55 protein-coding genes, 1 rRNA gene and 1 pseudogene (1 of these 57 cut by a window edge) are annotated in these 56,035 nt (G+C 60.5%); 44 read left to right on the top strand and 13 right to left on the bottom strand.

Features of this window, described 5'->3' with window-relative positions:
* From MON38_RS18105 to ccsA (MON38_RS18065), 9 genes are all read left to right on the top strand, one after another.
* Positions 1-3,010, top strand: the 3' portion of a protein-coding gene (locus tag MON38_RS18105) for a hypothetical protein (RefSeq protein WP_241937570.1). Its footprint begins 281 nt before the window's first position; the window shows 3,010 of its 3,291 coding nt (coding positions 282-3,291); its start codon lies beyond the left edge, outside the window; its stop codon occupies positions 3,008-3,010.
* Positions 3,011-3,134: 124 nt separating this feature from the next.
* Complete coding sequence (locus MON38_RS18100; protein ID WP_241937569.1) at positions 3,135-3,812, top strand: heme exporter protein CcmB; 678 nt, start codon at positions 3,135-3,137, stop codon at positions 3,810-3,812.
* Between the two features lie 108 nt (positions 3,813-3,920).
* On the top strand, positions 3,921-4,676 hold the full coding sequence (ccsA, locus tag MON38_RS18095) for a cytochrome c biogenesis protein CcsA (protein WP_241937568.1): 756 nt from the start codon (positions 3,921-3,923) through the stop codon (positions 4,674-4,676).
* A complete protein-coding gene (locus MON38_RS18090; RefSeq protein ID WP_241937567.1) occupies positions 4,666-4,914 on the top strand; it encodes a CcmD family protein in 249 nt (82 codons plus the stop codon). Before ccsA (MON38_RS18095) ends, MON38_RS18090 begins: the two co-directional genes overlap by 11 nt.
* 105 nt (positions 4,915-5,019) lie before the next feature.
* Complete coding sequence (locus MON38_RS18085) at positions 5,020-5,448, top strand: cytochrome c maturation protein CcmE domain-containing protein (protein ID WP_241937566.1); 429 nt, start codon at positions 5,020-5,022, stop codon at positions 5,446-5,448.
* A 93-nt stretch (positions 5,449-5,541) separates the two neighbouring features.
* Positions 5,542-6,618, top strand: coding sequence for a hypothetical protein (locus MON38_RS18080; protein ID WP_241937565.1), 1,077 nt, complete (start codon positions 5,542-5,544; stop codon positions 6,616-6,618).
* A gap of 13 nt (positions 6,619-6,631) precedes the next feature.
* Positions 6,632-7,057, top strand: a complete 426-nt coding sequence (locus MON38_RS18075; RefSeq protein WP_241937564.1) for a nucleotidyltransferase substrate binding protein — start codon at positions 6,632-6,634, stop codon at positions 7,055-7,057.
* A 2-nt stretch (positions 7,058-7,059) separates the two neighbouring features.
* Positions 7,060-7,392 carry a nucleotidyltransferase family protein gene (locus MON38_RS18070; protein WP_241937563.1) on the top strand — a complete coding sequence of 111 codons (333 nt, stop codon included), beginning with the start codon at positions 7,060-7,062 and terminating at the stop codon, positions 7,390-7,392.
* Between the two features lie 15 nt (positions 7,393-7,407).
* The gene (gene ccsA / locus MON38_RS18065) at positions 7,408-10,017 is read left to right on the top strand and encodes a cytochrome c biogenesis protein CcsA (RefSeq protein ID WP_241937562.1); all 2,610 of its coding nucleotides are present in this window, start codon (positions 7,408-7,410) and stop codon (positions 10,015-10,017) included.
* Positions 10,018-10,281: 264 nt separating this feature from the next.
* Here the strand turns inward: ccsA (MON38_RS18065) and MON38_RS18060 are convergent, their stop codons facing one another.
* Positions 10,282-13,095 carry a T9SS type A sorting domain-containing protein gene (locus MON38_RS18060; protein WP_241937561.1) on the bottom strand — a complete coding sequence of 938 codons (2,814 nt, stop codon included), beginning with the start codon at positions 13,093-13,095 and terminating at the stop codon, positions 10,282-10,284.
* Between the two features lie 190 nt (positions 13,096-13,285).
* Here MON38_RS18060 and MON38_RS18055 point away from each other — a divergent pair, with 190 nt between their 5' ends.
* From MON38_RS18055 to pruA, 9 genes are all read left to right on the top strand, one after another.
* On the top strand, positions 13,286-14,086 hold the full coding sequence (locus tag MON38_RS18055) for a Rossmann-like and DUF2520 domain-containing protein (RefSeq protein WP_241937560.1): 801 nt from the start codon (positions 13,286-13,288) through the stop codon (positions 14,084-14,086).
* Positions 14,087-14,156: 70 nt separating this feature from the next.
* A complete protein-coding gene (locus MON38_RS18050; protein WP_241937559.1) occupies positions 14,157-14,492 on the top strand; it encodes a 2Fe-2S iron-sulfur cluster-binding protein in 336 nt (111 codons plus the stop codon).
* 112 nt (positions 14,493-14,604) lie between these two features.
* Positions 14,605-14,841, top strand: coding sequence for a Fe-S cluster assembly protein IscX (iscX, locus tag MON38_RS18045; RefSeq protein WP_241937558.1), 237 nt, complete (start codon positions 14,605-14,607; stop codon positions 14,839-14,841).
* Positions 14,842-14,980: 139 nt separating this feature from the next.
* Positions 14,981-15,175: a cold-shock protein gene (locus MON38_RS18040; RefSeq protein WP_241937557.1), complete on the top strand. Its 195-nt coding sequence runs from the start codon at positions 14,981-14,983 to the stop codon at positions 15,173-15,175.
* Between the two features lie 158 nt (positions 15,176-15,333).
* A complete protein-coding gene (locus MON38_RS18035) occupies positions 15,334-16,266 on the top strand; it encodes a geranylgeranylglycerol-phosphate geranylgeranyltransferase (protein WP_241937556.1) in 933 nt (310 codons plus the stop codon).
* A 95-nt stretch (positions 16,267-16,361) separates the two neighbouring features.
* Positions 16,362-17,054, top strand: coding sequence for a YjjG family noncanonical pyrimidine nucleotidase (locus MON38_RS18030; protein ID WP_241937555.1), 693 nt, complete (start codon positions 16,362-16,364; stop codon positions 17,052-17,054).
* Between the two features lie 142 nt (positions 17,055-17,196).
* Entirely contained in the window at positions 17,197-17,745 is a 549-nt protein-coding gene (locus MON38_RS18025; RefSeq protein WP_241937554.1) for a nucleoside/nucleotide kinase family protein, read from the top strand.
* An 83-nt stretch (positions 17,746-17,828) separates the two neighbouring features.
* On the top strand, positions 17,829-18,188 hold the full coding sequence (locus MON38_RS18020; protein WP_241937553.1) for a hypothetical protein: 360 nt from the start codon (positions 17,829-17,831) through the stop codon (positions 18,186-18,188).
* A 133-nt stretch (positions 18,189-18,321) separates the two neighbouring features.
* Positions 18,322-19,986, top strand: a complete 1,665-nt coding sequence (gene pruA / locus MON38_RS18015; RefSeq protein WP_241937552.1) for an L-glutamate gamma-semialdehyde dehydrogenase — start codon at positions 18,322-18,324, stop codon at positions 19,984-19,986.
* A gap of 135 nt (positions 19,987-20,121) precedes the next feature.
* Here pruA and MON38_RS18010 read toward each other — a convergent pair whose 3' ends face one another.
* Together MON38_RS18010 and MON38_RS18005 are read right to left on the bottom strand one after the other, a co-directional pair.
* Positions 20,122-20,538: a response regulator gene (locus tag MON38_RS18010; protein ID WP_241937551.1), complete on the bottom strand. Its 417-nt coding sequence runs from the start codon at positions 20,536-20,538 to the stop codon at positions 20,122-20,124.
* The gene (locus MON38_RS18005) at positions 20,519-22,078 is read right to left on the bottom strand and encodes a sensor histidine kinase (RefSeq protein ID WP_241937550.1); all 1,560 of its coding nucleotides are present in this window, start codon (positions 22,076-22,078) and stop codon (positions 20,519-20,521) included. Before MON38_RS18005 ends, MON38_RS18010 begins: the two co-directional genes overlap by 20 nt.
* 233 nt (positions 22,079-22,311) lie before the next feature.
* Between MON38_RS18005 and MON38_RS18000 the strand changes: the two are divergent.
* From MON38_RS18000 to MON38_RS17950, 11 genes and pseudogenes are all read left to right on the top strand, one after another.
* A pseudogene (locus MON38_RS18000) lies at positions 22,312-22,692 on the top strand (NADH-quinone oxidoreductase subunit A); the annotation flags it as partial.
* 101 nt (positions 22,693-22,793) lie between these two features.
* Positions 22,794-23,351, top strand: a complete 558-nt coding sequence (locus tag MON38_RS17995) for an NADH-quinone oxidoreductase subunit B (protein WP_241937549.1) — start codon at positions 22,794-22,796, stop codon at positions 23,349-23,351.
* 72 nt (positions 23,352-23,423) lie between these two features.
* Complete coding sequence (locus tag MON38_RS17990) at positions 23,424-23,984, top strand: NADH-quinone oxidoreductase subunit C (protein WP_241937548.1); 561 nt, start codon at positions 23,424-23,426, stop codon at positions 23,982-23,984.
* A gap of 93 nt (positions 23,985-24,077) precedes the next feature.
* Positions 24,078-25,265 (top strand): NADH-quinone oxidoreductase subunit D, encoded by a 1,188-nt coding sequence (locus MON38_RS17985; protein WP_236668927.1) that lies wholly within the window; start codon positions 24,078-24,080, stop codon positions 25,263-25,265.
* Positions 25,266-25,286: 21 nt separating this feature from the next.
* A complete protein-coding gene (locus tag MON38_RS17980; RefSeq protein ID WP_241937547.1) occupies positions 25,287-25,859 on the top strand; it encodes an NADH-quinone oxidoreductase subunit NuoE family protein in 573 nt (190 codons plus the stop codon).
* A 30-nt stretch (positions 25,860-25,889) separates the two neighbouring features.
* Positions 25,890-27,230, top strand: a complete 1,341-nt coding sequence (gene nuoF, locus MON38_RS17975; protein ID WP_241937546.1) for an NADH-quinone oxidoreductase subunit NuoF — start codon at positions 25,890-25,892, stop codon at positions 27,228-27,230.
* 121 nt (positions 27,231-27,351) lie between these two features.
* Positions 27,352-28,368, top strand: coding sequence for an NADH-quinone oxidoreductase subunit G (locus tag MON38_RS17970; protein WP_241937545.1), 1,017 nt, complete (start codon positions 27,352-27,354; stop codon positions 28,366-28,368).
* Positions 28,369-28,487: 119 nt separating this feature from the next.
* Positions 28,488-29,585 carry an NADH-quinone oxidoreductase subunit NuoH gene (gene nuoH / locus MON38_RS17965; protein WP_241937544.1) on the top strand — a complete coding sequence of 366 codons (1,098 nt, stop codon included), beginning with the start codon at positions 28,488-28,490 and terminating at the stop codon, positions 29,583-29,585.
* Positions 29,586-29,705: 120 nt separating this feature from the next.
* Positions 29,706-30,284, top strand: a complete 579-nt coding sequence (locus MON38_RS17960; protein ID WP_241937543.1) for a NuoI/complex I 23 kDa subunit family protein — start codon at positions 29,706-29,708, stop codon at positions 30,282-30,284.
* Positions 30,285-30,402: 118 nt separating this feature from the next.
* On the top strand, positions 30,403-30,912 hold the full coding sequence (locus tag MON38_RS17955) for an NADH-quinone oxidoreductase subunit J family protein (RefSeq protein WP_241937542.1): 510 nt from the start codon (positions 30,403-30,405) through the stop codon (positions 30,910-30,912).
* 126 nt (positions 30,913-31,038) lie between these two features.
* A complete protein-coding gene (locus MON38_RS17950) occupies positions 31,039-32,073 on the top strand; it encodes a phytanoyl-CoA dioxygenase family protein (RefSeq protein ID WP_241937541.1) in 1,035 nt (344 codons plus the stop codon).
* Positions 32,074-32,186: 113 nt separating this feature from the next.
* Here the strand turns inward: MON38_RS17950 and MON38_RS17945 are convergent, their stop codons facing one another.
* On the bottom strand, positions 32,187-32,375 hold the full coding sequence (locus MON38_RS17945; protein ID WP_241937540.1) for a hypothetical protein: 189 nt from the start codon (positions 32,373-32,375) through the stop codon (positions 32,187-32,189).
* Positions 32,376-32,607: 232 nt separating this feature from the next.
* On the opposite strand from MON38_RS17945, the gene MON38_RS17940 reads away from it, so the two are divergent.
* A complete protein-coding gene (locus MON38_RS17940; RefSeq protein ID WP_241937539.1) occupies positions 32,608-33,441 on the top strand; it encodes a hypothetical protein in 834 nt (277 codons plus the stop codon).
* Between the two features lie 52 nt (positions 33,442-33,493).
* On the opposite strand, the gene aspS is transcribed toward MON38_RS17940, so the two are convergent.
* Complete coding sequence (gene aspS, locus MON38_RS17935; protein WP_241937538.1) at positions 33,494-35,257, bottom strand: aspartate--tRNA ligase; 1,764 nt, start codon at positions 35,255-35,257, stop codon at positions 33,494-33,496.
* A gap of 125 nt (positions 35,258-35,382) precedes the next feature.
* Here aspS and MON38_RS17930 point away from each other — a divergent pair, with 125 nt between their 5' ends.
* The 7 genes from MON38_RS17930 to MON38_RS17900 all read left to right on the top strand — a co-directional run bounded on the left by MON38_RS17930 (position 35,383) and on the right by MON38_RS17900 (position 41,392).
* Entirely contained in the window at positions 35,383-35,823 is a 441-nt protein-coding gene (locus MON38_RS17930; RefSeq protein WP_241937537.1) for a hypothetical protein, read from the top strand.
* A 205-nt stretch (positions 35,824-36,028) separates the two neighbouring features.
* The gene (locus MON38_RS17925) at positions 36,029-36,583 is read left to right on the top strand and encodes a hypothetical protein (RefSeq protein ID WP_241937536.1); all 555 of its coding nucleotides are present in this window, start codon (positions 36,029-36,031) and stop codon (positions 36,581-36,583) included.
* A gap of 138 nt (positions 36,584-36,721) precedes the next feature.
* The gene (locus MON38_RS17920) at positions 36,722-37,156 is read left to right on the top strand and encodes a nucleoside deaminase (protein WP_241937535.1); all 435 of its coding nucleotides are present in this window, start codon (positions 36,722-36,724) and stop codon (positions 37,154-37,156) included.
* A 106-nt stretch (positions 37,157-37,262) separates the two neighbouring features.
* A complete protein-coding gene (locus tag MON38_RS17915; protein ID WP_241937534.1) occupies positions 37,263-37,877 on the top strand; it encodes a superoxide dismutase in 615 nt (204 codons plus the stop codon).
* A gap of 256 nt (positions 37,878-38,133) precedes the next feature.
* On the top strand, positions 38,134-38,523 hold the full coding sequence (locus tag MON38_RS17910; protein WP_241937533.1) for a hypothetical protein: 390 nt from the start codon (positions 38,134-38,136) through the stop codon (positions 38,521-38,523).
* Between the two features lie 319 nt (positions 38,524-38,842).
* A complete protein-coding gene (locus MON38_RS17905) occupies positions 38,843-39,958 on the top strand; it encodes an alkene reductase (protein ID WP_241937532.1) in 1,116 nt (371 codons plus the stop codon).
* A 147-nt stretch (positions 39,959-40,105) separates the two neighbouring features.
* Complete coding sequence (locus MON38_RS17900) at positions 40,106-41,392, top strand: nucleoside permease (protein ID WP_241937531.1); 1,287 nt, start codon at positions 40,106-40,108, stop codon at positions 41,390-41,392.
* Positions 41,393-41,502: 110 nt separating this feature from the next.
* Here the strand turns inward: MON38_RS17900 and MON38_RS17895 are convergent, their stop codons facing one another.
* Positions 41,503-41,913 carry a nucleoside-diphosphate kinase gene (locus MON38_RS17895; protein ID WP_241937530.1) on the bottom strand — a complete coding sequence of 137 codons (411 nt, stop codon included), beginning with the start codon at positions 41,911-41,913 and terminating at the stop codon, positions 41,503-41,505.
* A gap of 225 nt (positions 41,914-42,138) precedes the next feature.
* Here MON38_RS17895 and MON38_RS17890 point away from each other — a divergent pair, with 225 nt between their 5' ends.
* From MON38_RS17890 to MON38_RS17870, 5 genes are all read left to right on the top strand, one after another.
* A complete protein-coding gene (locus MON38_RS17890) occupies positions 42,139-43,185 on the top strand; it encodes a DHH family phosphoesterase (RefSeq protein WP_241937529.1) in 1,047 nt (348 codons plus the stop codon).
* A 38-nt stretch (positions 43,186-43,223) separates the two neighbouring features.
* Positions 43,224-44,267 (top strand): FKBP-type peptidyl-prolyl cis-trans isomerase, encoded by a 1,044-nt coding sequence (locus tag MON38_RS17885; protein ID WP_241937528.1) that lies wholly within the window; start codon positions 43,224-43,226, stop codon positions 44,265-44,267.
* A 91-nt stretch (positions 44,268-44,358) separates the two neighbouring features.
* A complete protein-coding gene (locus tag MON38_RS17880; protein WP_241937527.1) occupies positions 44,359-44,955 on the top strand; it encodes an FKBP-type peptidyl-prolyl cis-trans isomerase in 597 nt (198 codons plus the stop codon).
* 10 nt (positions 44,956-44,965) lie between these two features.
* Complete coding sequence (locus MON38_RS17875) at positions 44,966-45,469, top strand: FKBP-type peptidyl-prolyl cis-trans isomerase (protein WP_241937526.1); 504 nt, start codon at positions 44,966-44,968, stop codon at positions 45,467-45,469.
* 27 nt (positions 45,470-45,496) lie between these two features.
* The gene (locus MON38_RS17870; RefSeq protein ID WP_241937525.1) at positions 45,497-46,444 is read left to right on the top strand and encodes an FKBP-type peptidyl-prolyl cis-trans isomerase; all 948 of its coding nucleotides are present in this window, start codon (positions 45,497-45,499) and stop codon (positions 46,442-46,444) included.
* A gap of 73 nt (positions 46,445-46,517) precedes the next feature.
* On the opposite strand, the gene recO is transcribed toward MON38_RS17870, so the two are convergent.
* From recO to MON38_RS17850, 4 genes are all read right to left on the bottom strand, one after another.
* Positions 46,518-47,237: a DNA repair protein RecO gene (gene recO / locus MON38_RS17865; RefSeq protein WP_241937524.1), complete on the bottom strand. Its 720-nt coding sequence runs from the start codon at positions 47,235-47,237 to the stop codon at positions 46,518-46,520.
* Between the two features lie 127 nt (positions 47,238-47,364).
* A complete protein-coding gene (porZ, locus tag MON38_RS17860; RefSeq protein WP_241937523.1) occupies positions 47,365-49,731 on the bottom strand; it encodes a type IX secretion system anionic LPS delivery protein PorZ in 2,367 nt (788 codons plus the stop codon).
* A gap of 75 nt (positions 49,732-49,806) precedes the next feature.
* Entirely contained in the window at positions 49,807-50,433 is a 627-nt protein-coding gene (locus MON38_RS17855; RefSeq protein ID WP_241937522.1) for a thymidine kinase, read from the bottom strand.
* A 155-nt stretch (positions 50,434-50,588) separates the two neighbouring features.
* A complete protein-coding gene (locus tag MON38_RS17850; RefSeq protein WP_241937521.1) occupies positions 50,589-50,909 on the bottom strand; it encodes a 2Fe-2S iron-sulfur cluster-binding protein in 321 nt (106 codons plus the stop codon).
* 36 nt (positions 50,910-50,945) lie between these two features.
* Between MON38_RS17850 and MON38_RS17845 the strand changes: the two genes are divergently transcribed.
* Together MON38_RS17845 and MON38_RS17840 are read left to right on the top strand one after the other, a co-directional pair.
* Complete coding sequence (locus MON38_RS17845; protein ID WP_241937520.1) at positions 50,946-52,136, top strand: hypothetical protein; 1,191 nt, start codon at positions 50,946-50,948, stop codon at positions 52,134-52,136.
* The gene (locus MON38_RS17840; protein ID WP_241937519.1) at positions 52,129-53,187 is read left to right on the top strand and encodes a hypothetical protein; all 1,059 of its coding nucleotides are present in this window, start codon (positions 52,129-52,131) and stop codon (positions 53,185-53,187) included. Before MON38_RS17845 ends, MON38_RS17840 begins: the two co-directional genes overlap by 8 nt.
* Here the strand turns inward: MON38_RS17840 and MON38_RS17835 are convergent.
* The 3 genes from MON38_RS17835 to rrf all read right to left on the bottom strand — a co-directional run.
* Positions 53,156-54,295: a hypothetical protein gene (locus tag MON38_RS17835; RefSeq protein WP_241937518.1), complete on the bottom strand. Its 1,140-nt coding sequence runs from the start codon at positions 54,293-54,295 to the stop codon at positions 53,156-53,158. The two genes, MON38_RS17840 and MON38_RS17835, sit on opposite strands and share 32 nt — an antisense overlap.
* Positions 54,296-54,492: 197 nt before the next feature.
* Positions 54,493-55,788 carry a rod shape-determining protein RodA gene (gene rodA / locus MON38_RS17830; protein ID WP_241937517.1) on the bottom strand — a complete coding sequence of 432 codons (1,296 nt, stop codon included), beginning with the start codon at positions 55,786-55,788 and terminating at the stop codon, positions 54,493-54,495.
* A gap of 162 nt (positions 55,789-55,950) precedes the next feature.
* Positions 55,951-56,035 (bottom strand): 5S ribosomal RNA (gene rrf / locus MON38_RS23005); the annotation flags it as partial.

The raw sequence follows: 56,035 nt of genomic DNA, 5'->3' as shown, positions 1-56,035 counted from the left end.
GCTGCTGTTCTACAACTCGGTGGGCGACCTGCGCCAGAGCAACATCGGCCTCACCGCCACCCAGCAGCAGATTAACGGCGGCGAAACCCCGCTGGCCCGCATGAGCAAGGTGCAGATTGCTTTCGGCGGCCAGGAAACCGAGTTCAAGCGCGAGCTCAGCACCCAGATTACCCAGGTGCTGCTCAACGACATGATGTACGGCGGCTCGCTGAAGGAAGTGCTGCAAAGTAGCTACCTGCTGCAGCTACCCGACTGGTTTATCGGCGGGGCTTCGGCCTACGCCGCCGAGGGCTGGAGCGTGGACATGGACGGCTACATGCGCGACATGACCAAGCGCTACCCTACCGGCAACCGCACGGCCCCGTTTTTTTTGCGCAGTTCCACGCTGGCCGGCCAGAGCATCTGGAACTACGTGGCCGAGCGCTACGGCTACACCACCATCCAGAACATTCTGAACCTGACGCGCATCACGCGCGACATTGAGGTCGGCATCAGTTCGTCGCTGAACGTGCCGTACAAGGTGTTTCTCAAGGATTGGCTGACGTACTACCGCGACCTGAACGGCCAGCCCGTGGCCACCTTGGTCGAGCCCGAGGCCAAGTTCCGCCAGAGTGGCCGCAACCGCCACGCCGACGTATTCTCGCAGCCCGTCATCAGCCCCAACGGCCAGCTGGTGGCCTACGCCCAGAACGAGGGCGGCCGCTACCGCGTGATGGTGGTGGACCGCGACGGCAAGCACCGCCGCATTTTGCGCCGCGGCGGCTACAAAACCCCCGACCAGCAGGTCGAAACCCGCCTGCCGCTGGTGGCCTGGCGCGGCAACGGCCAGGTGGCCGTGGCCGAGATGCGCCACGGTGAAATGAACCTGCACCTCTACGATGCCGACGGACGCGGCCTGATAACCCGGGTACGCGAGGCCATCCGGTTTTCGCGGCCCGCGTCGGTGTTCGCCGGGTTCGACCAGGTGCTGAGCATGAGCTATTCGCCCGATGGCAAAGCCCTGGTGTTTAGCGCCGTGCGCGATGGCCAGAACGACCTGTACATCCTGCGCGCCGGCAGCCGCAAGGTCGAGCAGCTCACCAACGACTTGTTCGACGATGTGCAGCCGGTGTTCCTGCCCGGCGGGCAGAGCTTGGTGTTCAGTTCGAACCGCTACCTCGACTCGCTGGGCCGCCCCCGGCCGGCCTCGTTCCAGAACGTGGTGAACAACTACGACTTGTTCACTTACCACCTCGACGGCCGCACGCTGCCCGTGGAAACGCTGGTGAGCACCATCTCGAACGAAACCCGGCCCCGGGCGCTGTCCGACGACGAGATTATGTACCTCGGCGAAGAAAGCGGCGTGCGGGCCCTCTACCGCTATTCGCTGAAAACCAAGCAGCGCACCCCGGCCAGCAACTGGCTACCCAACACCCAGGATTTCGACTACAATGCCCAGAGTACGGCGCTGGTGTTCGTGGCACCGGCCCAGGCCCGCGACATCCTGTACGTGTACCCGCAATACGCGCTGCCCACGCTGCCGCTCACCAAAACCGCGCGCCAGCAAACACTGGAAGACCGGTCGGTAGCGGCCGTAGCGCCCAAGCCTGCCCCGGCTCCCGCCACCACGAAAACCATTGCGCTCAGCTCGGCCGCTGCGCCAGCCAGCGATTCTTTGGCCGGAGCAGCCCCGGCGGCCCGGCGCAAGAAAACCGATGCCACGGTGAATACCGCCGATTATCAGTTTGAGGAAGATGAGCCGGTGTCGCCGGGCAATGGCAATACCCCTTCGGCAGCGGCACGGCGGCGGCGCCTCACGCCAACTGCGGCATCCAACGCGGCCGCGGCGGCCGCCGCCGCGCAAGCAGCCAACCCCGTGGCCGGCCCATACCGCTACGACACGCGCTTTATGATTGATAATGTGTCGACTGCGCTGTACGTGGACCCGCTATTAGGCATGGGCCTGCAATTCAAAGCAGTGCTGACGGATGTGCTCGAAAACCAGCGCCTCGATGCCAGCTTATTTGGCTTGTTCGACCTGCGCACCAGCAACATCCGCCTGGCTTACACCAATCTCACGCATCGCTACGACTGGAGCTTGGCGTACCAAAAGCAGGCCTACTTCTTTGATGCAGGCGTTGCGGGCGTGCGTTTCGGCCGGCACGAGTTTGCCCCTACCATCGGCTACCCGCTCACGCACAACCTGAGCCTGCGTGGCGGCCCCCGATTCATGAACATCTCGCGCACGATTCTGGGCGATATTTCGACCGATAATGACCAGTCGTTTAACTATGCCGGGGTAAATGCCGAGTTGGTTTTCGATAACACGCTGATTACCGGGGTGAACATGATGCACGGCACCCGCATGAAAGCCAGTGTGCTAAACCTCAAAAACCTGAACGATGGCGGCCTGAGCTACGGCAAGTTCGTTATCGACCTGCGTCACTACCAGAAAATCAGCCGCTCGCTTGTATGGGCCAACCGGGCCAGCTACGGACAGTTTTTTGGTCCCCGCGCCCAGGTTTTCCGCCTCGGCGGCATGGACGACTGGCTGAATGCCGGTTATGCTGACTCGCGTTTCCTGAACAACTACAGCGGGGTCGACCAGGTATTCGGGCAGGAGTTTGTGACCAACCTGCGGGGCTTCGACTATGGGGCCCGCAATGGTCCGCGATACGTGCTGTTCAACAGCGAATTGCGCTTTCCCATTGTGCAGTATTTCGCCCGGCGCCCCATCTACTCCGGCTTCTTCCGCAACCTGCAGCTTACCGGCTTTGCCGATGCCGGCACGGCTTACTCAGGTACCAACCCTTTCAGCACCGACAACTCGGCCAATACCCGCCAGCGCGAGTACAGCCAGTACTTTTCGGCCACGGTCATCAATTTCCGCAATCCTTTCCTTGTCGGCTACGGAGCGGGCATTCGCACCACCCTGCTGGGCTTTTACGGGAAGGCCGATGTGGCTTGGGGCCAGGAAAACTACGTGACAAGCAGCCCGCACTACTACTTCACGCTGGGCTACGATTTCTAAGCCAGCTACGCAACGCTTCTCAAATTATCCAACGCGCCGGGTGGGGTTAGCCCCTTCCGGCGCGTTGTTTTTTATCCCCTCGCTGGGCGGTTCGGGCGTATCTTTGCGGCCCGAAACCTAACCTATGCCCGTGTTGCTCCGCGAAATATCCACCCTGCTGGCCAAAGACTTCCGCCTCGAATGGCGGCAGCGCGCGGCGCTCGGTGGGCTGCTGCTCTACGTGGGCAGCACGGTGTTTGTGTGTTTCCTGAGCTTCAGCCTGCGCGGCGGTACGCCCCCACCCCCGGCCTGGAACGCGCTGCTGTGGGTCATCCTGCTGTTCGCGGCCCTCAACGCAGTGGCCAAGGGTTTTATGCAGGAAAGCGCGGGCCAGCGCCTCTACTACTACACGCTGGTGCGGCCCCAGGCGGTTATTCTGGCCAAGATGCTGTACAACACGCTACTACTAACGGCGGTGGCGCTGCTGGGCCTGTTTCTTTACACGGTATTTCTGGGCAACCCGATTCAGGATGCGCCGCTGTTTGTGGCCAATCTGCTGTTGGGGGCCGTGGGCTTTGCCACCACGCTCACGCTGGTGTCGGGCATCGCGGCCAAGGCCGGCGGCAACGGGGCCACGCTCATGGCCATCCTCGGCTTCCCGCTGATGGTGCCCATGCTGCTGCTGCTCATCAAGGTGAGCAAGAATGCCCTCGACGGGCTCGACCGCGGTCTGAGCCAGCAGTCGCTGCTGACATTGCTAGCCCTGAACATGATAGTAGGCGCTACTTCCTACCTGCTGTTTCCTTTTCTGTGGCGCGGCTAATTTTATAATCAGTTAAAAGTTATGAGTTAAAAGCTGGGGGCATTTGATTCTCAACCTGTTCCTTGACACTCATTTCCTTTAACTCTTCACTTTTAATTTTTAACTCCTTTGACAACAGCGGCAATTATCGGCAGTGTGTCGGGCATCGTGATGACGGTGGGCGGTGTGTGGGGCGGGCAGCGCCTGGTGGAGCAGCGCGGCGGCGGTGTGCTCTGGAAAGGCTTGGCCGTGCTGCTGATTGTGGGCGCCACGGTGGCCGGCTTCCTGAGCCCGGTGCCGGCCCTGCCCATCGTGAACGAGAGCATCCGGAACCTGTTTTTCCACGTGCCCATGTGGTTTGCCATGATTATGGTGCTGCTAGTGTCGGTGTGGTATTCGATTCGCTACCTGCGCGAGCCCTCGGCCCAGTTGGATGTGCTGGCCCACGAGTCGGCCAAAACCGGCATTGTGCTGGGCCTGCTGGGCCTGGCCACCGGCAGCCTGTGGGCGCGCTACACCTGGGGCGCGTGGTGGACGCCCGACCCGCGCCTGAACGGGGCGGCCGTGGCCATGCTCATCTACGGCGCTTACCTGGTGTTGCGCGGCTCGTTTCAGGACGAGCAGCAGCGAGCGCGGGTGTCGGCCATCTATAACATTTTCGCCTTTGCGGCGGCTATTCCGCTGCTGTTTGTGCTGCCCCGGCTAAGCGGCCCCTCGCTGCACCCGGGCCAGACCGGCAACCCCGGTTTCAACCAGTACGACCTTGACAACACCATGCGCAAGGTGTTTTACCCGGCCGTTATCGGCTGGATTCTGTTTGCCTTCTGGGTGGCGCAGGTGAGCAGCCGCTACGTTTTCCTGAAACTGAAACACGATGACAAATAAGCTTTTCGCGCGCCCGCTGGGCCGCTTCTTTCTGGCCTTGCTGCCGCTGTTGCTGCTGGCCCCGCTGGCTTTTGCCCAAACGCCCGAAACTGCTCCGGCCATGGCCGACGACCTGCGCGCCAGCGGCAAAATTTACGTGGTGGTAGCTGTGGTGGCCGTTATCGTGGCCGGCCTGCTGGCCTACCTCATCTCGCTCGACCGCAAGGTGAGCCGCCTCGAAAAGGAAATGAAAGCCTAGCCAAGCGGCACCCAAATGCCGCCTCGGTTGTTGCCAATTCCGAAGCCAGCGCGGAACCACAAAAACTCCGTTAAACCTGTTGAAATCCGTTAAATCTGTGGTTTTATGAAGAAGACGCACCTGTTTATCGTGGCCATTATCGCGGTGGCCGCCGCCATCATCCTTAGCACCACCGCCGATGCCAGCGTGTACGTGGGTTTCGGCGAGGCCCGCGCCCGCGCCGCCGAGGGCAACACCACCAAAGTGCACGTAGTGGGCAAGCTGCCCCGCGATGCCGCCAAGCGTCCCCTGGGCTTGGAGTATGACCCCATGACGGACCCTAACTACTTTGCGTTCACCCTGGTAGACACTACGCAACTGGCCCAGCGCGTGGTGTACAACAACCCCAAGCCGCAGGATTTCGACGCGTCCGAACAGGTCGTCATCACCGGCTGCATGAAAGGCGACGTATTCATGGCCGACAACATTCTGCTGAAGTGCCCCAGCAAATACGTGAAGAAGGATTTGCAGGGCGCGACGGCTTCGGCCAATTAATTGTTGGCGAGCACCCAACTTCCACAGCACCCGGTTTCTGCAACGCTTCGTCGCGTCGGAAACCGGGTGCTGTTTTTATTGACGCTGGCCGGATTGTGTGCTTCAACCGCCCGGGCCCAGGTCGCCAACGACAACATTGAAAACCGCCGCGTGCTGCGACTGGAGGAAACCATTACCTCCAGCACCACCGGCTGCACCGTGCAGCGCAGTTGCGTGGATGAGCGCCTGACCGGCAAATGCATTGAGTACCACAACGACCAGTGGTTTGAGTTCACGCCGAAGGCTTCGGGACGCTACTTCGTGAACATCGGCGGGCAGAAATGCCGCGACGTGCGCGGCGTGCAGCTGGTCGTCCTCACCGGGCAGCCGTGCCAGCCGGCCACCTACCGCATTCTGAGTTGTACCTCGCTCGGCACGCAGGACGACGTGTTTGTGACGCTGGACTCGCTGCGTGCCGGCCAGCCCTATTTGCTGGATGTGGATGGGTATTTGAAAGACTTTTGCCAGTTCACGCTGCAGGTGAGTCGGACGGCAGCAGGCATGCCCGTCAGCTACTTTCCGCCCAGCCCTACTCGCCTGCTGCCCACCGCCAGCCGCGTGGTGGAATTGAGCTGGACGTTGCCCGACTCGCTGGCCAACGCGCCCGACTGCCGGGTGATGCGCCGCGAAATTCATCAGTACCGCAGCACCGAAGTGCGCCGCGTGCCCGTGCGCCGCGACACCTACGGCCGGCCCGAAACCAGCTATTCCGTCATCGATACCCTACCCGGGCCCGGCATCTACGATTACCAAGTAGTGACTTCGCGCGCCGACAACGGCCCAGCCGCAGCCCGGTTGCGCCAGTGGTGGTACGCCTACGGCACGGCTGCCGCCATGCCCCTCCCCGGCACGGTGCCCAACCGCAATGCGGTGACGCTGCCGCTGCGCAAGTACCCGGCCAAGGCGCGGCTCTCAGTGGTCATCACCGACCCGGCCAGCGGGCGGGTGCTGCTGGCCCGGCAACTCATCAACCAGCCCGCCGACCCACGCCAGGGCGAGCTGCCCGTGCGCAAATGGCAGGAGGCGGGCCTGGAAAAAATTGCCGTCGAAATCACCTGCCATCCGCCGCGCGGCGACTTTTTCGTCGACCGGCTGTTATTGAACCTCCCGGCTCCGGCGGCGCGGCCGTAAATTTGCCTTTTCAATGCGAACTCTCGACTCTTCTATGCTGCTGCGTTGCGCACAGGCGCTCGACCAGGCGCTGTTGCTATTGCAGCAGAGCGTGCCCGGGTCGGTGCTCTACGAGTTGTACCGTTCGGCTTGCGTAAAAGAGTTTGAAGTCATTATTGAGCTGGCGGGCAAGCTGCTGAAAAAAGCCCTGCGGCCCTACTACGCCTCGCACCGCCAAGCCGAAGCATTGGTTTACAAAGACATATTTCGCGCCGCGGCGCAGTTCGGCTTGCTTTCGACGCTGGAAGCCGAGCGGTGGCTGACTTACCGCGACAGCCGCAACAGCACAGCCCACGAGTACGGAGCCGGCTTTGCGGAGGCTGCAGTCACCTTCCTCCCGCGCTTCGCAACGGATGCTACTGCGTTGGCGCAACTGCTACACGGCAAACCTATCGACTAACCATGCTCGACCTCAACCCGCGTTATGTAGCCATGCTGAACGAGCTCATTGCCTGGCACCTGCCTGCCGAGGTAGCGGTGTGGGCCTACGGCAGCCGCGTGAACGGCAACGCGCACGAAGGCAGCGACCTCGACCTGGTGCTACGCGCCCCCGGCCTGATGCCCCTGCCCGACCGCCTGCTCGCTCGCTTCCGCGAGGCGCTGACGGACAGCAACCTCCCGATTTTTGTGGATGCGCACGACTGGGCCACACTGCCTGCATCGTTCCATCCGAGAATACTTGACCGCTACGAAGTGGTGCGCCCCGGTGCGCCCGCGCCGACGGTACCCGCCTGATTTTACTTGTTGCTTATGAACTTATTAGTAGGACAAATTGGCCACTTCAGCGTTATTCTGGCCTTTGCGGCGGCGCTGGTGGCGGCTTACAGCTATTTCCAGGCCTCGCGGGGCCGGGCGCTGGGCCAGGAAGACCCCAGCTGGCTGCGGCTGGCGCGGGGCGCATTTTTTGTGCACGGCGCGGCCATCATTTCGGTGATTGTGTGCCTGTTCAACATCATCCACGCGCACCGTTACGAGTACTACTACGCCTGGAGCCACAGCTCGAACCACCTGCCGGTGCAGTACATGATTTCTTGTTTCTGGGAAGGCCAGGAGGGCTCGTTTCTGCTCTGGATTTTCTGGCACGTGGTCATCGGCTTCTGCATCATGCGCTTTAATAAGCAGTGGGAAGCGCCGGTGATGGCCGTGTTCAGCGGTGTGCAGCTGTTTCTGGTGAGCATGATTATCGGCGTGGTCGTGGGCGGCGTGCGGGTGGGCTCGTCCCCGTTCATCCTGCTGCGCGAGTTCCTGACAGACCTGCCGGTGTGGAAGATGAACCCCAACTTCGTGCCCAAGGACGGTACCGGCCTCAACGCCTTGCTCCAGAACTACTGGATGGTGATTCACCCGCCCACGCTGTTCCTGGGCTTCGCGCTCACGCTGGTGCCGTTTGCCTTCGCCATCGCGGCCCTCTGGAAGCGCGAGCTCACCGCCTGGGTGAAACCGGCCCTGCCCTGGACGCTCATCGGCGGCGGCGTGCTGGGCGTGGGCGTGGTCATGGGTGCTTATTGGGCCTACGAAACCCTGAACTTCGGCGGCTATTGGAACTGGGACCCGGTCGAAAACGCGGTGTACATTCCGTGGCTGGTGCTGGTGGCCTCGCTGCACGGCCTGGTGCTGTGGCAGAAGCGCCGCACCGGCCTGCGCACCGCGTTTGCGCTGGTGGTAGCCACGTTTGTGCTCATTCTCTACGCTACGTTCCTCACCCGCAGCGGTGTGCTGGGCAATGCCTCGGTGCACTCGTTCACGGACTTGGGCCTGTCGGGCCAGCTGTTCATCTACATGGCCTTCTTCACGGTGCTGGCCGTGGCCCTGCTCGTTTCGCGCTGGAAGGAGATTCCGATTTCAGCCAAGGAGTTGAACGCCTACAATCCCGAGCTGTGGGTGTTTGTAGGCGCCACGGTGCTGTGCCTGGGCGCGTTCCAGGTGCTGTTCACCACCAGCATTCCGGTCTACAACTCGTTTATGGGCCTGATTGGCATTAAAACTAACGTGGCCCTGCCCGCCGACCAGATTGCCCACTACTCCAAAATGCAGCTGTGGATGGGCGTGTTGGTCGCCCTGCTTTCGGGCATTGCGCAGGTAATGTGGTGGCAGCGCAACACCAAGGAAACGCTCATCAACTCGCTCACCGGGCCCACGCTGCTGGCCCTGCTGGGCACGGCCCTGACGGTGCTGCTGGTGCGCTACAACGGCCTCACCATCACGGCGCCCTACATTGTACTCACGCTGGCGGGCCTGTTTGGCGTGCTGGCCAACTTTGGAATGATTTTCACGCTGCTGCGGCGCGGGGTGCGCCTCTCGGGCGGCGCGGTGGCTCACCTGGGCATTGCGCTGATGCTGCTGGGCATTTTGGCCTCGGCCGGCTACTCCAACATCATCTCGCGCAACGTGTCGGGCCTGCTGTACTCGCGCGAGTTCAGCGAGGACCTGAACCGCGACAACGTGCTGCTGTGGCGCAACGAAAGCGCGCCCATGCACGGCTACCAGCTTACCTACACCGGCCAGTATTTTGAGGTACCCGGCGTACCCGGCTACGTCGATAAGCAATTCCTGTTCCGCACCGACGACGATTACAAGGCCATTGCCCGCGCGCCCATTGCCGTGGAAGGCAAGACCTATTACCAGACTGGCGACACGCTGGAGATTCTGCCCGAAAACACGTATTACCGCATCAATTATAAGGACCAGAAGTCGGGCGAGCAGTTTGTGCTCTACCCCCGCGCCCAGATAAACGACGAGATGAGCGGCGGCGGCCTGCTGGCCTCGCCGGCCATCAAGAAATTCTGGGGCCACGACATCTACACGCACATCAGCTCGGTGCTCGACCCGCGCAAGGAAAAGCCCTGGAGCGAGGCCAAAGAGTCGGTGCTGAGCGTGGGCGACACCATTTTCCTCAACGACTACTTCGCCGTATTCCGCGCCGTGGAAGCCGCGCACGAAACCGCCGGCCTCAACCTGCAAAAGGGCGACCTGGCCCTGCAGGCCGACATGATTGTGTACGGCGAAAAGCGGCAGTACCACGTGCACCCCGTGTTTGTGGTGCGCAACCGCATGGTGGGCAGCCTGCCCGATGAGGCCGAAGACCTCGGCGTGCGCATCAGCTTCAAGGGCGTGGACCCGGCCAAAGGCAAGTTCACTTTCGACGTGAGCACCACCCAGAAGGATTACGTCATCCTCAAGGCCATGGAAAAACCCTTCATCAACCTGCTCTGGAGCGGCACCCTGCTCATGGCCATCGGCTTTGGCCTGAGCGTGCGCCAGCGCGGCGGCAAAGGCGTGCTCAGCAACGAGGCCGCCGCCGAAACGGAGGTAGTGGCCGGGCCCACGGGCCGCGCCGTGCGCCCCCAGCCCGCCGGCTAAGCCGCCAAAAAGCTAGTATTGCCCATAAAAAGGCCGCTCTATTACTGGGGCGGCCTTTTGTGTTTTTCGGCCTGCTACTCGCTGGTTCCGCTGCCACAGCCGCCTCATTCCGGGCCCAGCCAATGCCCTGCCGCCTCTTAGGCATTTGCCGGCAATGTTTGAAGGCTTGCCGCGCCTCCGAACAACTAGTTGCCCACAGCCGCCCACAAAAAAGGGCCGCCCAACCGGGCGGCCCTTTTGCCGAAAGCGAAACCAGGCCGCAGCCTATTTCACAATCGAAATCTGCTGCATGGTGAACTCCTCGCCGTTGCGCACTTTCAGGCTGTAGATGCCCGAAGTGAGGTTCGACAGGTCGACCACGGTGCGGAGGTTGTCCTTGGCCGTGCCCGTGTACACGCGCTGGCCGAGCAGGTTGGTAACTTCCACGGCCAGCGTGGCAGTGTTGGCGCCGTGGATTTCCAGGTTGAACTGGCCCGAGTTCGAAGGGTTCGGGAACACGCTCACGGCACGTTTCAGCGCCTCGGAAGTAGCCAGTGGGCTAGCCGTGATGGTCAGGTCGTCGATGGCCAGGAAGCCCTGGTTGGCCAGGCTGGTGGCGTGGAAGCCCACGTAGAACGTGCCGTTGGCCGGGGTGATATCGGCCACGGCGGGCGTGCTCGCGTTGTTGGCCAGCTGGTAAGTCGTGGCCGTGATGTTGTTATTGGTGTAGAGCGTGGTGGTCTGGCCGGCTGGGGTAGCAGCAGCACCGTACTTCACTTCGAGGCGCTCGCTCAGGCCCTGGCCGGCGGTGCGGTAGTAGAACGATACGCGGTAGCGCTGGCTGTTGCTCAGCGTCAGGCCCGGGGTGAAGAACCAGTCGTCGGCCCCCACGGTCGGGGTTGGGCCCACGTTGTTGTAGGAATACACCATGGCGTTGGGGTTCGAGCGCGAGATGTTGCCCGTAGCCAGGCTGGCATCCACGGTTGCACGGGCGCGCCAGGTGAAGCCGTCGTTGTTGCTATCCGTCACCGTGATGCCGCAGGGCAGCGACTGGCCGGTGTTCACCGCGTCGAAGTTCTGCGCGTAGGGGAAAGTGCTGATGGTGGGCGCTACGCACGGCGTGCAGAAGTTGATGGGGCCGGCCACCGTGCTCTGGCCCGTAGTGCCGCACACGGTGCGCACGTAGAAATCGTAGCAGGTCGAAGCCGTAAGGCCGGTTACGGCGCCGGGGCCGCTGGTGAAGGTAGCCGTGGTGGTACCCGCCGAAGCCGGGTTGAAGCCCGTGGGGCCGTACACAATCTGGTAGCCCGTGCCGCCGGTAGCGCCTGTGAAAGCCACCGAAGCCGTCGTCGTCGTGCCCGTTACCGAAATGCTCGTGGGAGCCGGGCAACCCGTCGTGGCCACCAGTTCGGCATCAAACACCAGTTTCAGCGTGTTGTCAGGAGCAGTGTCCAACAGTGCAACAGGCACAATGGGCGAGCTAATCGTACCTGCAAAGAAGGCATTAGGCCGGCTGGGGTCTTCATTTTGCGTGTAGTAGGGGAAGTAAGGGTCGGCTCCCGTCGAGGCCAGGCCCACCATGCCCACGATAAAATCGCCGGCGGGCAAGGCCACCGGGCTGGTCAGCACAAAGGTGTGCGGCGCGTTAATGTCGGCGGCCGTAACCACGTAGTTAGCCGAGCGCCCCAGAATAGCTCCCGTCGTAGCATTCACTACTACCGCATACAGGGATTCGCCCTCAGTCGATTTTGAGCTGCCGGCGGTAGTGCCAGCGCTGGAAATAATCGTTCGAACCGACGTGACACTGGCAGGAGCATTCAGCGTGTACTTCACCCCCCGATAAATATCATCAGCCTGTGCAAGCACGAAACCCGAGCTGCCAGCTCCGGGGGTAGTAATCGACAGCAGGGTGGGGTTGGTCACCATCACCATCGAGGTCGAGTTGTTGGAGGTGCTCAAATCGCCGGCCACATCCACGGTCAGTGTCACGGTATTGTTGCCCGTAGCGGGCACCGGCACGCCGGTGAATGTCACCACCGCCGTTGTGCCAACGGCCAGCGTGGCCACTGTCGTAGCCGGCGAGGTGTACGTGTTGGCTCCCGAAACGCTCAGCGTCACCGACACGTTGGTCAGGTCGGCAGTGCCGGCGTTGCGCACCAGGCCTCGCAGTGTAACGGGCTGCCCAGCGGGCACAGCCAGCTGGCTGTAGCCGTAGATAAGCTGAGCTGCAGCGTCCGTTGGCGTCGGAATGATAAAGCTATAGGTGCGGCCTGCATCGGGCAGCGTTACGCCGCCGGCCACAATAGGCGTGTTGCGTACGTTGTGCGCGTTGGCACCCGACGCGTATACCCCCTGCTGGAAGGTGGTGGAGCTCCAAGCATTGTTCGACGGCTTCACGGCCGTAATCACCCGGGCTGTAGCCGTGCTGCTGCCTTTCAGGCCCACCACGACAAACGAAGCGTTGGTGGGATTGACGGACGGCACCGCTGCGTCGTACACGAAATCGACGCCGCTATTCGATTCGTACAGCTTCACCTGGAAGCTGAAATTGGCCAGCTGCTTGTCGATGGTGCCACCCGCCGCCGCCGCTGCCCGGGTCTTGTCGCTCACATTCTTCCACTGAATCGTCACCACGCGGTTGGGCGCCGTGCCCGTCGTGGCCATGCGGTATTCGGGCGTGCTGGCTCCTCCTTCGAGGTCGGTGTTGAAGGGAAGAATCAGGTTGGTTTGCGAAGTCGTGTTCAGCGGGCCGCCTGTGTAGGCCTGCTGGGCATAGGTAGAGAAGAACGGGGCGACCGGGGCCACATTGCCCAGCTTGATAAAGCCGTTGGTATTCAGCACAAACTCGGTGAAAGCCGTGCCGCCAAACGTGAACGTGAATGGCAGGGTCTGCACGGCCGAGTTGGCATCGTCGAAGTTGGGCGTCGAGATGACCGTGCCCGTCGTGCCCAGGTCGGTGTAAGTCCCGGCTTTGTTCACCACGTTTGTCGCGGTAAAAAATTGCGCCTGGGCGGTGGTGGCGCCCCCAACCAGCAGGGCCGCCAACGCCACGCGCCGCAGGGCCGATACCAACCCGGAGCGGGTATACTCTTGTTTCATAAAATTAAACAGTAAAAGTGGGTGAATAATATGTGAGGGGAAAAAGTGAATGACGCCAACCACCAGTCTGGACAATCCAATCGAGCTTGGGTGACGGCTCGTGCGGTAGTTTTGCCCCTACAAGTTGCTAAAGATTCGGGATTAATTAAGTACACTGTCCAGCATACCTTCACCAAGTTAATTTCTTTCTTTGCATAGTTCTACTAAACCAATTAATAGCTTGCGCATCGGCCTGTTTGGCACCGGCCGGGTGGCCAGCCAGCTGGGGCCGGCGCTGGTGGCCGCTGGCCATCGGGTAGCATTTGTGTGGGGCCGCACACCGGCCGCGGCCACGGCCCTGGCCGCCCAGTTGCCCGGCACTCGGGTGCTGCCCACCCTGGCCGCGCCCCTCCCACCGGCTGACGTGTACCTGCTGGCCGTGCCCGATGCCGCCGTGGCTCCGCTGCTGGCCGGCACCATTTGGCCCGCCGGGGCGCTGGTGGCCCACCTGGCCGGGGCGCTGCCGCTAGCCGTTTTTGAGGCGCAGCCGGCCGTGCGTGGCGGCGTGTTCTACCCGCTGCAAACGTTCAGCGCGGGCCGGGCCATCGACTGGCCGGCCGTGCCGCTGTGCATCGAGGCGGCCGATGCGGCTGGCGAGGCCACGCTGCTGGCCTTGGCCGGCAGCCTTAGCCGCGATGTGCGCCGCCTCAGCTCGGCCCAGCGGCTGAAACTGCACGTGGCGGCCGTGTTTGCCAACAATTTCACCAACCACCTGTTGGGCATTGCCAATGCCCTGCTGGCCGAAGCCGAACTGCCCGCCGAGCTGCTGGCCCCGCTGGTGCGCGAAACCGTGGCCAAGGCCCTGGCCAACCCGCCCTTCGCGGTGCAAACCGGGCCGGCTGTGCGGCACGATGCCCCTACGCTGGCCGCGCACGAGGCCGCGCTGGCGGCGCACCCGGCTTGGCAGGCGCTGTATGCGCAGCTCACGGCCAGCATCCAGGCCCAGCTTTGATGCCGGGGCCGGGAGGAGTACCTTTGCGGCGGCAAACGCCGTGTATTATTCGTCTTTATTGATTCCTGTTTTGTCTGTTTCCGCTACCACCATCACCTTCCAGTTCAGCGACGGCCAGCCGGCCCAAACCCACGTTGCGGCCGCCGGCGAGTCGGTGCTCGATGTGGCCCTGAACAACGGCATCCAGCTGCAGCACAACTGCGGCGGCGTGTGCGGCTGCAGCACCTGCCACGTCTACATCAACGCGGGCGGCGACGACCTGCCCGAAATTTCCGATAAGGAAGAAGACTTCATCGACCGCGCCGAGAACCCGCGCATCAACTCGCGCCTGGCCTGCCAGTGCGTGGTCGATAAGGATATGCAGCTCGTGGTCACCATTCCGCCCCAGCACTTCCTGGGCCACTAATTTTTTAGGGTATGAGGATGTGGGGGTAAGTGGGCAGAAGTTGTTTGCCTTTGTCATACTACCGACAACAACCCCCTACCCTCCTACCCCCACCCCCTCATACCCAAACCAAATGCCCCACTTTGAGCCGCCCATGCACTGGGCCGACCACGAGGATATTGCCATGGCCCTCTACGAAAAGTTCGGCAACGACTTCACCGAGGCCAAAATCTACCGCATCCGCTTCACCGATTTGATTGAGTGGGTGCTGAGCCTCGACAACTTCGACGGCACCCGCGAGCAGGCCACCGAAGGCCACCTGGAGCAGATTCAGGCCAAGTGGGTGTACGAGTGGCGCGATAACCAATAGCCGGCGAGCCGGAACCGCGGCCAGCCCAACCCCGCGTTAGTTTCCCGCGTAAGCGGACTTGAAATGGCAATTTGAAGCCGTTTCAGGCCTTTCCGCAGCCTTTACCCGGGCGGTTTTTCTTTTCCTTTTTGTTTTTTGCATGAAAACCGGCATCATCAAATTTTTCAACGAAGACAAGGGCTATGGCTTCGTAACCGACGACCAAACGAAAGAAGATTTTTTCGTTCACGTAACCGGCCTCAACGGTGTCACGGTAAAGCAAAACGACCGGGTGGAGTTTGAAACCCAGGAAGGCCGCAAAGGCATCAACGCCGTAAACGTCCGCAAAATCTGAGCTTGAAAACACGCTGATGGTTGCTCCCTGCGCCATCGCCAAAGCCTCTCCCGCAACGGAGAGGCTTTTTTGTGGCCCGCCGCCGCCCGCCCCGCGCCCGCAGCCCGCCACTTCTGCCGACCTTTGCCCCTCGCCGGCCCCTCGCCGCGCCTCTGCCGATGAACCCACCGCCCTCCAAGCCCGCCGCCCTGGCCCCGCCCTCCCCGGCCGAGCCCCTGCGCACGGCGCTGCCCACGCTGGTGCGCTGGCCCAACCTGCTGATAATGCTGCTGTGCCTGGCCCTGGTGCGGGCCGGCTTGCTGCTGCCCCGGCTGCCGCTGCGCGAGTCGCTGCTCGACCGGCGGTTTGGCCTGCTGGTGTGGGCGGCGCTGCTGGTGGCCGCCGCGGGCTACATCATCAACGACTACTACGACGTGAAAATTGACGCCATCAACCGGCCCGACCGGCTGGTGATTGGGCGCGTGGTGAACCGCCGCATGGCCATGCTGGCCCACCTGGTGCTGAGCGGGGTGGGCGTGCTGGTGGCTGGCTGGCTGCATCCGGTGCTGGGGCTCGTCACGCTGGGCACGGCGCTGCTGCTGTGGGGCTATTCGGCGCGGTTCAAGCGGGTGGCGCTGGTGGGCAACGTCAGCATTGCCACCCTCACGGCGGCGCTGGTGCTGCTGCCCGAGCTGCAGCTGCAGCTGGCGCGCAACGACAGCCACAGCGTGGTGTGGCCCTACGCGCTGGCCGCTTTTCTGCTCACGGTGGTGCGCGAGATTGTGAAGGATGTGGAAGACATGCGCGGCGACGCCCAGCACGGCTGCCGCACGCTGCCGCTGGTGTGGGGCGTGGCGCGCACCAAGTGGGTAGCCGGGTTTTTCCTGGCCTGCCTGGCGCTGCTCACGCTGGGCGCTACGGGTCGGCTGCTGCTGGGCGGGCACTGGCCGCTGGGCCTGTGGCTGCTGCTGCTGGTGCTGCTGCCCATGGCCCAGCTGGCCCGCCTGCTCATCCGGGCCGACCGGCGGCGGCATTTTCGGCACCTCAGCACGTTCTGCAAGGGCATTATGCTGGCCGGCGTGCTGAGCATGGCCCTGGCCGGCTCGCTTTGATTTTAGTTGTTAGTTGCTCGTTGTCAGTTGTTGGTTGTTAAAGCTTTCTAATTGACCGGACAACTGACAACGAGCAACTAACAACTAAACTCACAATGAAATACCGCCACCTCTTTTTCGACCTCGACCACACGCTGTGGGACTTCGAGAAAAACGCCAACGAAACCCTGCATACGCTGTACGAGCGCCACAACCTAGCCCGCTACGGCACCTTTTCGGTGGATGAGTTTGTGAATGTGTACAGCGACATCAACCACGCGCTGTGGCGCTTGTACCAAAGCAACAAAATCACCCAAAGCCAGCTGCGCGAAGTGCGTTTCACCCGCACCCTCACGCGGCTGGGCGTGCCGGAAACGGAGATTCCGGCCACCATCTCGGCAGAGTTTACCGATATTCTGCCGCAGAAATCGGCGGTATTCCCCTACACCCACGAGGTGCTCGACTACCTGAAACCCAAGTATCGCCTGCACCTCATCACCAACGGCTTCAACGACATTCAGGGCATTAAGCTGGCGTCCTCGAACCTCACGCGCTACTTCGAGGAAATCATTACCTCCGAGCAAAGCGGCTGCCTCAAGCCCGACCCGCGCATGTTTCGCCACGCCCTGGAGCGCACCGGCGCCACTGCCGCCGAAAGCCTGATGATTGGCGACAACCTCGAATGCGACGTGCTGGGCGCCTACAACGCCGGCATCGACCAGGTGTATTTCAACCCTGCTAAGCGCCGCCACTTCAACCAAATCACCCACGAAATCAGCTGCCTGAGCGAACTGAAGGGCATTTTGTAATAAAATTGCCTGTCATCCTGAGCGCAACGAAGGACCTTATCACCGAAGAACGGTTTGCAGTACTCCAACCGGCGCTAACGTGATAAGGTCCTTCGCTGCGCTCAGGATGACAGTCCCGCTCCTTCCAAACTTCCCCCACCACATGGTACACCTCATTGGCCTATCGGGCCGCCGGGGCAGCGGCAAAGACACCGTGGCCCGCATCCTGCAGCAGCTCCAGCCCGAGCGTCGCTGGCAGATTCGCTCCTTCGGCGATTCCATCAAGTCCGTCTGTGCCGCCCTCACGGGCGAGGACGTGGCCCCGTATTATTCGCAGCGCGGCAAGGCCGAGCTGGTGCCCACCTTCCACCGCACGCGGGGCGAAATGCTCCAGCAGGTGGGCAGTGCCCTGCGCGCCTGGGAGCCGTTGGTCTGGGTCGATGCCTTTTTCGCCGGCCTGCCGCCCGCTGCCTTCGTGCTGGTGCCCGACGTACGCTTCGCCAACGAAGCCGACCCCATCCGCGCCCGCGGCGGCCTCATGCTGCGCGTGGAGGGCGACCCGCTGCACCAGCGCGGCGACGGCACCCGCGACGACAACCACCCCAGCGAAGTGGCCATGGACGACTACCCGCACTTCGATTTCACCCTGCACAACACCGGCTCGCGCGAGGACCTGACGCGACAGGTGCGCGAGCTGCTGCGGCGGCTGTAGCTTTCAAATCAGCACCCATGAAAAAGACAGTGTATGTTGGATTATGGCTTCGGGCTAGGGTACTTCTACCTCTTTCGCTGCTCATGCTACTATTTGTGCTTTGGCACGGAATACAACAGTTCAAAACATTGCAGCGCGAGCCAGTAGCTGCCACTGTGTACAAGCCCTTTGTCCGGGAGGGAGTGTTTGCTACATCGCATTTTCTGATAATACGCTACCAGCAACCACAACACGGCGAACAATTCGCTTGCATTGTGGCCACTAAGCAATTGCTTGCAGATTTACCTCCTACTACTCCTCTTACAGTTTGCTATTCGCCAGATAAACCGCGCAGTGCCCTTTTATCGAATGAGCCAGCACTTAGTGAGGCTTTTGCTTTTGGAATAGTACTGTTTGGCTTCCTGACATTTAATGGCCTAGTTGCACAACGTCAGTTAAGGTAGAAGCCGCCTGATTCTTATTCCATCAGCAGCGAATCGTTTCTGCTCGATTAAGTTGGCAATGAATCGGACTAGAAACGCTGCGTGAAATCGTCGTCTTACCTTTGCCCCACGCCCACTCACCCCCCCTTCACCTATGGCCACCGGCTTTTTCAACGTCCCCGTCCCCATCAACGAACCCGTGAAAGGCTACGCGCCCGGCTCGAAAGAGCGGCTCGAGCTACAGCAGGAGCTCAAGCGCCTGCGCGGGCTGGAGCTGGACATTCCCATGCACATCGGCGGCCAGCAGGTGCGCACCGGCGACCTGCGCCGCATGAGCCCCCCGCACGACCACCAGCGCACCCTCGGCCACTTCCACTACGGCACGGCCGCCCACGTAAATCAGGCCATCGATGCCGCCCTGGCTGCCCGCACCGCCTGGGCCGAGCTGCCCTGGGAGCACCGCGCCGCCATCTTCCTCAAAGCCGCCGACCTGCTCGCCGGCCCCTACCGCGCCCGCATCAACGCGGCCACCATGCTGGCCCAGAGCAAAAACGCCTTCCAGGCCGAAATCGACGCCGCCTGCGAGCTGATTGACTTCTTCCGCTTCAACGTGCACTTCATGCGCCAGGTCTACGAGCAGCAGCCCGAGAGCCTGCCCGGCATGTGGAACCGCCTCGAGCAGCGCCCCCTCGAGGGCTTCGTGTTCGCCCTCACGCCCTTCAACTTCACCTCCATCGCCGCCAACCTGCCCTCCTCGGTGGCCATGATGGGCAACGTGGTGGTCTGGAAACCCGCCGATACGCAGGTCTACTCGGCCCAGGTGCTGATGGAGCTGTTCGAAGAAGCCGGCGTGCCCGCCGGGGTTATTAACCTCGTGTATGCCGACGGTCCCGTGGTGGGCGACGTGGTGTTCAAGCACCGCGACTTCGCTGGCATCCACTTCACCGGCTCCACTAAGGTGTTCCAGACCATCTGGCAGGAAATCGGCCAGAACATCGCCAGCTACAAGTCTTACCCGCGCATCGTGGGCGAAACCGGCGGCAAAGACTTCATCGTGGCGCACCCCTCGGCCCACGCCAAGGCCGTGGCTGTGGGCATTTCGCGCGGCGCGTTCGAGTACCAGGGCCAGAAATGCTCGGCCGCCTCACGCGTGTACCTGCCCAGCAACCTGGCCGATGAAATCTTCGGCTACGTGAAAGAAGACCTCGCCTCCTTCAAAATGGGCGACGTGGAAGATTTCGGCAACTTCATCAATGCCGTTATCAGCGAAGTTTCCTTCGACAAGCTCGCCAAGTACATCGACGGCGCGAAGGCCGACCCGAACGCCGAAATCATCGCCGGCGGCGGCTACGACAAGTCGAAAGGCTACTTCATCGAACCCACCGTCATCGTGGCCAAAGACCCGAAGTACATCACGATGTGCGACGAGCTGTTCGGCCCCGTGGTAACAGTCTACGTCTACGACGCCGACAAATTCGAAGAAACCCTGGAGCTGGTCGACAGCACCTCGCCCTACGCCCTCACCGGCGCCGTGTTCTCGCAGGACCGTTACGCCATCGACCTGGCCTCGAAGAAGCTGACGCACGCCGCCGGCAACTTCTACATCAACGACAAGCCCACCGGCGCCGTGGTGGGCCAGCAGCCCTTCGGCGGCGCCCGCGCCTCCGGCACCAACGACAAAGCCGGCTCCATCCTGAACCTGCTGCGCTGGGTGTCGCCCCGCGCCATCAAGGAAACCTTCGTGCCCGTGACGGACTACCGCTACCCCTTCCTGGGCTCGGCACCGGCCGAGGACTTGAACCGCGATAAAGGCCTGTAAGCCGTCTCAATCTTATGGCAATAAAAAAGCCGGACCTTAAATAAGTCCGGCTTTTTCATTGCCCGAGTACCGGAGCAGTATCATCTTTTGCGATTTACTGATGAACAACGGGGATTTCTCGCATTCGCCTCCCGCTCAGCAGTCGCAGGGCTTGCCGTCGTCCGCCGCTTCCTCGCCAAACTGCGACTGAATGGCCCGGATTTCCTCGCTGTCCAGCGGCTTATGAATGAGGCCGGCCACTAGTTCGTACTCCTTGGATTTCTCCAGGTCCTTCAGCGCCAGCGATGACGTGAGGATGTAGATATGGCAGGTGCCGCGCAAGGCTTCCTCATACGGCGCCAGCGCATCCAGGAATTGCCAGCCGTCCATCAGCGGCATGTTCAGGTCGAGAAACACCACCTGGGGCACCCGCTGCTTCTTGCCCACCAGCTTCTCCAGCGCCTCCCGGGCCGACTGAAACGTGCAGATGCAGTTGGAAAATCCTTCGGTCCGCAACAGGTGCTCGGTGAGGTAGATGGCGAGGTCGTCGTCGTCAATGAGGTAGGTTTTCATCCGCATGGGGCCTGAAATAAAGCGTGAATTCGGTTCCTTCATTGGGGCGGCTTTCGACAACCACCTGCCCGCCCATGGTCTCCACGTGGGCCCGCACCAGATACAGCCCAATGCCGCGCCCGGTCTGCCCCGCATGAAAGCGCCGGTAAAGTTGGAAAACATTGTCGCCGGCCAGTTTCCGGTCAAACCCCGAGCCATTGTCGCGCACCACAATGGTCAGCCCGCCGGCCGGAGTCGCAGTCGCTACAATGGCGATGCGTAGTGGCCGGGCATCGGCCCGGTACTTGATGGCGTTGGAAATCAGGTTGTGAAAGATGCTGTGGAAGTAGGCCCGGCTGCCCGCCACGTGCAGTTCGGGCGCAATCTGCAGCTGCAGCTGGCCGCCAGCGTTTTGCAGCGCGTCCTGCAAGCTCAACAGTGCCTGCCGGCACACGGCGGCCAGCGGCACGGGCTCAGGCCGGTAGCCGGCCTGCTCGTCGCGCACCGACAGGATGTCGTTCACGTCGGCCAGCACCTCATCCAGCAGCTGCAGGCTGGTGCGCAGGTTGTGCAGCGAAGTATCGAACACCGCGGACTGCTTATCCACCCGGGCCAGCAGGTCGCTAAAGCCCAGCGCATTAGCCAGGGGTGCACGCAGGTTGTGCGATACAATGTAGGTAAACTGCTGCAAGTCGGCATTCTGGCCAATGAGTTTCTCGGCCAGCAGCCGCTGCTGGCGTTCGCTCTGCTTGCGGGGCGTGATGTCCTGCATGGCCCCAATCATGCGCACGGCCTGGCCCGACGCCTCGCGCAGCAGGTAGCCGCGGTCAAATACTTCGGCCCAGCTCCCATCGGACCGCTGGAAGCGGTATTCCTCCTGCCAGAACAGGTTCGTGGTTTCAAAAGCCGCGTGCCGCAGGCCCGCCACCACGCGCGGGCTGTCGGCGGGGTGCACATAGTCGGCCCACTTGCTGAAGGGCGTAGGGTTTTCGGTTAGCTGGTGGCCGAACAGGTCCTCAAAGCCCTCGCCCCAGTACAGCGTGTCGCGGCCAGTATTCCAGTCGTAGATGGCATCGGTGGTGGCCTTCAGGGCATAGGCAAACCGCTCGTTGCTGAGGCGCAGGGCCGCTTCTACTTTTTTTTCCTTGGTCAGGTCGTGCACCACGCCCACCAGCTGGCAGCAGTGGCCGTGCTCGTCGGGCACCGGCGTCACGCTCACTTCGCCTGTCACCTGGCCTGTTGGGTAGTCCGAAACCTCCTGCCACACCACGCGCTGCATGGTTTCGATGGCCTCGCGATACTTGGTGAGCACTAAGCTGAGCGAGGGTTCCGGAATCACTTCCTCCACATAGCGCCCCAGCACCTGCGCCACCGGCAAGCCAGTAGTCTTTTCGAAGGCCTTGTTAGCAAATACGAACCGGTAGCGGTCCACTGCTTCCACGTTCAGCACGAACGTCACATCGGCAATCGCATCAAACAACACCGACAGCTGATGCTCCCGCTCCACCAAGGCCGCAATAGCCGCCGCAGCGCCCCCCGAAGAATCAGCAGAATCAGACATAGCGAAGGGATAGGAACGACCAGCTTGCCCCTAAAGAAAGCACATTCAATCCAAACAAAAGCCAGTTATGCACGGAATATCTCTATCTGAGCACCGGTCAGCCTCCACCAGCCGTCCATCCAACCCAACCGATGCGTAGAACGGTTATGACTGCAACATTGCGCCCCAACCCCGTGGGCGCTACCTTTGCCCTTCAGCGCCCGTGAGGCCTGTTTGCTATATAATTGACCACTATGTACCTAGCCCTGCCGGCTGCCAATTATCAGCCCTCCGATTATCTTCCCATTGTCATTCAATTTGGTCTGGCCCTGGCTTTTGTGGCCTTCGCTATGGTGGTTTCGCACCTAGTAGGCCCCAAGCGCCACAGCACCGTAAAGGACGCATCTTTCGAGTGCGGCATCGAATCGGTAGGCAATGCCCGCACCCCGATTTCAGTGAAATACTTCCTCACGGCCATCGTTTTCGTGCTTTTCGACGTCGAAGTCATCTTCATGTACCCTTGGGCCGTGAATTTCCGTGCCCTCGGCCGCGCCGGTTTCATCGAGATGATTGTATTCATGACGCTGCTGCTGGCGGGCTTCTTCTACATCATCAAAAAGGGCATTTTGCGCTGGAACGAAGCGCCTGAGCGCCAAACTTTCGCCGCAACGCCGGTGTTAGAAAACCGGCCCGCCCAAGTGGCGAAAGCCGCTTAATCTGCTTGTCTCCTATAACTATGGCTGATAACCGAGTTCCTGAAATAAAAACCGTTGAGGCCCCCGAGGGCGTCGAGGGCGCTGGCTTCTTTGCCACGTCGCTGGAGAAAGTAGTGGGCATAGCCCGTGCCAACTCGCTCTGGCCCCTGCCCTTCGCCACCTCCTGTTGCGGCATCGAGTTCATGGCCACCATGGGCTCGCACTACGACATCTCCCGCTTTGGCTCCGAACGTCCCAGCTTCTCGCCCCGCCAAGCCGATTTGCTGATGGTAATGGGCACCATCGCTAAGAAAATGGCACCCATCGTGAAGCAGGTGTATGAGCAAATGGCCGAGCCCCGCTGGGTGCTGGCCATGGGCGCCTGTGCCTGCTCGGGCGGCATTTTCGACTCGTACTCGGTGCTGCAAGGCATCGACCGCATCATCCCGGTTGATGTGTACGTGCCCGGCTGCCCGCCCCGCCCCGAGCAGGTGCTCGACGGCCTGATGCGCGTGCAGGACCTCGCCCGCAGCGAATCATTTCGCCGCCGCAACGCCCCTGAATATCAAGCTTTGCTGGCATCTTATAACATTAAATAGTCTGTATCAGGTAGTCAGTAGTCGGATAGAAAGGCTGCCTTTTTCCGATTAGCTGGCTAATACCACTCCCGAATGAATCCTCAGGAATCTGCTGCCGCTCCCGAAGCGCCCGTTGCCGAAGACCCGATAAAGGCCCAGAACGCTCAGGTGCTGGCGCTGTTGCACCGTTTGTTTGGCGAGGCGACGTTTACCGATGTGCACGAGCCCTACGGCTTGCTGACGGCGACGACTACGCGGGAGAAAATCCACGAAATCATCGCCGGCCTGCAACAGGACCAGGAATTGAAATTCCACTTCCTGACCACCATGTGCGGTATCAACTACCCCGAGAATTCGGGCAAGGAGCTAGGCATGATTTACCACCTGCACAGCATGACGAAGAATATCCGGCTACGCCTGAAAATCTTCTTCCCCATTGCTGACCCGGTGGTGCCGACCCTGACGGACCTTTACAACACCGCCAATTGGATGGAGCGCGAGGCCTACGATTTCTTCGGCGTCATCTTCACCGGCCACCCAAATCTCATTCGCATCCTCAACGTGGAGGATATGGACTACCACCCGATGCGCCGCGAATACCCCGTCGAAGACGGTACCCGCGAAGACAAAACCGACCTGTTTTTCGGCCGCTAGGCCCCTGATACTCATATCATGGCAGTAAACGACGCCCTGGCAGGCACCCACAAGATTCAAGAAGAGGCCGCTGCCCAGCGCCCCGGCCAGCTGATGCCCATTCTCAACGACTTCAGCCAGGAGCTGACGACGCTGAACCTGGGCCCGACGCACCCCGCCACGCACGGCATTTTCCAGAACATCCTGCAAATGGATGGCGAGCGCATTGTGTCGGGTGTGCCCACCATCGGCTACATCCACCGGGCCTTCGAGAAGCTGGCCGAGCGCAAGCCGTTCTACCAGATTACCACCCTCACCGACCGGATGAACTACTGTTCGTCGCCCATCAACAACCTGGGCTGGCACATGACGGTGGAAAAACTACTCGGCGTGACCGTACCGAAGCGTGCGCAATACATTCGGGTGATTATGATGGAGTTGGCGCGCATTGCTGACCACCTTATCTGCAACTCGATTCTGGGTGTGGATACCGGGGCCTTCACCGGCTTCCTCTACGTGTTCCAGGAGCGCGAGAAGATTTACGAAATCTACGAGGAGGTGTGCGGTGCCCGCCTCACCACCAACATGGGCCGCGTGGGCGGCATGGAGCGCGACCTCTCCCCCGCCGCCCTCGACAAGCTCCGCGCCTGGCTGAAAAGCTTCCCGGCGGTGATGAAGGAGTTCGAGAACATGTTCAACCGCAACCGCATTTTCATGGACCGCGTGGTGAACGTGGGCCCGATTTCGGCGGAAAAGGCGTTGAGCTACGGCTTCACCGGCCCCAACCTGCGGGCCGCCGGCGTCGACTACGACGTGCGCGCCATGAACCCGTATTCGAGCTACGAAGACTTCGAGTTCGACATTCCGGTGGGTACGAACGGCGACACTTACGACCGTTTCATCGTGCGCAACGAGGAAATCTGGCAGAGCCTGCGCATCATCAACCAAGCCGTTGATAAGCTGCCCGACGGCCCCTACCACGCCGACGCCCCGCACTACTACCTGCCCACCAAGCCGGAAGTATACAAGAACATGGAGGCACTGATTTACCACTTCAAAATCGTGATGGGCGAAATTGATGCGCCGGTTGGCGAGGTATATCACTCGGTGGAAGGCGGCAACGGCGAACTGGGCTTTTACCTGATTTCGGATGGGGGCCGCACGCCCTACCGCCTGCACTTCCGCCGGCCCTGCTTCATATATTACCAGGCTTATCCCGAAATGGCCGTGGGTACGACGCTGTCGGACGCCATTGTCATTCTCTCGTCCATGAACGTCATCGCCGGCGAGCTGGACGCTTAGTTTTTGTTGAAATTGACTGCTATGGAGCCGACCACCGCGCCCAACAAACCGCAATTCTCTCCCGCTGCCCAGGCGGAAATCAAGCGCCTGCTTACGCACTATCCGGAAGACCGGAGCAAGTCGGCCCTGCTGCCGATTCTGCACATCGCGCAAGCCGAATTCGGCGGCTGGGTAAGCCCCGAGGTGCAGGACCTGGTGGCGGAAACCCTAAAAATCAAGCCGATTGAAGTGTACGAAGTCTCGTCTTTCTACACACAATACAACCTCAAACCGGTTGGCAAGCACGTGCTGGAAATCTGCCGCACCGGCCCCTGCATGCTGCGCGGTTCCGATGAGTTGACGGCCCATCTGGAGCGCATTACCGGCGCCAAAGTAGGCGGCACCTCGCCCGACGGCACTTTCACCTTGAAGGAAGTGGAGTGCCTGGCCGCCTGCGGCTTCGCTCCCATTGTACAGGTGCGCGAGAAATACTACGAGCAACTCGACACCCCGGAAGCAGTGGATGCCATGCTGAACGAATTGAAGGGTCTGGTTCATCGCCCCATCCTGCCTTGGGAGGAAACGGGCCTTCCGAACTCTCTGAAGAATTACTAAAAGCTGGCCATCAGCACAACGCTTACTACTATGGGCCGCAAGCTATTAACTGAACATATCAACGTCGAAGGCATCAATACCTTCGAGGTATACCGCAAGCACGGCGGCTACCGCTCCGTGGAGAAGGCGCTCAAAACCATGACGCCCGACGAAGTGGTGGAAGAAGTGAAGAAGTCGGGCCTGCGCGGGCGCGGCGGCGCGGGCTTCCCCACGGGCATGAAGTGGAGCTTCCTAGCCAAGCCAGAGGGCGTGCCGCGCTACCTCGTCTGCAACGCCGACGAATCGGAGCCCGGCACCTTTAAGGACCGGCAGTTGATGTCGAAACTGCCCCACCTACTCATCGAGGGCATGATTACGGGTAGCTACGCCTTGGGCGCACGCACCAGCTACATCTACATCCGCGGCGAGTTGTTATACGTGCTGCGTATTCTGGAAAAGGCCATTGCCGAAGCTTACGCGGCTGGTTTCCTGGGCGAGAACATTCTCGGCTCGGGTTACTCGCTTGATTTGCACGTGCATCCCGGCGCCGGTGCCTACATCTGCGGCGAGGAAACCGCGCTGCTGGAGTCGCTGGAAGGCAAGCGTGGCAACCCGCGCAACAAGCCGCCATTTCCGGCCGTGCAGGGCCTTTACGCCCGCCCCACGGTGGTGAACAACGTGGAAACCATCGCAGCAGTAGTGCCCATCATCAACGAAGGCGGCGACGAGTACGCCAAGCTCGGCGTAGGCAAAAGCACGGGTACTAAGCTGATTTCGGCTTGCGGTCACCTCAACAAGCCCGGTATTTACGAGATTGAGCTGGGCGTGCCGGTGGAGGAATTCATCTACTCCGATGAATACTGCGGCGGTATCTGGAAAGGCCGCGACCTGAAGGCCGTAGTGGCCGGCGGTTCATCCGTACCGATTCTACCCAAGGAACTTATCTTGAAAACCGCAGCTGGCGAAAACCGCCTGATGACTTATGAGTCGTTGAGCGACGGCGGCTTCGTGACGGGTACCATGCTGGGCTCGGGCGGCTTCATCGCGATGGACGAAACGACGTGCATCGTAAAGAACACCTGGAACTTCTCGCGCTTCTACCACCACGAGTCGTGCGGGCAGTGCTCGCCCTGCCGCGAGGGCACGGGCTGGATGGAAAAGGTATTGCACCGCTTGGAGCACGGTCACGGCTCGATGCACGACATCGACCTGTTGGTAAGCGTGGCCAAGCAAATTGAAGGCAACACCATTTGCCCGCTGGGCGAAGCGGCGGCGTGGCCGGTAGCCGCCGCCGTGCGCCATTTCCGCCACGAGTTCGAGTGGCACGTGACCAATCCCAAAGAAGCTACGGCGCCCGGCGCGGCCTATCGCGGCGCGGCGGTGCTGGCTTAACAGCTGTCATACTGACGAAGGAAGCATCTTATCACCGCTGCTTTCGTCAGAAATAACTAACTAAAAGCTGCGCAGGCGTGATAAGATGCTTCGCTCCGCTCAGCATGACAATACTATACAAATGGCTAAAATAACGTTCGACGGCATTGAGGTGGAAGTTCCGGACGGAACCACCATCCTGAACGCGGCCCGCCAGATTGGCGGCGGCATCGTGCCGCCCGCCATGTGCTACTATACCCCGCTGAAGGGCTCGGGCGGCAAGTGCCGCGCCTGCCTGGTGAAGGTTTCGGCCGGCTCAGCCAAAGACCCGCGCCCCATGCCTAAGCTCGTGGCCTCGTGCATCACGACGGTGCAGGACGGCATGGTGGTGGAAAATACCATCAACCAGCAGGTAATGGATGTCCGCAAGGGCATCGTGGAGATGCTGCTCATTAACCACCCACTCGATTGCCCGGTGTGCGACCAGGCCGGCGAGTGCAGCCTGCAGGACTTCGCCTTCGAGCACGGCGTGAGCACCACCCGCTACGAGGAAGAGCGCCGCACCTTCGAGAAAATCGACATCGGCCCGCTCATTCAGTTGCACATGACGCGCTGCATTCTGTGCTACCGCTGCGTGTACACCGCCGACCAGCTCACGCCCGAGCGCGTGCACGGCGTGCTGGGCCGCGGCGATGCCTCGGAAATCGGTACGTACATCGAAAACATCATCGACAACGAATTCAGCGGCAACGTCATCGACGTGTGCCCAGTGGGCGCGCTGACCGACAAAACCTTCCGCTTCAAGCAGCGTGTATGGTTCACCAAGCCCGTGAACGCCCACCGCGACTGCGAGACCGACAAGTGCAATGGCAACGTAACGCTGTGGTATAAAGGCAAAGACGTGTTGCGCGTAACCGCCCGCAAGGACGAGTACGGCGAGGTGAAGGAGTGGATTTGCAACACCTGCCGCTTCGACAAGAAGGAAACGACGGACTGGGTGCTGGAAGGCCCGGCGCACATCAACCGCGCCTCGGTTATCGCCCAAAACCACTACGAATTGCCGGTGGTGAACCCGCAGGTAATTCAGGATTTGCCCGAAAGCACCACCCGCGAACTGGAGCGCAACCCGCCGCTGCGGTTGGGTGGCTTAAACAACTAATCGCCTGTCATGCTGACGAAGGAAGCATCTTATCACCGCTGCTTTCGTCAGAAATACTAAATCAATAGCTGCGCGGACGTGATAAGTTGCTTCGCTGCGCTCAGCATGACACATAACATATGACTCTCCCCGCTCTGGGCTGGCAAGGCCTCGTCGTTCTGGCAACCTTCGGCATTTCGCTGCTGATTGCTACGTATTGCACCTACGCCGAGCGCGTAATCGCCGCATTCCTGCAGGACCGCGTGGGCCCGGACCGCGCCGGCCCCTTTGGCCTGCTCCAGCCACTGGCCGATGCTGTAAAGCTCTTCACCAAGGAAGAATTCTTCCCTGCCGGGGCCAACCGCGCCCTGTTTGTATTCGGGCCCTGCCTGGCCATGATTACGGCCCTGATGTCGTCGGCTGTAATTCCGTTTGGCGGCTTTTTGCAATTCGGCGATACCCAAATTCACCTGCAGGGCATTGAAATCAATGTCGGCATGCTCTACGTATTCGGCATCGTGTCGCTGGGCGTGTACGGGATTATGATTGGTGGCTGGGCTTCCAACAACAAGTTCTCCCTGCTGGGTGCCATCCGAGCTGCCTCGCAAAACATTAGCTACGAACTGGCCATGGGCCTGGCCCTGATTGCCGTGCTGATGATGTCGGGCACGCTCTCGCTGCGCGAAATCACCCTGCAGCAGACGCACGTGGGCGGTGGCTGGCATCTGAGCGACATCTTCACTTGGAACGTGTTCAAGCAGCCGCTCGGTTTCGTCATCTTCATCGTTTGCGCGTTCGCCGAGACCAACCGCACACCATTCGACTTGCCCGAGTGCGAAACCGAGCTGATTGGCGGCTACCACACCGAATATAGCTCGATGAAAATGGGCTTGTACCTGTTTGCGGAGTACGTGAACGTATTCGTGGCTACGGCCGTGATGTCGGTACTGTACTTCGGCGGTTTCAACTACCCGTTCCAGTACGAATTCCTGGATTTCCTCACCAACAAAACCAGCCTGTCGGCCGACTGGGCGCACAACATCTTCGTGCTGATGGGTGTGGTGGCCATGTTTGCCAAGATTTTCACCGGCATCTTCTTCTTCATGTGGGTACGCTGGACGCTCCCGCGCTTCCGCTACGACCAACTGATGCGCTTGGGCTGGACCATCCTTATCCCGCTGGCTATTTTCAACATCCTGCTCACGGGCGGCCTGATTACGTTCGGCGTAATTCAATAATTTTGTTTGTCATGCTGACGAAGGAAGCACCTTATCACGGCTGTCTTCGTCAGAATTAGTTACCCCAAAGCTTTGCGAACGTGATAAGATGCTTCGCAAGCTCAGCATGACAGAATATCTATGGAATCCTTAAGCAAACGCGCCAAAGTCCTCGAAAAGAAGCCCATGACCTTGGCCGAGCGGGCGTACCTGCCGGCTATTTTCCAGGGCCTGAGCATCACGATGCAGCACTTTTTCCGGGCTGCCACCAAGAAGCAGGTCACCATTCGCTATCCCGAAGAGACGCGCCCCTTCTCCCCCGTTTTCCGCGGCTTGCACGTGTTGAAGCGTGACGAGGCCGGCCGGGAGCGCTGCACGGCCTGCGGCCTCTGCGCCGTGGCCTGCCCTGCCGAAGCCATCACGATGGTAGCCGGCGAGCGCAAAAAAGGCGAAGAAGGCCTCTACCGCGAGGAGAAATACGCGGTGAGCTACGAAATAAACATGCTGCGCTGCATCTTCTGCGGCCTGTGCGAGGAAGCCTGTCCGAAAGCCGCCGTGTACCTGCAAGCCGATAAAATGGCCCCGCCGCGCTTCGAGCGCGACGAATTTATCTACGGCAAAGACCGGCTGGTGGAGCCCGTGACGCCGGACAACCGCTCGAAGCGCGGCATCCAGCTCACGCCCGAGCAGGCCGACAAGCTGCGTTCGCAACTGGCGTAATCGCCTGTCATGCTGACGAAGGAAGCATCTTATCACCGCTGCTTTCGTCTGAATTAGTAATCACACCGAGCGGCGCAAGCGTGATAAGATGCTTCGCTGCGCTCAGCATGACAAATTCATGTCTCCTCTCTTCCTCTTTCTCTCGTTCGTGGCCCTGCTGAGTGCATTGGGCGTGGTGCTGGCCAAAAACCCGGTGCACAGCGTCCTGTTCCTCATCCTCACGTTCTTCACCCTTTCGGGCCACTACCTGCTGCTCAATGCGCAGTTCTTGGCGGCGGTGAATATCATCGTGTATGCCGGCGCCATCATGGTTCTGTTCCTGTTTGTGATTATGTTCTTGAACCTGAACGAGGAAACTGAGCCGCACAAGCCGGCGCTGGCCAAGTTTGCGGCCGCCATCGCCGGCGGTTCGCTGCTGCTGATTCTGGTGGCGGCGCTGCGCAACGTGAGCCCGGCTGGCTACGACCCGGCCAATTTTGATTCGCAGATTGGCATGGTAGACAAACTGGGCATGGTGTTATTCCGCGACTATGCACTGCCGTTTGAATTGGCTTCTATTCTGCTGCTGGCTGCTATGGTGGGCTCGGTGATGCTGGGCAAGCGCGAGACGGGCGAGCGGAATTTTTAGACAGAGCTGATTGAAATACGAAGCGGCAACTGAAATTTCAGTTGCCGCTTTTTTTGTGCTTGTTGGTAACTTGCCCGACGCGGGCGTTTCGGTCAGTTGTCTTGCTTGCTAATAGCCTACATGCGCATGAGTATCCAGTATACATTAGCCAATTCGGAAGAAACCGGCGCACTTGGCGTACGGCATTTAAAGCGTTTCTGGTCGCAAGGGCTGGCCCAGCGCAATGGCATATTTATCGAGCAAACGGAGAAAAACTGGCGGTTTGATAATCTGCTCCTCAACGGATTAGGCCTGCCGATTGAGGAAACGATGCACTACCTGATGCAGGTAAATCCAAGCTTTGCCGAGTTTGAAAACTGGGTTCTGGCCAAAAACAACGGGCAGATTGACCCATTGCAAATAGAGCGCCTCAACAGCATCTTTTCTAATCACCCGTATCCAGAGGACCTGCGGCGCAGCCTGCGGGCAATTGAGGAAGAACCGGTTGTTTTGAGTGCGGAGGACCTGGCGTTTTGGGAGGAGCACGGGTATGTTATTCTTCGCGCGGCAATTTCGAAAGAACAGGCACAAGCGACGGAGAACGCCGTTTGGGAAGCCTTGGGCATGGACCCGAGCAAGCCTGCTACTTGGTACGAGAAACCAATTGGCAAGGGGATTATGATGGATTTCTACCATCATCCCATCCTACTGGCTAACCGGCAGTCGAAACGCATTCAGAAAGCCTTCGCCCAGCTCTGGCAAACGGCCGACCTCTGGAAAACCACCGACCGCACCAGCTTCAACCCGCCCGAAACGGCTACCTACCAGCACCAGGGCACGCCCTTGCATTGGGATATGAGTTTGGTGCCACCGCTGCGCTTTGGCACCCAAGGACTGCTCTACCTCTGCGACACACCGGCCGAGCAAGGTGCTTTCCGTTGCGTGCCGGGGTTCCATCGCCAGTTGGAAACTTGGCTGGCGTCGCTGCCCGCTGGCACCGACCCGCGCCAGGTGAATCTGAATGCGCTGGCCGTGCCCATTGCGGCCGAAGCCGGCGATTTTATTATCTGGCACCATGCGCTGCCGCACGGCAGCAGCCCTAACCGCGGCACCTACCCACGCATCGTGCAGTACTTAAACATGTACCCGGTCGAGTTCCGGGAAAATATGGCGTGGTTATAGTCGAACGCTTAAACAGCTGCGCCGAACCCATTGGGCTCGGCGCAGCTGTTTACTATTTATGGTAATTTATCGGGCGTATTTATTCAATAGAATAGCTTGCAGGCAGGACGCTATCAATTATAAGAAGTAGCCGTAGCCGCCGCATTCGACTTGGCAATGACTGTGGCGCGAATGGGCAGGGAACGATACGTCGGCACCCGCATTTTGTGCATCGGCGACGCCACCAGCTGCGCTTGCATCAAGGAAGCGGCAAGGGCACTCCAGAACAGAAAAACGGCGGCGAGAATGTACAGCTTGGACATGGCAGCGAGTGGTGAAGTGGTTGACTGATACAAACCTACTCGGTGCACGAAGCGCTGGGGTTGCCTCTTCGCTTGGTCAGGTGCGTAGCCTGTCGAACGGGGTGTTTTGCAGTGCCAACGCACCGACGCTTTCGCCTAGCCAATAAAAAGCGGCGACTGAAATATCAGTCGCCGCTTCCGTTTCTCAAGTTTCTTATTATTGCGGTGGGACGGAAACAGCAAATACAAATCAATGGCAACGGACGGAGTAAAAATTATTGATGGCGATTTAGCGCATGATGTATACGTTACATTCATGGACCTCTATGATGCGGGGGAATCAATAGAAACAGTTAAGACAGCCATTGAGCAGTTTCAGGCCGACAATGATGACGTTGATGATGAAATATTCATCACAGCTTATGCGCTTGCGCTTTGGGAAGTTGGCCAACTGGATGAAGAAATACTTTCCCAAGTAGCACTTGCTATCAAGCAAAACGCCTTTGCCAACTACTTAACACAGTCAGAAAACGCACCGAATGAAGGACGTAAAAGGCAGCAGGTTTTAAACCGGTTCTGGGACAAAATCAGCCAGCCTAACATCCGGCCTAGGAAAAGGAAGATACATAAGGCCCAAACCAAATTCGTTTTTGATGAGGGCGATGTACTCTCTTTTCAAATGTCAGACGGCACCTATAGAGCGACGATTCTTCTTCTCATTTCACAGCATCGCGGCCGTTGCAGCTATCAGTTTGCCATGCCGACTTATACCGCTCCATCAAAAGCCACTTTTGAGGACGTGCAAAATGGGGAGATAATGGGAAGAATGATTGAACCTGCAAGCCGCGTCGGGTTCAATGTAGTTGGAATGGCTCATAAGACTTTGCTTGCTATTGCTGATAGATTTGAGCGGATTGGGCATCTTGAAATTACGCAGGCAGCAAAACGTTGCGGGGCACAATCAGGAGCAGTCGACTTTGAAAGCTTCGCCTCTGCCTTTGTTGACTTCAACAATATTATAGGTATCAAGAAGACCGTAAAAACTCATTCCAAGCAGGTATTCCCCGTTCGGCAATTGCTTCAATAAGAAAGCGGCGACTGATTCCAGTCGCCGCTTCCATTTCTAACGCTTCAAAAACCTACTTCGCCACCACGTCCGTTTTGATGCTCAGTTCTTTCAGCTGCACGTCCGAAATCGGCGAAGGCGAGTCAATCATCACATCGCGGCCCGAGTTGTTCTTCGGGAAGGCGATGAAGTCGCGGATGCTGTCGGAGCCGCCGAAGAGGCTGCAGAGGCGGTCGAAGCCGAAGGCGAGGCCGCCGTGGGGCGGCGCGCCGTATTCAAAGGCGTCGAGCAGGAAGCCGAACTGGGCCTGGGCTTCTTCGGGCGTGAAGCCGAGCAGCGAGAACATGCGGGCCTGCACGGCGCGGTCGTGGATGCGGATGGAGCCGCCACCGATTTCCACGCCATTTATCACGAGGTCGTAGGCATTGGCGCGAGTCTGGCCGATGGTGGCGGGGTTGTCGAGCAGGGCCAAATCCTCGGGCTTGGGCGAGGTGAAGGGGTGGTGCATGGCGAAGTGGCGGTTTTCCTCCTCACTGAACTCGAGCAGCGGGAAGTCAATCACCCACAGCGGCGAGAACGAGTTGGGGTCGCGCAGGCCGAGGCGGCGGCCCATTTCGAGGCGCAGCTCGCTCATGGCTTTGCGGGTTTTGGCTTCGGGTCCGGCCAGCAGCAGGATGAGGTCGCCGGGGTTGGCGTTGAAAGCGGCTTTCCACTTCTGCAGCTCGTCCTGCGAGTAGAACTTATCAACCGAGGATTTTACCTGGCCGTCGGCCTCCACGCGGGCATATACTAGGCCGGTGGCGCCGATTTGTGGACGCTTCACCCACTCAGTCAGCTCATCGATTTGCTTGCGGGTGTAGGCGGCGCAGGTGGCGGCATTGATGCCCAGCACCAGCTCGGCGCTGTCGAAGACGGGGAAGCTCTGGCCCTTCACGGTTTCGGTGAGGTTGGCGAACTTCATTTCGAAGCGGGTGTCGGGCTTGTCGTTGCCGTAGTCGCGCATGGCGTCGGCGTAAGTCATGCGGGGCACGGTGGGGAAATCGAGGTTTTTGATTTCCTTGAACAGGTAGCGCACCAGGCCCTCGAACATGTCGAGGATGTCCTCCTGCGTCACGAAGGCCATTTCGCAGTCAATCTGCGTGAATTCAGGCTGGCGGTCGGCGCGCAGGTCTTCGTCGCGGAAGCACTTCACAATCTGAAAATACCGGTCGAAGCCCGACACCATGAGCAGCTGCTTAAAGGTCTGGGGCGACTGCGGCAGGGCGTAGAACTCGCCGGGGTTCATGCGCGAGGGCACCACAAAGTCGCGCGCACCTTCGGGCGTGGACTTGATGAGCACGGGCGTTTCAACTTCGATGAAGTCCTGGCCGTCGAGGTAGCGGCGCACGGCCTGGGCCATTTTGTGGCGCAGCATCAGGTTGTTGCGCACAGGGGTGCGGCGCAGGTCGAGGTAGCGGTATTTCATCCGCAGGTCGTCGCCGCCGTCGGTGTCGTCTTCGATGAGGAAGGGCGGCAGCTTGGCGGGGTTCAGGATTTCGACCTTCTCGGGGCGTATTTCGATGCCGCCGGTCGGGATTTTGTCGTTTTTGGAGTAGCGCTCGGCCACTTTGCCGGTCACGCTCAGCACGAACTCGCGGCCGAGGTGGCGGGCCGATTCGCGCACGGCTTCGGCCTCCACGCCTTCTTCGAGGGTGATTTGGGTGAGGCCGTACCGGTCGCGCAGGTCAATCCAGAGCAGGGAGCCTTTGTCGCGGGTGCGCTGCACCCAGCCGCAAAGGGTGACGGTTTGGCCAATGTGTTCGGGGCGGAGCTCGCCGCAGGTGTGGGTACGTAGCATGGCAATGGGGTTTCGGGCAAAGTTAGGCCTTGCGCGTAGGAAGGCAACCCGCAATTTTGGTACGGAGTATGTAATAGCCGCTGGCAACGGCGTTCCTTTGCCCATTCAATCCCCTCCAATATCCCATGAAATTCTTCCCCGCGCTCGCCCTGGCCACCGCTCTTCTGGCTGCTGGCACCGCCCAGGCCCAGACCAAAATCAAGACCAAAACCAAGTCCGACGCGACCGGGATGGAAATTAAATCGAAGGGCACGGCCGGCGCGGTCACGCTCGAAGGCCCCATCAAGCGCGTGGAAACGCTCTCGGGCATCGACGTTTTCCCCAAAGCCAACTCGACTGATATTCTGCTGAGTTTCACCCAGCAGTTCACCAAGCCCGGCACGCTGGTGATGACCGACTACAAAAACAACGTGGTGTACCAGACCGAACTGGACCCCGCCAACAACACCGGCGCGCCCGTCAACCTGGGCAAGATTCCGGCCGGCACCTACCTCGTGGAAGCCAAAACCGGCAATTACGTGTACTGGAAGAAGGTGCGGATTAAGTACCCGACCATCCGCCGCTAATTGCGTTTGTCGCTTCGCCAAAACGTCATGCAGAGCGCAGCGAAGCATCTTGCCCGCTACCAGTAATCCTGTTGATTGGATTGCGTTGCGCGGTAAAGATGCTTCGCTGCGCTCTGCATGACGTTCTTTTAGCCATCCAGCGGCGCGCCTGGCCGTGCATTTTGCCGTTCTTTTGTATTCCTATATCGCCGCTTCTCCCCTCTCTATGAAACGCATGCCCCTGCTGTTGCTGCTGTTGCTGGGCCTTTTGGCTTTCGCGCCCAAGCCCAAGCTCACCACGGTGAAGCTGGCTTCGACCCTCTCGGTGGGCGTGCCGAAGGAATTTGCGCCGCTGCCCGACGACGGCATTGCCGTAAAATACCCCTCGCCGCGCAAGCCGCTGGCCGTGTACTCCAACCCCAGCGGCCGCGTCGACTACAGCGTGGCCGTGCGCCCCACCACCTTCGAGAGCTTTGACTACGGCGTGCTGCTGAAGATTTACAAGTCCAGCATCCAGCGTCTCTACACCAAAGTCGATTTTATCAAGGAAGACATTCGCACCGTGAACGGGCGCGACTTCATCTATTTCGAGTTTATCTCGACGGTATCGGACACGCGCCGCAACAGCCAGCTCACGCCCATCAAGCGCTACCAGGTGGTGCAGTACGCCATCGAAGGCTCGCAGCTGTACGTGTTCACCTTCGTGGCCCCCGCCGACGAGCAGGCGCAGTGGCAGCCCACGGCCCAGGCCGTAATGAGCGCGATTGTGATGAAGAAATAAGCTTCCGTCTGTCATCCTGAGCGCAGCGAAGGACCTTCTCACGGCTGAACAGCTTGCAGTAATTCCAACGATGCGAACGTGAGAAGGTCCTTCGCTGCGCTCAGGATGACAGACGGCTTATGTTTTGCTCCTACCATTATGCCCGACGACGACTACTTCATGACCCAGGCGCGGGCCGAGGCCGAAAAGGCCCTCGCCGCCGATGAAATTCCCATCGGGGCCGTGGTGGTGTTTGAAAACCAGATTATCGGGCGCGGCTACAACCAGACCGAGCGCCTGCGCGACGTAACGGCCCACGCCGAAATGCTGGCTCTGACCGCCGCTGCCAACTACCTCGGCAATAAATACCTGGCCGACTGCACGCTCTACGTTACCATCGAGCCCTGCGTGATGTGCGCCGGCGCCAGCTACTGGGCCCAATTAAAAGCCGTGGTGTTCGGCGCGGAGGAGCCCAAAGTGGGTTTCCGCCGCCACGGGCAGCTGTTGCACCGGCGCACGCAGCTGCGCGGCGGCGTGCAAGCCGCGGCCTGCGCCGAACTGATGCAGCAATTTTTCAGTATGAAGCGGAAATAATCTACTTTTGAAGCATCGCCGGTGGCCCGTGCAACTATGCGCGTGGCCGGCGGTTTAAGCAGAACACTTTCCGCTCTCTCTTCACCAACCCAAACCTTTTTCAATTATGGCTTTCGAATTGCCAAAGTTGCCCTACAGCTATGATGCGCTGGAACCCACGTTTGACGCCCAGACGATGGAAATCCACCATTCGAAGCACCACCAGGCCTACGTGACTAACCTGAACGCGGCCATCGCGGGCACGGAAATGGAAAACCAGTCGCTGGAAGAAATCCTGCACAACATTGCTAAAGCCCCGGTGGCCGTGCGCAACAACGGCGGTGGCCACTGGAACCACTCGTTGTGGTGGACCATCCTGTCGCCCAACGGCGGCGGGCAGCCCACCGGCGCCGTTGGCGAAGCCATCACCAAGGCGTTCGGCACGTTCGATAAGTTCAAGGAGGAGTTCACCAAAGCCGCCACCACGCGCTTCGGCTCGGGCTGGGCCTGGCTGTGCAAGCAGCCCGACGGCTCGGTGCAAATCTGCTCGACCCCGAACCAGGACAATCCGCTGATGCCCGAAACGGGCTGCAAAGGCATTCCCGTGCTCGGCCTCGACGTGTGGGAGCACGCGTACTACCTGAAATACCAGAACCGCCGCCCCGACTACATCGCCGCCTTCTTCAACCTCATCAACTGGGACGAAGTGAACAAGCGCTTCGCCGAGGCCTACGCCGCGTAGTTTCGGCCGCATTGTTACTAGAAAGGCCCGTCTCCGGTAGGAGGCGGGCCTTTTTTGGCAATATTGAACTGGTCTGGCTTTTACACATATGACCGTTTATTTAAACCTAGAATCCGGCAGAGTTGGGCCCCTACGGTCGCGCGGTAGTGCTTTGCGCGGACCTACCTAACTTTGCACGTCCAACCGCCCCGCGCCGTTGGCCGTTGAGTCGATGGTACTTGGCTGAACGAGGCGTGCGGCGACTTGATTGCAAACTATGAGAAAGACTTGGTTAATCGTTGCATTCCTGCTGCTGTCTTTGCCGGGTTTCAGCCAGCGGGATACCGTGCTCGCGGTGCACCACCTGTTTGCCCAGAAGCGCGGCAACGGACAGGCTTGGGCCGCTACTGGGGCGGGGGTGGCCGTCGACGAAGGCGTCGGCCGGCGGGCCCAACCGTCGGCGGCGCGCAGCGCCACCGCGGCGACCGTCTACGGCGGCGTGCCCATGGTGGCCGGGCTGCTAAAAGGGGAGCGCTTTAGCCCGGCACGGGAACAGGAAATCATCCAGCGCTACGCCCAAGGTGTGGCCATTCCCCCCGATGTGCGGCGCAAGCTAAGGCCCAAGCATTTTCGGCGCACCGCACGCGACGTGAGGGAGGGCTTGTAAGTAGCCGTTTCGGGCACGCAGGCGGGGTAAGTCAGTATTACGCTCCATTGGGTAAACACCCGCTTGAGCTCATGAGCTCACTTCTAGAGGCGCTCTAGCAGCCTTGCGATTCCTATTGAATTCAAGAAACTCGTCTACCAATCAAAGTTTACAAAATGCATAATAGAGACGCATTTCTTGAACTGCATTTTTTACAAAAAATCAACCCTTTCGCTGCACCAAGAACAACCAGTCGAAAACAATTCGTGTACGTACCTGCTTTATCACCGCGTTTCAACCAACCCGGCGACTCACGCACGACGCCACTTCATTCGACCTCATGTCAAGCAAAGCTTTTGAGCCCGCCCAACTCGGCCCGCTCACCCTCACCAATCGCATCGTAATGGCCCCCATGACGCGCAGCCGCGCCCTGGGCAACGAAGCCAACGAGCTGATGGCCGAGTACTACCGCCAGCGCGCCACCGCCGGCCTCATCATCTCCGAAGGCGTGTCGCCCTCGGCCGACGGCCTGGGCTACGCCCGCATTCCTGGCCTGTTCACGCCGGAGCAAGCCACCAACTGGCAGCGTGTGACGGAAACCGTGCACCACCACGGCGGCCACATCTTCATTCAGCTCATGCACGCCGGCCGCGTGTTCCACCCCCTCAACCTGCCCGAGGGTGCCGAAGGCGTCGCCCCCTCGGCCATCGCCGCCAAAGGCCAGATGTGGACCGACCAGCAGCAGATGCAGGACCAGCCCGCGCCCCGCGCCCTCACCACCGCCGAAGTGGCCGAAGTAGTGCAGCAGTACGCTCAAAGCGCCAAGCTGGCTCTGGAAGCCGGTTTCGACGGCGTGGAAGTGCACGGTGCCAACGGCTACTTGCCCGAGCAGTTCCTGAACCCGAACAGCAACCAGCGCACCGACGAATACGGCGGCAGCGTGCAGAACCGCGCCCGCTTCGTGCTCGACGTCACCCGCGCCGTGGCCGCCGAAATCGGAGCCGACCGCACCGGCGTGCGCCTCTCGCCGGGCAGCACCTTCAACGACATGGGCGCCTACCCTGAAATGGCCGAAACCTACGCCTACCTGGCCGCCGAGCTGCAAAAAATCGGCGTGGCGTACGTGCACCTCGTGGCCACGGGCTACATCCCGGCCGAGGTATTGGACAGCATCCACGCCGCCTACACCGGCCCCGTCATCTACAACGGCGGCTACCGCGACCTGGCCCGCACCGAAGCCGACCTCGCCGGCCGCGCCGCCTTCATCTCCTTCGGCACCGCCTACATCTCGAACCCCGACCTCGTGGAGCGCCTGCAAGCCGGCCAGCCCCTGGCCGAGGCCGACCAGGCCACCTTCTACGCTCCCGGCCCCAACGGTTTCGCCGACGGCTACACCCACTACCCCACCGCCGACGGCCAGCCTGCCGGCACGTTCTCGCCCACCTACGAGGCGTAAAAAGGCCCTCAACGGCGAATTGAAGCCCCTGCGAAGCTCGTCCCCCACCGGGCGCTTCGCAGGGGCTTTTTTATTTATCTTTGACGGTCGTGGCTCGTGCGCCGCGCCTGCATTTGTCTTATCCCACCCCTTTTGCCCCGTTCCCGCATGAATACGAAGCTGCGCCTTACTGTCCTGAGTTTCCTCCAGTTCTTCATCTGGGGCTCGTGGCTGATTACGATTGGCGCTTATTGGTTTCAAACGAAGCAATGGTCCGGTGCCCAGTTTGGCGCCATTTTCTCGACCATGGGCATTGCTTCCATCTTCATGCCCTCGCTCATGGGCATCGTGGCCGATAAGTACGTGAACGCCGAAAAGCTCTACGGCGTGCTGCACATTCTGGGCGGCCTCGTGCTGCTTACCATCCCGATGGTAACGGACCCCGGCACGTTCTTCTGGGTTATCCTGCTGAACATGATTTTCTACATGCCCACGCTGGCGCTGTCCATTGCCGTATCCTACTCCATCCTGAAACGGCAGGGGTTCGACGTGGTGAAGGACTACCCGCCCATCCGCGTGTGGGGCACCATCGGCTTCATCGTGGCCATGTGGACGGTAAGCCTGCTCGGCTTCGAGAAGTCGGCCAGCCAGTTCTACGTGGCGGCTGGCGCGGCCATTCTGCTGGGCATTTATTCGTTCACGCTGCCCGCCTGCCCGCCCCAGTCGGCCAGCACGTCGAGCCAGAACCTAGCCGAAATCCTCGGTCTCAAGTCGTTCGCCATTCTGCGCGACCGCAAAATGCTGACCTTCTTTCTCTTCGCGCTGCTGCTTGGCGCTGCGCTGCAGCTCACCAATGCCTACGGCGACACCTTCCTGCACGATTTTGACAAGAACCCGGAGTACCAGGGCACCCTCACGGTGAAGTATCCGGCCATCATCATGTCCATCTCGCAGATTTCCGAGACGCTGTTCATCCTCGCCATTCCGTTCTTCCTGCGCCGCTTCGGCATCAAGCAGGTGATGTTGTTCAGCATGATTGCCTGGGTACTGCGCTTCGGCCTGTTCGCCTACGGTAACCCCGGCCAGGGCCTCTGGATGATTATCCTCTCGTGCATCGTGTACGGCATGGCCTTCGACTTCTTCAATATCTCGGGCTCGCTGTTCGTCGAAACTCAGACGCAGCCCAGCATCCGGGCCAGCGCCCAGGGCTTGTTTATGATGATGACCAACGGCTTTGGGGCCGTGCTGGGCAGTTCGCTGAGCGGCCTCATCATCCAGCACTACTTCACCGATGCCAACGGCGTGAAGGACTGGCACAACATCTGGCTCACGTTTGCGGGCTACTCCCTGGTTATTGCCGTGCTGTTCGTGTTTATATTCAAGCACAAGCACACCACGCAGCCAGTCGAGGAAGTCACGCCCGCCAACTCATTGCTATCGGTAGAACAAGCGTAAGTAAGCTCGACAATACAAGATTGGTATAAAAACAGTCTGTTTTTGGTATAAAGAAAAAGCCCGCTCTGCGCATGCAGAGCGGGCTTTTTGCTGCCTTGCGGCGAGCAGAACTACTTGTTGCCGAAGAAGAAGTCGCCTTCAATCTGGGCGTTTTCGTCCGAATCCGAACCGTGTACGGCGTTGGCTTCGATGCTCTTGGCGTACTTCTTCCGGATGGTGCCTTCCTCGGCGTTGGCCGGGTTGGTGGCACCGATGAGGGTGCGGAAATCAGCCACGGCATTTTCTTTTTCGAGAATAGCCGCCACGATGGGGCCGCTCGACATGTATTTCACGAGGTCGCCATAGAACGGACGCTCGGCGTGCACGGCGTAGAACTGGCCCGCGCGCTCGGCGGTGAGGTTGATTTTCTGGAGCTCCACGATGCGGAAGCCGCCGGCCTCAATCATGCTCAGGATACCACCAATGTGGTTTTCCTGAACGGCATCGGGCTTAATCATCGTGAATGTGCGGTTGGTGGCCATTGCGTTGGTCGGGGGAAATTGGATGTTGAAAAAACGTATTGCGCCACAAAAGTAGCACCAAAGCCAGCCGCGGGCATTGGCCGGGCCGGCGGCGCGGTTCAGCGCTTTTGCGAGAACCTTCCGAGGGGCTTGCGCTGTTAAGACAAGATTTCTTCCGACTTTTGCCGGCCCAATTCTTTGTAAGCCACCGGCCCGCCGTTTTCATCAGGGCCATTCACGTTGTCGATGTCTAGTTCCATTTCCGCCCTGCGGGCGTTGTTGGCGCAGCCCAAGCAGGTTGTCATCACCACCCACCACAAGCCCGACGCCGACGCGCTGGGCTCGTCGCTGGCCTGGGCCGGTTACCTCAAGCAAAAGGGCCACCACGTCACGGTCGTGACGCCGTCGGATTACCCTGCCTTCCTGAACTGGATGGAGGGCAACGACGAGGTGGTTATCTACGAAAAGCGCCAGAACGACCGGCAGGTGCGCGACCTCATTGCCCGCGCCGAGGTCATCTGCTGCCTCGATTTCAGCTGCCTGGGCCGCATCAACGAGTTGGGCGAGTACATCCGCCAAGCCAGCGCCACCAAGGTGCTCATCGACCACCACCAGCAGCCCGAGGACTTTGCCGACATCGTCTTCTCGGTGCCCACGGCCGCCGCTACGGCCGAGCTGATTTTCGAAATCATCCGCGACCTGGGCGACCAGGACCTCATCACCAAGGGCATGGGCGAGGCGCTCTACGCGGGCATCATGACCGATACGGGCTCGTTCCGCCACCCCAGCACCTCGCGCAACGTGCATTTAATTATCGCCGAGCTGCTGAAGGTGCAGATTGATTTATCGTCGGTGCACCGCCGCATCTACGACTCGCATTCCGAAATCCGCCTGCGCTTCCTGGGCTTCGTGCTGAAGGACAAGCTGGTGGTGAACCGCGAGTTCAACACCGCTTACATCGCCATCACGCAGGAGGAATTGCGCCAGTACCAGAGCAAAACCGGCGATACCGAGGGCCTGGTGAACTACGCGCTGAGCATTGAGGGCATCGTGTTTGCGGCCGTATTTATTGACCGCGGCGTGGCCGTTAAAATCTCGTTCCGCTCGGTGGGGAGCTTCTCCGTCAGCGACTTCTCGCGCAAGCATTTCGATGGCGGCGGGCACCACAATGCCTCCGGCGGCATCAGCTACGAGCCCCTCGATGCAACCGTCGACCGCTTCCTGAGCATCCTTCCCGAGTACAAGGAGCAGCTCACGGGAGTACCGGCAGCCGTAGCGCCGCCGGTGGCGTAACTTTACACCGTTTCTGACCCTTCACCTTTTTTAATTTCATGCGTTTTTCCTCCCGCTCTGCGCGGCAGCTGGCCCTGGCGGCCGGCGTGCTGGGCTTCGCTTCTCTCACCGCCTGCAACAAGAGCGACGGTGATTTTGCCAAAACCAAGTCCGGCATCGAGTACAAGATTTATAAGAAAGTCGGCAACAGCTACGAGCGGCGCGAAATCGGCCCCGACGGCGACCCGACCTACAAAGACCGGGTGGGCAAGTTCCTGATGGGCTACACCGAATACCGCACCGGCAAGGACTCGGTGCTGCAAAACACCCGCACCGACATGCGCATGGCCGTGCCCATGCCCCTGCAGGAGCTGAAGCAGAAAGGCATGCCCGACGAGGCCCTGTCGCTGCTGCAGCCCGGCGACAGCGGCGTGTTCCGCTTCCAGGTCGATTCGCTCATCAAGCCCAAGTCGGGCCAGCCGGTACCGCCCTTCTTGCGCCGCGGCGGCAACTTCGTGCAGATGTTCGTCGCAACCACGCCGAAACTGGCCACGGCCGAGGAGGAAAAGGCCATGGAGCCCGAACTGCAGAAGCGCTCGATGGCCGCTCAGATTAAGAAGCGCATGGCTTCGCCCGAGTTCCAGAAGCAGGTAGCCGCGCAGCAGCAGGCGATGAAAACCATGCTGGGCACGTCGAAAGTAGCCGAGCAGATGAAAAAAGACGATGCCCTGCTGCAGGATTACATCAAGAAAAACGGCCTGACGATGCAGAAAACGCCCCTGGGCGTGTATTACCAGGTATTGAAGCCCGGCACCGGCGACAAGCCCAAGCCCGGCCAGATTGTGAGCGTGAACTACAACGGCACGCTGCTGAGCGGCAAGCTGTTCGACTCGTCGGACAAGCAGGGCCGCCCGATTGATTTCCCCATCGGCCTGGGCCAGGTTATTCCGGGCTGGGACGAAGGCATTGCCCTGCTGAACCCCGGCAGCAAAGCCATTCTGCTGATTCCGTCGCCGCTGGCTTATGGCCCCAACGGCGCTGGTGCCGACATTCCGGCCAACGCCCCGCTGCGCTTTGAAGTGGAGCTGGTAGCCGTTCAATAGTTATTTTTATTTCTCCCGATTCCGGCCAACGGGTGGCGCGGTGCCACGGCCCGGGCCCCTGCTGGCCGGAATTATGTTAGCTCCTCTCGATATGAATACTTCCCTGCTCCCGACGCGCCACTGGCTGCTGGCTGCTTTTTTGCTGCTGGCAACTCCTGCCCTGTGGAGTTGCAACAGCCAAACCACGCTGCAAAAGCAACTGAGTGAGCATCAGGACCAGCTTAAGCAAATCGACGACGATACGATTCAGAGCTACCTGCGCCGCAACAACCTGCTGACCAAAGCGACCAAGACCAACTCAGGCCTCTACGTCGTGAACTTGGTAGATGGCGCCGGAGCGGCCGTGAAAACGGGCAATCAGGTGCGCATGAAGTACGTGGGGCGGTTTTTAAGCAACGGGGCCCACCCGGCTTCTACCGGCTACCCGGCTTCGTATGGCGACCCGCGCTACCCGCAGGGGGCTATTTTCGACAACTCGGCCGATAATCGCACGGTGTGCGGTTGCGCAGTGTTCACGGCCGGCACCGGCCTGACGGCAGGCTTCGGCGAAGGATTACTGCTTTCGCGGGTAGGCGACCGCAAGCTGCTGCTGGTGCCGTCGCGCCTGGCCTATGGCCCCAACGGCACTACCGGCATTCCGACCGATGCGGCCCTGATGTTCGACATAGAGATTCTCGAGATTTTATAAGCCGCTTCGCATGTCATCGACCAATAACGGCCGCGCCCGGCTTTTCCGAGGTTTCCTGCTGCTGTTGCTGGCCGCACCGGCCGGCCACGCACTGGCGCAGGCCGGGCCGGGCACGACTTCGCTCCGGCCGCCACTCGACACCCTACATGCAGCCCCGCAGCGCACGCCCCACGGCGTGCGCTACGTGTTTCGGGAGCTCGGCACCGGCCCGCTCCCCAAGCATGGCCAACGGGTGAGCGCACGCTACGCCGGCTTTTTGCCCGACGGCCACCTTTTTGACGCTTCCGAAGCACAGGGCGGCCTGCTGAAATTTCGGGTGGGCCGGCACGAAGTCATCACCGGCCTCGATGAAGTGATTCCGCTGCTGCCCGTGGGTTCGCGCGTTTGGGTCTGGATTCCGGCGGCGCTGGGCTATGCCGCCAACGGTGTGCGCAACCCCGACGACGACAAGCAGTACCTGGTGCCCCCCAATACCCCGCTGGTTTTCGAGTTGGAGATTGTCGGCGTTCGCTAAAGAGCCCGGCTATTCTGTATGTTCCCTATGAAATATTTTCTTTTCAGCGCGCTGACCGCGCTGCTGGGGCTAGCCCGCCCTGCCCAGGCGCAGGACCAGCCGTTCGCCCGCCTGCCTTCAGGCACCGAGTATCGCCTGTTCCGGGCCGATGCGACCGGTAAGTACCAGCCCCGCGCCTTGGCCCCGACCGACGCGCCGTACGCCAGCCGCGCCGGCCAGGTGCTCACCGTGTTCATGGAGTTCCGCACCGGGCGCGACTCGGTGCTCATGAGTTCGCGCCGCATGCAGCCCATGCCGCAGCCCGTGGCCCTGCCGCCCCAAACCACGCCCGGCAGCCTCGAAGAGGCCCTGGGCTTGCTGCTGCCCGGCGACAGCGCCGTGTTCCGCTTTCCGGCCGATACCGTGTTTGCCAAAACGTTCCGCCAGCCGGTACCTCCCTTTATCAAACGCGGCGGCAACACGCTCACGGTGCTGGCCAGCGCCCGCGAGCTGCTGACGATGGAGCAGATGATGGCCCGCCAGAAGCAGATGCAGGCCGCCATGGAGAAGAAGGCCGCGCAGGCCGCTGTAGCCCAAACGGCAACTGACAACGCGCTGATAGCCGCTTACCTGAAGAAAAACCACGCCACCGCCCGCAAAACGGCCGGCGGCACCTACTACATCATCAAGAAACTTGGTACCGGCTTGCCGCCCAAAAAGGGCCAGACGGTGAGTGTGCTGTACCGGGGCACGGTGCTGAGCACGGGCAAGGAATTTGATTCGACGGCCAAGCGCAACAATACGCCGTTCAGCTTCACGCTGGGCGTGGAACAGGTAATTCCGGGCTGGGACCAGGGCATTGCCATGCTCACCAAAGGCAGCAAGGCGGTGCTGCTCATCCCGTCGCCGCTGGCTTACGGCGCCCGCGGGGCCGGAGCCGACATTCCAGCGAATACCGTGCTGCGCTTCGAGGTCGAGCTGCTCGACATTAAATAATGGGTTTCGGCTACACAAGAAGCAGCCCCAATGTCAGGTGACGTTGGGGCTGCTTCTTGTGTAGCCGAAATTCCTAATTCAACACTTCCGACAAGATTTCGAGCGAGCGAATCTCGCCCATCTGCTCCACGTGCAGCTGGTAGTAGCGGATGAGCACATTCAACAGTTCGTGGCGCACGCGGCCGTTGGGAATGGTGCTGCTGGCCGGGTCGCGCAGCAGTTCGTCGAAGTAGTGGTCGAACTCGCGCAGGCGCAGCGTGGCGGGGCCGTTGGCGCCGGGAGCCGTGGCGGCGTGGCCGGCCATAATTACCTGGTCGGTCAGCTCACCGCCCGAACTGATGCCGAACCCCAAGTAAGTGGCCAGTTCCAGCAGAAAGACCAGCGCGAAATTCTCCGCGCCGGCCGTTTGCCGGTCGAAGGCCAGGATGGAATCGTGCAGAAACTGAAACAGCGGCTCGTTCTGCTCTTCCTCGCGCACGGCCCGGCCTACTACTTCCGACAGGAACAGCACGACGCTGCTTTTCTGCACCTCGTAGGGCAACGTCTGGAATGGCTCGGCGCAGCGAAACTCGGAAATGCGGGTGAGGCCGCTGCTGCCGCGGGCCACGTAGGCCACCAGCTCCAGCAGCGTGAAGGGCTGAAACAGGGCAATGCGCCCGGGCGGCTTGGCTTTGCGCACGCCGTTCACCACGTAGGTCTGCACGCCCAATCGCTCGGTGTAGACGCGGGCGATGATGCTGGTTTCGCGGTATTTGAGGTAGCTGAGGACGATGCCTCGGGTTTTGATTAGCATGTTTTATGATGTGAAAATGCGGTAGAAATGTGTCCAATGTGAAAATACCCTGGGTCTTCGGGAGAGTCTGTTCCCGTTCAAGCCCTTTGTTTTATTTTCACATTACGCACATTTGCACATTCCAGAATCATTTGCTCAGCACGGCCACTTTACTCACGCAGCCGTTTTTGCCGTCGGCATCGGTCGAGAGCACCAGGTAGATGCCCGAGCGCACGCGCTGGCCGTCGGGCATGGTCAGGTTCCACGTCACGGCCCCGCCGGCCGCCGTGGTGGCATACACAAGGTGGCCGGCTACGTCGGTAATTTTCACGATGGCGTTGTTGGCCAGCCCGGTGATGCCCACCATACCCTGAAAATCGGGCCGCACGGGGTTGGGGAAGGCCGCTGCGCACCTCGGCTCGCCTTCGGTAACGGTAGCGCCGCCCCGGTAAGCTACCACGCCGGCATCGGTGGCCACCCAGACTTCGCCGGTTTTGTCGTTCACCTTCACATCCACGATGCGGTCGGAAGGCAGCGGGCTGTTGGCCGTGGTGAAGTGCAGCAAGGCCTCTTCGGCGTCGGGGCTGAAGAGCCACAGGCCGTGGTCGGTACCGAACCATTTGCGGTCGCCGCCATCGATGGCAATGGCGTGCACCACTTCGGTAAATAGGGCCGGAAATCCCGTGCCTTCGCCACGCTGCACGGTGGGCGTGCTAAAGCCCAGAGTGGACTGAAACGGTCCGCTGGGGTCATTGAATACCGCTACCCCCTTGATGGTGGCCGCCCAGATATAGCCCCGGCGGTCTTTCGCCAGCTCATAAATCTGGTTGTCGGGCAGGCCATTGGCCACGGTGAAAAAGCGCGGCGGATTGGCATTTTCAGGGTCGACGACAAAAATACCGGGGGCCGCGCTCGACCCGCCGCCGCGGTCCGACTTGCGCGATACCGACACCCACGCGTAGCCAAAATTGTCCAGCGCAATGCGGTCGAGCGCATCAAAGCCCGGTGTGGGCGGAATAACTTTCCAGGTGGTGGTGGCCGGGTCCAGAATCGACAAGCCGGAAATGCCGTCGCGCAGGTGGCGGTTCACCACCCAGACCTTGCCCTCGGGCGTAGCCGCCACATCGGTTATTTCGACGCGGTTAGCATCGCCGAAGGTGCCCAGAAGCGGGTTGGCGGCTGGCGTGTTCTGCCCGAATTGCCGGAATTTGCCCGGCCCCTGCCATTCGAGCAGGCCACCGCCGTAGTTGCCCACATACAAGGTGCCATCGGGCGTGCGGGTGCCGCGCACCGGGCTGGTAGGGTTGGGGAAATCGGCCACGCTGGGGAACGCAGTGGCCGTTACGTTGGTCCACTGGCCGTTGGCATACTCGTAGAAACCGGCCCGCGCATAGTCCGGCTGATACCGGTCTGAATACCGGCCGGTGAAGACATCCACGATGCTGGTACGCGCATCGGCGAGCAGGCTGAAAGCCCGACTGGTTTCGGGCCCATTGGCCAGAAACGTTTCGGCGGGCTGCCCCGGCCGCAGCCGCTGCAGGCCCAACTGGTAATTGGCCAGGAAATAGCTGCCATCGCGCGAGCGCACGGCATCCTGAATCGACGTGCCACGCGTGGGAGCCACTACAACACTCACGTTCCCGCCCCGGTCGACGCGGCGCACGCCGGCATCGTCGTCAATTATTAATGCGCCGATGCTGCTGGTGCGCAAGTTGCGAAACTGTGCCGTGTAGGTATTGGGCACTGCCTGCCAGCTGCCTGCCCCGGCCGGATTGAACACGTACAATCCGCCGGCAAACCTTCCGCCCACTGCCGCATACACCTTGCCATCGTACGCTGCTACGTAGTGGTAAATTTGCTGCGTGGTGCTCAGCGGCACGGGCAGGTACTGCGTCCAGCTGCGGTAGTCGAGCAGGTTGCTGGCCAAAGCGCCGCGCAACAGCCCGGCAGAAGTAGCCACGTACAGGTAGCCGTTGGCTGCGGCCGCATCGTACACGTTCACCACGGTGCCGCCGGGGCCAATGTTGCTGTACGTATCGCTTACTTCCAGCTTGTTAAGGTCAATAACGACCAGTCCGAACGTGGTCGAGAGGTACGCTTTGCCGGCTTCTACGGTGAGTTGGTTGACGTCCTTGCTGCCCTGAATCGCCTTGCGGAGCACGTCGCTCAGGTTGCGCACGCGGCCGCTGGCCGTTAGCACATCAATGTTGGTGTTGCGGTAGGCCACCACGGTTTGGCGGGTCGTCGAATCGTAAGCCACTGCCACGGCGGCCACGTCGTTCAGGCCATCGCGGTGCGAAAGAACCTGGGTAGTATTCAGCTTCTTATCAAAAAGATAAAAGGCGTTTTCGGCCACCACGTATACCCGGTCGCCGTCGTCGGCCAGGTGAGTGGGATGGTTGGTGGGCAGATGCAACTGCCAGTCGCCGTAACCAGCCGTGCTTTGGGCCTGGGCTGCACCAGCCAGCAGCATTATTCCCACTACTCCAGCCAACCAACGGAAAAGGTGCAACATACGCGCAGCAAAAATCTCAATGTGAAAGGAATACCGACCCATCGGCCGCTGGGGCCTAACGCCGGGCTTGGCCGTTTAGTGCGCGGCCTGGGCCGGCTCGACGCTGGCCGGTGCCTTGGCTTGCTGGCCTTCGAGGAAGCAGGGCCGGCAGCGGGCTTCGTACGAGTCGGTTTCGCCGAGCAGCACCTGGCTGGCACTGGCCGCGATGCGGTACGAGTAAGAAGCAATTTCGCCGCAGCACACGCACACAGCGTGCACTTTGGTGACGTACTCGGCCGTGGCCAGCAGCGCCGGCATGGGGCCGAAGGGGCGGCCGAGGTAGTCCATGTCGAGCCCGGCCACGATGACGCGGGTGCCGTTGTTGGCCAGCTGCGCGCACACATCCACCAGCGAGTCGTCAAAAAACTGGGCTTCGTCGATGCCCACCACGTCGGAGCCGGCCGCGAGCAGCAAAATTTCCGAGGCAATGGCCACCGGCGTCGAGCGGATGCGGGCGGCGTTGTGGCTCACCACGTCTTCGGCGTGGTAGCGGGTATCGAGGGCGGGCTTGAAGATTTCGACCCGCTGCCGGGCAATGCGGGCGCGGGTGAGGCGGCGAATCAGCTCCTCGGTTTTGCCCGAGAACATGGAGCCGCACACCACTTCAATCCAGCCCCGGCGCGGGGCGTTGTGGCGGTTGCCGACGCGGGGTTCAATAAACAAGGTGCAGCGCGTTTGAGGTGGGTTGGAAACCTAAAGTTAGCGACGAACACCCAAGCGAAAAGCGCCCTCGGCCCCAATTAACACCTCGCATCGGGGCAAAGCGGCTGACTAACTGCCTGCTTGCATTCGGTAGCCCGGTGCGAATAATCGCGCCGCTAGCAGTACTGCACGTGCGGCAGTTTGGTGGCTTCGGGCACGCGGCCGGTTACCTGCCCAGCGACGAGCCGGGCCTGGCAGGTGAGGCGCTCGGTGGGCAAGAGGCGGCCAGCCGCCCGGTAGCGCTCCTCGGCTGCCGTGAGCGGGGCCAGGTGCTCGGCACCGGCCAGCACCTGCACGCGGCAGGTGGTGCAGCGGCCTTTGGCCCCGCAGGCATGCATCCAGTCGTGCCCGGCGGCTTGCAGGGCCGCCAGCAGCGTGGCATCGGCGGGCACCTCGATGGCTGCGCCGGGCAAGTTTTCAATCGTGAGCAGGGGCATTTGTGCCTAACTTCGGCCACCGAAACCGGCCTTTTTATGAACGACAAATATAGCCTCGCCAAGTGCGCCCAGTATGGCCGCCGCCTGGCCGCCCGGCTCTGCGACCAACACTTCGGCCCCCAACCCGACGCCACCCTCGACGGCCCGGCCGTGCTCAAGTTCACCCCCATGCGCCAGCTCAACCTGCTGGTGGTGCGCCAGCTGCTGGGCCAGTGGCAGGCCGAAACCACCCGCCTGCGCAGCGCCTACTTCGATTTTGAAGCCGAGGCGGTGCAAGCCGCCCTCACGCAATTCATGAACGTGCTTTCACGGCACATTCGCCTGGGCCGGGCGGCATTTGAACCCCTGCTGGCCCAGGCCGCTGCCGATACGCTGGCCTTGGTGGCCGACCCGCTGGGTAGCTTCCAACGCCTGCTGTTGGGTGCGGCCGAGCACCCTACGCTGGCCAACCTGCGCGATGCCGCGCGCTACATTGATATCGACAAAGCGTTTTACCAGGGGTTTCTCGACAGTCTCTCAGCCAACAACCCGCTGAGCCGCGACTTCCTCACCCACCGTTTCGAACTGTACCACGCCGCCAATTACCGAGCCCATCAGTCCATGCAGCGCGTGGTTGAGGAACTTAGCTCCCTGCTGCCCCTCACTACTGCCGACCTGCTGGAAGATGGCCCGGTATCGTCCTTGAATACCCCTACGGCGGAGCCCGCCCCTGCCCCAACCGAACCGGCTACACCCACGCCACCCATCGCTACGCCCTCATTCGTGAGCGCCCCGGCACCCGCTGCCCCAGAAGCGCCGGCACCGCTGCTGGAGCCGCCAGTGGCCGCGCCAGCAGCGGTGCCGGCCCCGGCGCGGCCACTGCCCAATACCGAAGCAGTGCCTATTCCGCTGCACGAAAAGCTGAGAGCTGGCCAGCCCGCTGCGCCGGCCCTGGCCGATACACTCCGCCCCACAGCCGCCCCCGCATCGTTGGCCGAGCGCGCCGGGCCCAGGGTCGAAACCCTGCGCGAAGCCATTTCCATCAACCAGCGCTTCAGCTTCATCAACGAGTTGTTCAACGGCGAAAACATGGATTACCACGCCGCCATCCAACACCTCGATTCGCTGCCTACCGCCGAGCAAGCCCGTGCTTACGTCAGCAACGACCTTTCGCAGCGCTATGACTGGAGCCGCAAGGAAGAGCACGTCAACAAGCTGCTGAAGCTCATCGAACGCAAGTTTGCCTAGCCTCGCGTCCATCGTGCTGCCGTCGAGCCCACGCCTGCGCCGCTGGCTGTTGCCGTGGCTGCTGGCGGTGGCCGCCCTGGCCAACCTGGCCTATCCGATGTACGTGCACTACGACTTCTCGCACTCGCTCGACACGCGCAGCTACCTGCGCATGGCCAGCGGGCGCTTTGATAGCGTGAATGTGACCCGGCGCTACCGTGTGCTGGTACCCGCCGCCGCCGCCGCCGTCGCAGCGCCTGTTTCCCAAGTATACGCGCACATCTGGCCGCAACGGCCAGCAGGCCAATGGCCTTTGCGTTTCGCATTTTACCTTGTCAATTCCCTGCTGCTCGGCGCGGCCGGCGCCTGCTGGTTCAACACGGCCCGGCAGGCTGGTGCTGCCCCAACCGCCGCTGCGCTGGCCATGCTGGCCGTTCTCAGTAGTCGCTGGGCCGAATATGCGGCCGGCTTGCCGCTCACCGACAGCCTGTACCTGCTCGTTTTCGGGCTGGGCTATTACGCTGTGCGGCGCGGCCCCGGCAGCGGCTGGGCAGTGGTGCTGGCCTTGGCACTTGGCCCGCTTGCCAAAGAGTCGTTTCTGTTTCTGGTGCCTTGGCTCCTATGGTTTGGCCGGCCGGCGTTGGGGTGGCCCCGTCAGCTCCTGGCACTCGCGGGAGGGCTGGTACTGTTGTTCATCACCCATCAGGTCATTGATAGCCGCCTAGCCATATCCGCCGACCAATCGGTTAGCAACGCGCTGTCGCACCTCGATAACTTCAGCTATTCGTTCCACCGGGTGGCCTCTTTTAAAGGCCTCGGCGAATTGCTCAGCATCTTTGGTCTGTTCACCTTCATCCCCTTGCTAGCTTTTATCCGGCAACAGCGCAGCGCCATCATCACCACGGGCCTTTTTTCGACATTTGGCTCAGCCGAAATTAGCTTCCTTGCCGTCGTTGCGGCCCACATGCTGCTATCCGGCGACCTTGGCCGCATGGGCTATCTGGCCACTCCGGTTTTTTGCACGTTGCTCGCGCTCACCTTCACGCAGTGGCGGCGGCTGATACCGGTCTAGTCGGTGCCCGCAGTCCTGCCAACGCTAGGGCCAGCAGCAGCGGCCAGGCCGGCATCAGAAAGCGCGCCGCTCCCAGTGGGCCTGTCATCAGTGCCAAATAAGCCAGCAACCCTACCGCCAGCCAACGTCCGGCCCGTTCCGGGCCCGTTCCTTGCCCAAGCTCCCGAAAGCCGCGCACCGCCAGCAACAATCGCGTGATATTAGCGAGCAGTATTAGCAGCAGCCCCGCGAGCAGCCCCCAGGGCAGTTGCCCAATGGCACGCCATAGCCCGCCCGCCCGCACCTGCGCCAGCAAGCCACCACCTGCCAGCGGTGCCAGCCCCAGAAACTCACTGATATCGAAACGGCCAGGGTCGAGGAAAAACGTCATCATCCCCAGCAAGTGCTGCCGGGCATACACCCACGGGTGCGCCCGCAGTACGGCTCCCGCTTCTGTCTGAATTAGCTGCTGCCGGGCCGCGAAGCTTTGTTGCGCATTGGCCGCCCGCAACACCTTGGCTACCCAGGCTTCCTCCGCTGCAGCCCCATCCACTTGCCGCACTACCCCGGCCGCATTGTAGTGCAACAAATTGATTTCGGTTATGCTGGAAAAGTGGAAATAGCCTGTCCGCTGCTGGTTCCAGGCCATGTAGGCGCCTGCTACCAGTAGCGGAAGCAGGCCTATTATCACTGCCCACGCTTGCCGCGTGCGCCAACCAGCTACCAACCCAGCTAGTGCAAAGGCCCCGGCCAGCAACCCGCAAACCGGCTTCAGCAGCAACGCCAACGCTACCGCAGCCGCGGCCCCCAACCAGTACCGCCACTTGCCAGTGCGATAGAAAGCCAGCAAGGCCGCGACCAACCCCAGCAAAAGAATCTGGAGCATTCCCTCGCTCATCACCGCATTGGCATAAATGAGCTGTGCTGGAAATGTCAGCGCCAACGCAACCGCTGCCAGCCATTGCTGAGGCAGTGGGTGTGCGCGCCTACCCCACCAACCCAGCACCACGCCCAACGCCAGTACGCTGAGCCCGTTCTGCACCAGCAGCACCAGCCACGGTCCCGCCACACCGCCCAAAGCAACCAGCATCGCCGGATACCCCGGCGGGCGAATGGTGAACTCCTGCACTGCCTGCCCATAAGGAGGTGTGTTTGGCCATTTCCGTGCATATAGTTGGCCAAACTGAACCCAATTACTGGCTGCCTGCTGATAGCGCCCCGAATCCGGAAAATTCCAGTGTCCACTCTGGAGCACCCAAGCCAGCGCTAGTACGTGAGCCACCACCAGTACCATCCAAACCCAGGCCGGAACTCGCCCGCGCTCCATCAGCGAACCAAGTCTTGTTTGCGATACGCGTCTAAAGCCAGCAGGCTAAATAACAAAATAGTGAACGACCACAACGACGACCCACCGTAACTGAAAAACGGCAGCGGAATTCCCACCACCGGCGCCAAGCCAATGGTCATCCCCACGTTCACCGTAATATGAAAAAACAGCACGCATGCTACGCAGTAGCCATACGTCCGCCCAAATACCGATTTCTGTCGCTCAGCTACATAAATGATTCGCCAAAGCAAGGTCAGATACAATCCGAGCACTACGAGGCTTCCCATCCAGCCGAATTCTTCTCCTACCGTGCAGAAAATAAAATCAGTGCTCTGTTCTGGCACAAAGTCAAATTTCGTTTGAGTGCCTTGTAAAAAGCCCTTCCCCAACAATCCGCCCGACCCAATGGCAATTTTGCTCTGCGTCACGTTCCATCCCTTGCCCAAAGGGTCCGAAGACGGATTAAGGAGAATTTCTATCCGCTGCCGTTGATGAGGCTGCAGCACTTTATTGTAGAAGAAATCAACCCCTATCACCATGCCGATTACCGACACCCACACCCCCACCGCCAACGGCAGGTGATGTCGTAATATTCGGCGGTTTATGCCTAACACCACGACCAATATCACCGTGAATGCTAGTACCAACCACAGTTTCGGCACCAGCAAAGCCAGCAGCAGAATAATACCCGCAGCGGCCAGCAACAGCAGAATAAGCGGCGACATCCCTTCCCGAAAATATGCCAGCAGCAATGCCCCAAATACCAACGCCTGCCCCGATTCATTAGAAGCCACAATAAGCAGTGGCGGCAACAGCGTAATACCTGCCAACACCAACTGGTCGCGCCAGTTCTGATATCGAAGATTAATGCTGGCCATAAACCGCGAAGCAGCCAGTGCAGTTGTGAACTTCGCAAATTCTGCCGGTTGCAATCGCACGGGCCCAAGTTCCAACCACGACCTTGAACCCGCAATGGGTCGCGCCACTACCATTGTTACCAGCAGTAGCACAATCATCCCCGCATACAGTGCATACGCCAAAGTATCGTACGCCTTGTAATCCACTACCAGCAAAATCACAATAAGCACCAACGCCGTCCCAATCCACAGCAACTGCTTAAACCAATTGAATGCCATGAGCTTGTCAAAGCTCATAACATTTAGTGGATTATTCGGCGCATCCGGCGAATAACTTGAAGCATAAATGCACACCCACCCTAAACCAACCAGAACGGTATAGAGCAATACCGTAATCCAGTCAATATTTCGGCTATAGCGAGCCGGAGAAACTTGCACAGATAATTCAGATTAATAATTACCTCAAAATTACATCTTTTCTCCCTAAGAGCGACAGGTAGTCGCTACCTATTCAATAGCACACTATACCAATCGCCATGGAAAGCAAAAATCCCCTTAGCGCGCTGGTGAAAGCATGCGAAGGGGATTTTCCTTGGAAAAGGTTGGCGGCGACCGACTCTCCCACCGGTGAAGGCAGTACCATAGGCGCACCGGGGCTTAACGGCTCTGTTCGGAATGGGAAGAG

Origin of the sequence: Hymenobacter cyanobacteriorum, from assembly GCF_022631375.1 — a bacterium.
In the GTDB taxonomy this organism is placed as follows: domain Bacteria; phylum Bacteroidota; class Bacteroidia; order Cytophagales; family Hymenobacteraceae; genus Hymenobacter; species Hymenobacter cyanobacteriorum.
The sequence above is the reverse complement of the archived record's forward strand: the minus strand, read 5'-3'. Positions and strand labels throughout refer to the sequence as shown.

What these genes read in the sequence shown, in the direction of transcription:
- MON38_RS18070 (WP_241937563.1), top strand. Translation starts at nt 7,060, where the DNA reads ATGCTCGACCTCAACCCGCGTTATGTAGCCATGCTGAACGAGCTCATT.
- MON38_RS18085 (WP_241937566.1), top strand. Translation starts at nt 5,020, where the DNA reads ATGAAGAAGACGCACCTGTTTATCGTGGCCATTATCGCGGTGGCCGCC.
- MON38_RS17985 (WP_236668927.1), top strand. Translation starts at nt 24,078, where the DNA reads ATGCCCATTCTCAACGACTTCAGCCAGGAGCTGACGACGCTGAACCTG.
- porZ (WP_241937523.1), bottom strand. Translation starts at nt 49,731, where the DNA reads ATGTTGCACCTTTTCCGTTGGTTGGCTGGAGTAGTGGGAATAATGCTG.
- MON38_RS17905 (WP_241937532.1), top strand. Translation starts at nt 38,843, where the DNA reads ATGTCAAGCAAAGCTTTTGAGCCCGCCCAACTCGGCCCGCTCACCCTC.
- MON38_RS17970 (WP_241937545.1), top strand. Translation starts at nt 27,352, where the DNA reads ATGGCTAAAATAACGTTCGACGGCATTGAGGTGGAAGTTCCGGACGGA.
- MON38_RS17875 (WP_241937526.1), top strand. Translation starts at nt 44,966, where the DNA reads ATGTCATCGACCAATAACGGCCGCGCCCGGCTTTTCCGAGGTTTCCTG.
- MON38_RS17885 (WP_241937528.1), top strand. Translation starts at nt 43,224, where the DNA reads ATGCGTTTTTCCTCCCGCTCTGCGCGGCAGCTGGCCCTGGCGGCCGGC.
- MON38_RS18100 (WP_241937569.1), top strand. Translation starts at nt 3,135, where the DNA reads ATGCCCGTGTTGCTCCGCGAAATATCCACCCTGCTGGCCAAAGACTTC.
- MON38_RS17930 (WP_241937537.1), top strand. Translation starts at nt 35,383, where the DNA reads ATGAAATTCTTCCCCGCGCTCGCCCTGGCCACCGCTCTTCTGGCTGCT.
- MON38_RS17920 (WP_241937535.1), top strand. Translation starts at nt 36,722, where the DNA reads ATGCCCGACGACGACTACTTCATGACCCAGGCGCGGGCCGAGGCCGAA.
- MON38_RS17990 (WP_241937548.1), top strand. Translation starts at nt 23,424, where the DNA reads ATGAATCCTCAGGAATCTGCTGCCGCTCCCGAAGCGCCCGTTGCCGAA.
- MON38_RS17955 (WP_241937542.1), top strand. Translation starts at nt 30,403, where the DNA reads ATGTCTCCTCTCTTCCTCTTTCTCTCGTTCGTGGCCCTGCTGAGTGCA.
- MON38_RS17960 (WP_241937543.1), top strand. Translation starts at nt 29,706, where the DNA reads ATGGAATCCTTAAGCAAACGCGCCAAAGTCCTCGAAAAGAAGCCCATG.
- MON38_RS17980 (WP_241937547.1), top strand. Translation starts at nt 25,287, where the DNA reads ATGGAGCCGACCACCGCGCCCAACAAACCGCAATTCTCTCCCGCTGCC.
- aspS (WP_241937538.1), bottom strand. Translation starts at nt 35,257, where the DNA reads ATGCTACGTACCCACACCTGCGGCGAGCTCCGCCCCGAACACATTGGC.
- MON38_RS17845 (WP_241937520.1), top strand. Translation starts at nt 50,946, where the DNA reads ATGAACGACAAATATAGCCTCGCCAAGTGCGCCCAGTATGGCCGCCGC.
- ccsA (WP_241937562.1), top strand. Translation starts at nt 7,408, where the DNA reads ATGAACTTATTAGTAGGACAAATTGGCCACTTCAGCGTTATTCTGGCC.
- MON38_RS17940 (WP_241937539.1), top strand. Translation starts at nt 32,608, where the DNA reads ATGGCAACGGACGGAGTAAAAATTATTGATGGCGATTTAGCGCATGAT.
- MON38_RS17995 (WP_241937549.1), top strand. Translation starts at nt 22,794, where the DNA reads ATGGCTGATAACCGAGTTCCTGAAATAAAAACCGTTGAGGCCCCCGAG.
- MON38_RS17950 (WP_241937541.1), top strand. Translation starts at nt 31,039, where the DNA reads ATGAGTATCCAGTATACATTAGCCAATTCGGAAGAAACCGGCGCACTT.
- MON38_RS18005 (WP_241937550.1), bottom strand. Translation starts at nt 22,078, where the DNA reads ATGTCTGATTCTGCTGATTCTTCGGGGGGCGCTGCGGCGGCTATTGCG.
- nuoH (WP_241937544.1), top strand. Translation starts at nt 28,488, where the DNA reads ATGACTCTCCCCGCTCTGGGCTGGCAAGGCCTCGTCGTTCTGGCAACC.
- MON38_RS18020 (WP_241937553.1), top strand. Translation starts at nt 17,829, where the DNA reads ATGCTACTATTTGTGCTTTGGCACGGAATACAACAGTTCAAAACATTG.
- nuoF (WP_241937546.1), top strand. Translation starts at nt 25,890, where the DNA reads ATGGGCCGCAAGCTATTAACTGAACATATCAACGTCGAAGGCATCAAT.
- pruA (WP_241937552.1), top strand. Translation starts at nt 18,322, where the DNA reads ATGGCCACCGGCTTTTTCAACGTCCCCGTCCCCATCAACGAACCCGTG.
- iscX (WP_241937558.1), top strand. Translation starts at nt 14,605, where the DNA reads ATGCCCCACTTTGAGCCGCCCATGCACTGGGCCGACCACGAGGATATT.
- MON38_RS17870 (WP_241937525.1), top strand. Translation starts at nt 45,497, where the DNA reads ATGAAATATTTTCTTTTCAGCGCGCTGACCGCGCTGCTGGGGCTAGCC.
- MON38_RS17850 (WP_241937521.1), bottom strand. Translation starts at nt 50,909, where the DNA reads ATGCCCCTGCTCACGATTGAAAACTTGCCCGGCGCAGCCATCGAGGTG.
- MON38_RS18030 (WP_241937555.1), top strand. Translation starts at nt 16,362, where the DNA reads ATGAAATACCGCCACCTCTTTTTCGACCTCGACCACACGCTGTGGGAC.
- MON38_RS18075 (WP_241937564.1), top strand. Translation starts at nt 6,632, where the DNA reads ATGCGAACTCTCGACTCTTCTATGCTGCTGCGTTGCGCACAGGCGCTC.
- MON38_RS17895 (WP_241937530.1), bottom strand. Translation starts at nt 41,913, where the DNA reads ATGGCCACCAACCGCACATTCACGATGATTAAGCCCGATGCCGTTCAG.
- MON38_RS17890 (WP_241937529.1), top strand. Translation starts at nt 42,139, where the DNA reads ATGTCTAGTTCCATTTCCGCCCTGCGGGCGTTGTTGGCGCAGCCCAAG.
- MON38_RS18060 (WP_241937561.1), bottom strand. Translation starts at nt 13,095, where the DNA reads ATGAAACAAGAGTATACCCGCTCCGGGTTGGTATCGGCCCTGCGGCGC.
- recO (WP_241937524.1), bottom strand. Translation starts at nt 47,237, where the DNA reads ATGCTAATCAAAACCCGAGGCATCGTCCTCAGCTACCTCAAATACCGC.
- MON38_RS17910 (WP_241937533.1), top strand. Translation starts at nt 38,134, where the DNA reads ATGAGAAAGACTTGGTTAATCGTTGCATTCCTGCTGCTGTCTTTGCCG.
- MON38_RS17880 (WP_241937527.1), top strand. Translation starts at nt 44,359, where the DNA reads ATGAATACTTCCCTGCTCCCGACGCGCCACTGGCTGCTGGCTGCTTTT.
- MON38_RS17945 (WP_241937540.1), bottom strand. Translation starts at nt 32,375, where the DNA reads ATGTCCAAGCTGTACATTCTCGCCGCCGTTTTTCTGTTCTGGAGTGCC.
- MON38_RS18090 (WP_241937567.1), top strand. Translation starts at nt 4,666, where the DNA reads ATGACAAATAAGCTTTTCGCGCGCCCGCTGGGCCGCTTCTTTCTGGCC.
- MON38_RS18035 (WP_241937556.1), top strand. Translation starts at nt 15,334, where the DNA reads ATGAACCCACCGCCCTCCAAGCCCGCCGCCCTGGCCCCGCCCTCCCCG.
- MON38_RS17915 (WP_241937534.1), top strand. Translation starts at nt 37,263, where the DNA reads ATGGCTTTCGAATTGCCAAAGTTGCCCTACAGCTATGATGCGCTGGAA.
- MON38_RS18040 (WP_241937557.1), top strand. Translation starts at nt 14,981, where the DNA reads ATGAAAACCGGCATCATCAAATTTTTCAACGAAGACAAGGGCTATGGC.
- MON38_RS17900 (WP_241937531.1), top strand. Translation starts at nt 40,106, where the DNA reads ATGAATACGAAGCTGCGCCTTACTGTCCTGAGTTTCCTCCAGTTCTTC.
- MON38_RS18010 (WP_241937551.1), bottom strand. Translation starts at nt 20,538, where the DNA reads ATGAAAACCTACCTCATTGACGACGACGACCTCGCCATCTACCTCACC.
- MON38_RS18025 (WP_241937554.1), top strand. Translation starts at nt 17,197, where the DNA reads ATGGTACACCTCATTGGCCTATCGGGCCGCCGGGGCAGCGGCAAAGAC.
- MON38_RS17925 (WP_241937536.1), top strand. Translation starts at nt 36,029, where the DNA reads ATGAAACGCATGCCCCTGCTGTTGCTGCTGTTGCTGGGCCTTTTGGCT.